Genomic DNA, 54,922 nt, shown 5'->3' with positions numbered 1-54,922 from the left:
CCCTTGTTTGCGGATGGAAGCATGCTGGGCCGTGGCGCTGGCGGGCGCTTTGTTCAGATGGTCAGGGGCTTTGGGCCAGGCGCCAGTTCGCGATTCAGGTGGTCTGGGCGGTGTCTGCCGTGGCCAGTGGACTGCTTTCGGCGGCGATGATGGAGATCGTCACCAGCAGCAGGGCGATGGTGTCGCTCAGGTGCAGGGTTTCACCGTAGAAGGCGATGGCGAAGAAGGTGGCGGCCAGCGGCACCACGGCAATGGCCATGCCGGTGGCGCTGGCGGGAATTCGCGTCACCCCCATGAAGAACAGCACATAGGGCGCCGCCCAGACCAGCGCGGCGTAATACACCATCACCCACCAGGTCGACGCGCCCAGGCCGTGCCAGTCGAAGGTGGCGGCCTGGCCGAGGGCCATGGGCAGGGAGAACAGGCAGCCGGTCAGGCACACGCCGGCGGACAGGGTGATTGGCGGCAGGGTCACGTCCAGGCGATTGGCGGCGATCACGCTGATGGCCGTGCACAGGGTGGAGAGCAGCAGGAAACCCACGCCCAGCCAGGTGGTGTGGCCACCGTCGGCAGCGGGCAGGGTCAGCACCAGGATGCCCGCCACCGCGAGGGTGATGGCCAGCAGCTTGCGCAGGGTCAGGCGCTCCTTGAGCAGCAGCGACGACAGGCTCAGCACCAGTGCCGGCGCCAGGCTGGTGAACAGCGCGGCCATGATCGCCGAGGCCGACTCAAGCCCGTACAGCAGGAACACCGTGTACAGCATCGCGCCCAGCAGTGACTGCACGCTGACCGCCAGCCACACCCGCAGGCCGATGGCGCGCAGCCTGGCCTTGTCGACGAACCTGGCGAAGGGCATCAGCATCACGAAGGCCATGGCGAAGGTCAGGGAGGTGAACAGCCAGATCGGCACCTGGTTCATGGCTTCCTTGGCCACCGGATAACTGATTCCAATCAGGAAATAGCACAGCAAGACGTACACGTAGCCGCGGTTCATGGCAGACCTCTGTTATTGATTGTCATGGCAGCGATGAAAAGGGGAGGCGTGGCTGTTGTTGGAGGTATCGGCGCATCGTGCCGCCACGCTGCGTCGATCCTGCGCCGGCGTGGTCTGTGGTGCTTGATTGCAGGCGCCAGGCGTTGCACCCGGCGCGCCAAAGCTAGCGACTATGCAGCAACTGTTGTGGCGTCACCCCGTAGGTGCGCTTGAAGGCATGGCTGAAGTGCGACAGGTTGCTGAAGCCGAACGACAGCGCGGCTTCGGTCACCTGGTTGAAACGCCCGGACAGCAGGGCCTGGTGACAGGCTCCCAGGCGCTGCTGCCACAGCCAGCGGATGGCCGTGGTGCCCTCGCTGGCGAACAGCCGGTTGAGGGTGCGCGGGGCGACGAAGGTGGCCTGGGCGATGGCGTCGATGTTCAGTTGCGGGTCATGCAGGTGGTCCAGCAGGTATTCCTTGATCCGCTGCAACTGGCGGGCCTGATGGGGTTTGAGCGCGGTCGCGTCGTCCTGGAACTCTGCCTCGAACGCCGTGCCCAGCACATCCAGCAGCGCACCGTTCAGGCGCTCGGCGGCGGGCGCGGGCAGCTCGGGGGTTTGCCACAGTTCGCCGAGCATCGAGTTGGCCAGGCGTCCCAGGGGCGACCTGACCGACAGGGTGCGGCTGAGAAAGTGGCTGGCCCGGGGAATGTGGGCCAGCAGCAGCGGGCGTGGCACCACCATCACCAGTTGATGGTCGCCCCTGGGGAATTCGCAGCGGTAGGGCTGGGCGCCGTCGTACAGGACGATATCGCCCAGGGCCTGGCGCGAATCGCGGCCCGACTGGGAAACGAAGGTCTCCTCACACAGGGTCACGGAAACGAAGAACTGCTCGCAATCCTCATCGGGGCGCTGGCGCACGTACTCCATCGGCACCGAGCGGATCCGCGTGTAGCCCACGCCCCCGAGGGTGCGGGCGTCCAGCTCGCCGTCGAAACGGTCGTCGCTCAGGCGGGTGTTGCGGGTGGGGCCATAGGTCGTGCAGACCACATCCTGCCAGTAGGCGTAGCGTTCCTTCGCCGGCAGGCTGTCCACAGGATAGAGTGTATTCATGACCTGACCTCGGGGAAGACGGGCTGTGCTGCCGCCCACCTTACCAGAGGCCAGGCCTTGCCTGTGCTCAGATTGCCGCGCTGGGCCGCGTCAGCGGATGAAAGGCACGGCTGAAATACACCAGCCCGTCGCCGCTGTCGCGCACCTGGATATCCTCCAGCTCCACCAGCAGCACCGAGTGGGTGCCGACTTCCTGCACCTGGGTCACGCGGCCTTCGAGGTTGGCCAGGGCACCGGCGAGCTTCGGTTGGCGGGCGTCCTGGAGTTGCCAGTCGTGCAGGCCGAAGCGCTGCTCCATGGTCACCTGGGTGATCCCGGCGAAATGCCGTGCCACCTCTTCATGCTCGCTGGCCAGCACGTTCACGCAGAGCCGGCCGTTGGCCTTGATCACCTCGTTCAGCGCGCTGTTGCGGTTGACGCAGACCAGCAAGGTCGGCGGCGTGTCGGTTACCGAGCACACGGCGGTGGCGGTGATGCCGCAGCGCCCGGCCGGGCCGTAGCTGGTGATCACGCTGACTGCGGCGGACAGGTGCGCCATGGCTTCGCGAAAGGCTTGCTGCTGGCTGTTCATTGGCGGATCCGCTCCAGCGCGTTGATGTCGTCCGGATTGTGCAGGTGCGGCACGGTCCAGCCTTGCTCGTCGTAGTCGGACAGGCACTGCTCAACCAGCCCCTGCATGCCGGCCATGGCGCCGCTGGCGCGGGCGTAGGCCAGGGTCTGCAGGCGGATATCGTCCTGGTTGCCGGCGTAGTTGATCTCGTACAGCTCGTGGCGGCCGCCGAATTCGCTGCCGATGGCGTCCCACAGCAGCTTGAGGATCTTCACCCGCTGGCGATGGTCCATGCCGCCGGAGCCACGGCAGTAGGTGGCCAGGTACTTGTCCAGTTCCGGATTGGCGAAATCGCGCACGCCGCTGGGCAGGTAGATCAGGCCGCTGGCCACGGTCTGCTCGATGATCTTCTTGATCGCCGGGTAGGCGGTCGGCGCCATCACCCGGTAGACCTGCTGCGCCTGGTTGCTCGGCAGCAGTGCCGGGACGCTCCAGTTGTCCTGGCGCTCGGGTGCACCGCACATGGCGTCGGTCAGCGACCAGAACAGGTTGCGCCAGGCGATCACCTCGCCGACCTGCGCCGAGACACCGCGAAACTCCAGGGAGCCGGTGCATTCCAGGGCCTTGGTCAGCAGTCCGGCAATAAAGTCCAGTTTCACCGCCAGGCGCGTGCAGCCCTGCATCGGGTACAGGCGGCCGAAGCCGCCGGCGCTGGCGAAGCGTCGGCAACGGTCGTAGTCGCGGTAGACCAGCACGTTTTCCCAGGGCACGAAGACATCGTCGAGGATCAGGATCGCGTCGTTCTCGTCGAAGCGGCTCGACAGCGGGTAGTCGAACGGCGAGCCGGTCAGGCCGGCCTGCAATTCGTAGGACGGCCGGCAGATCAGCTTCAGGCCGGGGCTGTTCATCGGCGCGAGGAACATCAGGGCGAAGTCCGGATCGTCGCCCATGACCTGGGCCGAGCCGAAGCCGATGAAGTTGTAGTGGGTCAGGGCCGAGTTGGTCGCTACCACCTTGGCGCCCTTGACGATGATCCCGCCTTCCACCTCGCGCACCGCGCGGATGAACACGCCCTTGACCTCGTCGCTGGGTTTGTCGCGGTCGATGGGCGGGTTGACGATGGCGTGGTTCAGGTACAGGCAGGATTCCTGGATGCGCTTGTACCAGGCCCGGGCGTTGTCGGCGTATTCGCCGTAGAACTCCGGATTGGCCCCGAGCACCGCGCCAAAGGCCGCCTTGTAGTCCGGGGTACGACCCATCCAGCCATAGGACAGCCGCGCCCAGGCGGCGATGGCGTCGCGCTGCTCGCGCAGTTGCTCGGCGGTCTCGGCGATGCGGAAGAACTTGTGGGTGTAGCCGCCGTTGCCGGTATCGGTCGGCCAGCACAACTGCTCGTGGTGTTCGGGATCGTGCAGGGCGTCGTAGAGGCGGGCGATGGACGCGGCGGAATTGCGGAACGCCGGGTGGGTGGTGACGTCCTTGACGCGGTCGCCGTAGATGTAGATTTCGCGATCGTCACGCAGGCTTTCGAGGTACTCGGCGCCGGTGTAGGGGCGGCTGGTCTCGGGCAGGGCAGTGGGCATGGGGGTCTCCGCTGATTGTAGTTATCGGAAGCCTTGGGGCTGCGGAGAATGATGGCGGCGAGTGGTTGTGGGCTGAATGACGGTTATGCTGGGAAACTTGTATTTTTCGTAAGCTGCCCGGCGCGGTAGTCGCGAGGGCTGACACCCACCTGCTGAGTGAAGAAACGCGAGAAGTAGCCAGGATCCTTGAACCCCAGTTCGTAGCAGATCTCGTTGACCGACATCCCGCTGTGCAGCAGCAACCGCCGCGCCTCCTGAGCCTGGCGTTCCCAGACCACGCGCTTGGCCGACATCTGCGCGATGCGCCGGCAGACCAGGTTGAGGCGGGCGGTGGTCAGGCCCAGCAGCTCGGCGTAGCGGGGCATTGGCCAGTGTTCCTGAAAGTGCTGTTCCACCAGCAGGTTGAAGCGGTGGAACAGCAGCAGGTCCGGGCGGTTGACCTGCCAGTCGGGATGCGCGTTGCCGGTGAGGCGCAGGAGAGTGACGAGGATCAGGCGGACCAGCGCCTGCAGGTTGAGGTCGCGGCCGGGGAGGTCGCTGCGGAATTCCCGTTGCAGAAGCAGGAACAGCTGGTCGATCTGCAGGGCTTCGGCGGCCAGTTCGCCGGGCAGGTCGGCAAGGCTCACGCACAGGGGGATTTCCAGGCGCGGGTCCGGGGCGCGCTTGCCGTCGCTGAACATCTGCCAGACCCAGGGCTGGCGCAGGGTGATCACATGGCCCTCGCACTCGGCGTCGGTGACGAAGGCGTGGGGGACGCCCGGCGGGGTGAAGAACAGCATCGGGCCTTGCAGGCGGTACGGGGTGTCGTCGAGGTAGACGTGGACCTGGCCCCTGGTCATGTAGTGGAGCTGGAAGAAGCGGTCGTGGCGGTGTACGGCGACGTTGCGGCCGAACACGGCGGACAGGCGGCCGTGGGCGTCGTAGTGCAGGTCGGCGTCGGCGTAGCGCTGGTCGTAGTCGCGGCCGAGGTCGAGGATGGGGATCGGGGTGGTGGTCATGGGATTGTTGTTATGGGTGGAGGCGGGTGTTTCTAGCCGAGGGGAGTGGTGGTGTCAAACCGGGCCTCATCGCTGGCAAGCCAGCTCCCACAGGATCTTGGGCCAACCGCGACATTCGGGTTCGACACCCAACCCTGTGGGAGCTGGCTTGCCAGCGATTGGCCAGTTGCATCAACACCAGGATCACCTGGTGTGCCCAGCTGATCTGTGAAATCACCTACAAGAAAGTCGGAGATGATGGAGTTTTCGTGGCTTTTTGCGACAGACATCCGGTGGTGCTCTTTCCAGGCTCGTCGCTAGCATGGCTGCCCCTCTCATCCGGCGCTGCTCCGTCGGCCACATGCGAACCGGCCCGCATACGTCTGTTCGCACACGGCCACGGTATTGATGCATCGCCAAATTGGCGATATCTTCCACCATGTCTACCCGATACCGATTCCGCGACAAGTACCGTATCGAACTGCGAGAAAGAGACCACCTGCCACCCCATGTCCACCTGACCGGTGGTGGGGTAGATGTGGTGATCAGCCTGGAGTCGGTGAGCGTCATGCAAGGTGCCGCACCCGCCAAGGTGGTGCGTGAGGCCCTCGCGTGGGTTGCGGCCAATCAGGCCGGTCTGTTGAAGGAGTGGAACAAATGGCATCGATGAAACGTCCTCGCCTGCGGGCTGTGCGGCCACGCCCGGAGGCACGCCTGGAGCTCACCTTTACCAATGGGCAGCGCTTCGACCTGGACATGAGCGATGCGCTGGCGTCGTACCCGGGCCTGGCACCGCTTGCCCAAGGCAAGTCATTCGAAGGCGCCGTCCTCGGGGATGGAGGATGGACGGTCGAATGGCCGGCGCTGGATATCCAGATCGGCGCAGACACCTTGTTGCTGGACGCCCTTGCCCAGGCGGCGCCGGACGAAAACACGCGGATCTTCATCCGTTGGCGGCTAAGGCATCGAATGACGCTCGACCAGGCCGCCACTGCATTGGGCGTCAGTGCGCGCAGTATCAGCCGGTACAGCAGTGGCCGCGAAGTCGTGCCGCGGACCTTGGCCCTCGCTTGCCTGGGTTGGGAAACGCTGGAACAGGACGCTGCCTGATAGCGAGTGCTGCCCCTGTGGAAGCGACCAGGCTCGCTCCCACAGGTTCAGCACGCTACCGGCGCAACGTCCGGCAGAACCGCCCGATCGCCTCGCAAGCTTCCACCAACTCCCCGTCCTCCAGCGCGTAGGCAATCCGCAGATAAGGCCCGAGCCCGAATGCACTGCCGTGCACTACTGCCACATTGGCTTCCTCCAGCAACGCCAGCGCCACATCCTCATCCGTCGCCAGCACCCGCCCACCCGCCGAGGTAGCTCCGATCAGGCCGGCACAATCGGCGAAGGCATAGAACGCGCCACCGGGCTTGCGACAAGACAACCCGGGAATCGCATTGATGATATTGACCATCAGGTCCCGTCGACGCTGGAACGCCGCGCGACTCTCCTGGAGGAAATCCTTCGGCCCGCGCAATGCCGCCAGCGCCGCATGCTGGGCAATCGAGCAGGCGCCGGAGGTCTGCTGGCCCTGCAGCTTCTCCATGGCCTCCAGCAACCACCGCGGCCCGGTGGCGAAGCCGATGCGCCAGCCGGTCATGGCGTAGGCCTTGGACACGCCGTTCATGGTCAGGGTGCGCGATGCCAGGCGCGGTTCCACCTGGGCCAGGGTGAGAAACGCCTGCCCGTCGAAGATCAGGTGCTCGTAGATGTCGTCGGCGAGCACCAGCACCTGCGGATGGGCCAACAGCACTTCGGCCAGCGCCAGCAGTTCCTCGCGGTTGTACACCGCGCCGGTGGGATTGGACGGCGAGTTGAGGATCAACCAGCGCGTGCGCGGCGTGATCGCCGCTGCCAGGGCCTTGGGCGTCAGCTTGAAACCACTGTCGGCATCACAGGTGACCAGCACACTGCGCGCGCCACACAACTGCACCATCTCCGGATAGCTGACCCAGTACGGCGCCGGCACTATCACCTCGTCCCCGGGATTGAGGCTGGCGGCCAGGGCGTTATGGATCACCTGCTTGCCACCGCTGCACACCAGGGTGTCCTGCCAGTCGACGTCGAGTCCGTTCTCGTCGCGGAACTTGTCCGCCACCGCTTCACGCAGGGCGCGCAGGCCGGCGACCTGGGTGTAGCGGGTATGACCGGCGTCGATGGCCTGCTTGGCTGCCTCGCGGATGTGCAGCGGCGTGTCGAAGTCCGGCTCGCCGGCACACAGCGAGATGATCCGCGCACCCTCGGCGCGGCGCCGGGCCACGCGGTCGATGATGCCGTAGGTAGCCGAGGGCCGGGCATTGGCCAGGTTGGGGTTGAGGCGTCCCGGATCGCTCACGAATGCGTCCTCCATTGGGTCAGGTTCATCAGTTCGAGCGTGGTTCGACCGCCGCTGATGGCGTCCATCATCACGCTTTCCTTGTCGGCGCGGGCCTGGCCTTCGGCGAGGATCCGCGCGGCTTCGCCCTGGGGCAGGATGACCACGCCATCTTCGTCGGCCACCACCAGGTCGCCCTGGGTGACCCACGCGCCGTTGAAATTGAACGGGCTGCCAAGGGACGCCACGCTGGCCTTGACCGTGCCTTTCACCGAGATGCCCCGGGCAAACACCGGGAACTGCCGGCGGCGCAGCGCGACGATATCGCGCACGCCACCGTCGATCACCAGGCCGATCACCCCGGCGGCCTCGGCGGCCACGGTCAGTACTTCACCCCAGTAGCCGGCGATGAAGCTGCCGGTCCCCACCACCAGCACGCTGCCGCGGGGGACCCGCTCCATGGCCAGGTGCAGTGCCAGGTTGTCCCCCGGCGCGCATTCCAGCGGGTAGGCTGGACCTGCGACGAAGGCGCCGTCCCATACCGGGCGGATGGCGCTGTCCACGGCGGTGGGCAGGTGCGAGGCCTCGTACAGGGTCGAGGTGCCGAGCAGGCGGGCACGTTCCCGGTAGTCGGCGGGGAAGGGCAAGGTCGGGTTCATCAGGCTTTCCTCTGCAGGTTGTGATAACCAAGCGCTTCACGGGCCTGGCGCAGGGTCTTGCCCTGGCTGATCTGGGCACGGATCTCGGCTTCCACCGCTTCGATGCGCCGCGCCGTCTCGGCGACTTCCCGGGCACGCTCGCGGGGCACCACCAGCACGCCGTTGGCATCGGCGACGACGATATCGCCGGGGCATACCCGCGCGCCGCCGATGGACACCGGCTGGTTCAGCGCCTGGACCTGCACCCGGTCCTTGCCGGTACGCATGTAGCGGCCCTTGCTGAAGATCGGGTAGCCGTCGCCGAGCGCCTTGCTCACGTCGCGGCAGACGCCGTCGATCACCGTGGCGGCGATGCCTTGCTGGCCGGCGTACTGGGTCATGATGTCGCCCCACACGGTGCAGTCGCTGCGGCCGTCGTTGGCGATCACCACCACCGCACCCGGGGCCACGTCGTCGATGAAGTCGCCGACAGTGCCGGGCGGGGTGCTGGCGCTGACGTACTGCACGGTATAGGCCGGGCCGACCACGACCCGCTCGTAGTTGGCCAGGGACATCACGCCCAGGCACTGGCCGGGCAGGCCGAGCTTGTCGAGGGCGTCGGAAACGCCGGGGGTGTCGAGGCCGGCGAACAGGTCGACGAGTTGCTGGTCGGGGTTGCTCATCGCTGCGTCTCCAGGTTGATGGCTTCGAACTGGCTGTCATGCATCACTTCGGCGACCGAGCGTCCGCCGCGCACGGCCTCGACCATGCCGGCCTGGCGCCGGGCGATGCGCTCGCCGAGGTCGAGGACCTGCTGGATATGCGCCTGGGCGACGAACACCGTGCCGCAGTTGTCGGCGATCACGTAGTCGTCTTCGCGCACCGTCACCCCGGCGACCTCGATGGCACAGGCAGCATCCACCTGGACCACGCGGTTGCGCGCGCTGACCATGGTCACGCCGCGGCCGTAGACCGGGTAGCCAATGGCCGCGCTGCCGTCGATATCACGGCTGCAGCCGTCGATCACCGTGCCACGTACGCCGCGGGCATGGGCCGCATTGGCGAGGATGTCGCCCCAGCAGGAAATGCCTTCCAGGCCGCCGGCGATCACCAGCACCCGGTCATCGCTGGCGATGGCCTCCACCACCGGGGTGATCAGGTGCACGGTGGGCGCGGCGTCGGTCTTGGCAGCGAGCCGGACGGTGCTGGCCCGACCCACCAGCGGCGGGCAATTCCACAGCGGGCGCAGGCCGAAGGTGGCGCCGGGCAGGCCGAGGAAGTCGAGGGCGTCGGAGACGGTGTTGCTGTCCAGCGCCGCCAGGCGGTGCAGAACGGTGTCCTGGTTCATGAAGCAACCTCTCTGGTGTTGGGAGGCGCCGAGTGTTGAACAGCTGCTTCGATAGGTATATTCCTTATCAAGGATGTCTCCCATACGCCCAACCTATGGAAAAGCCATGATCAATTTCCGCCTGATCCGTCACCTCTGGCTGTTTCTCGCCGTCGCCGAAGAACAGAATTTCGGCCGCGCCGCCAAGCGCCTGGGCATGACCCAGCCACCGCTCACCGAGCAGATCCAGATCCTCGAACAGGCGCTCAAGGTCAAGCTGTTCGAGCGTTCCCGCCGCGGTGCGCGACTGACCCCGGTGGGCCAGGCGATCCTGCCGGCGGTGCGCAAGTTCGCCGACCAGCTGGAACGCCTGGAGCTGGCGGTGGAGGAGGCGGTGGCCGGGCACCAGGGCATGCTCACCATCGGCGCGATTTCCTCGGCGATGTTCGACGTGCTGCCCGGCGCACTGGAGCGTTTCAAGCAGGACTACCCGCAGGTCAGCGTGTCGGTGCGCGAGATCGACAGCGTCGAGGCGGTGCCGGCGCTGGAGTCCGGGGATATCGACGTGGCCTTCGCCCGCCTCGATGGCGACCTGGGCAATGCCATCCAGTGGCTGCCGTTGACCGAGGAGCGGCTGATGGTGGCCCTGCCGGCCGAGCACCCGCTGGCGGCGCGCAGCCGGGTCAGCCTGGCGAGCCTGGCCAGCGAGCCGCTGGTGATGTTCGCGCGCAAGGTCAGCCCGGTGTATTTCGACAACCTGGTCGCCACCTGCCGGGCCAACGGCTTTTCCCCGCGGGTGCTGCACGAGGTGCGTTCGGTGGCCTCGCAGATCGCCTTCGTCAGTTGTGGCCAGGGCATCGCCCTGGTGCCGGCGGCGATGAAGAAGCTGGCGCCGGCCAACGTGGTGCTGCGTTCATTGACCCAGAAGGTCAGCGTGGTCACCACGACCCTGGCCTGGAACAGCACCCGGAGCAACCCGCTGGCGGAGGCGCTGGTGGCGCAGATGCGCGGCGGGGTGGTTTGACACCGCCTCTGTGGGAGCGGGTTCACCCGCGATTGCGTCAGTGAATTCGATACTGCAATCGCGGGTGAGCCCGCTCCCACAGGGGTAGTGTCAAGCCTAAGACATCATAGGTTTGCCGTATGGAATCCATTCTTGAAGCGGAATTTACAGATCGATGCATCGAGCCGAGAGTGACGGCCTGACCACCAGAGGAGCCTGCGCGTGACCGCATCGTCCACTTTCCGCCAAGTCCGGATTCCCCTCAGCATCGACGGTATCGATCTGGATGTCGCCAGTATCCACCGTGATGGCGACGGGGCGCCGATCCTGTTTCTCCATGGTTTCGGCTCGACCAAGGAAGACTACGCCGGCCTGACCCGGCAACCAGCCTTCGCCGGCCGTGCCTTCATCGCCTACGACGCCCCGGGCTGCGGCGAGAGCCAGTGCAGCGACCTGTCGCGGGTCTCGATCCCGTTGCTGCTGAAGACTGCCTTGCAGGTGCTGGAGCACTACGGCATCGAGCGTTTTCACCTGGTAGGCCACTCCATGGGCGGCCTGACCGCCTTGCTGCTGGCGCATCACTGTCCGCAGCGGGTTCTCAGCTTCGTCGATATCGAGGGCAATATCGCGCCGGAAGACTGCTTCCTCAGCCGGCAGATCGTCGAGTACCCGGCGGAAGGCGCACAGGCTTTCTTCAACGCCTTCATCGAGCGCACCCGGCACTCCAGCGACCCGGCCAGCGCGCTGTACGCCGCCAGCCTGCCGTACAAGGTGCGGGCCGGCGCGGTGCGGGGCATCTTCAGCTCCATGGTGGAACTCTCCGATCAGGGTGAACTGATGGACAAGTTCCTCGGCCTGCCGTGCCCGCGGATGTTCATGTACGGCGAACAGAACGGCCATCTGTCCTACCTGGCCAACATACAGGCGCAGGGCGTCGAGCTGGCCTGCATTCCCGGCTGCGGTCACTTCCCCATGTACTCCAACCCCATCGAGATGTGGCGGCGCATCGCCGACTTCCACCAGCGCCATCCGGCCTGAGTCCCTTTTCCTGTGCCCACGGCATGGCGCCGTATACCGTTCGGCATATGGACGCTCCCAGTGACCGCCTTTAGTTTCTTCTCCATCGATTCTGTGGTGGACAGTCAGGAGAAGAACAATGGGACGCCTTGCAGGAAAAGTCGCTCTGATTACCGGCGGTGCAGGAGGATGTGGTCTTGCCGCTTCCGAGCTGTTTGCGCGTGAAGGTGCCAGGGTCGCCATTCTCGACCTGCCGGGCAGCGAGGGTGCTGCCGTGGCCGATCGCATCGAGTCCGCGGGTGGCAGCGCCTGCTTCATCGCCACTGACGTATCGGACGCGGCGCAGGTACAGGCCGCAGTGACGCACGTCGAGCAGCACCTGGGGGCGATCACGGTGCTGCTCAATCATGCCGGCACCATTCATGTCGGGCCATTCCTGGACACCAGCGAGCATGACTGGGACCGCTTGATGGCGATCAACGTCAAGAGCATGTTCCTGGTCACCCGCGCGGTGCTGCCCGGCATGATCGCGGCGGGCGGCGGCAGCATCGTTTGCACCTCTTCGATTTCCGGCGTGGTGGGTACGCCGATGGAGGTCCTGTACTGCACCTCCAAGGGCGCCTGCCATATGTTCGCGCGTGCCATCTCCGTGGAATTCCGCGACCGCAACATCCGTAGCAACGCCCTCTGTCCCGGCTTCATTGGTACCGCCCATGGCCGCCGTGAACTGGAATTGTTGAGCGAGCATGGCGCGCATATCTCCGACGCCGCGCTCGAGGGCATGCAAGGCCGCCTGTGCGACCCGGCCGAGGTGGCCAGGGCGGCGCTCTTCCTCGCCAGTGACGACGCCAGTTTCGTCAATGGCACCCATCTGTTCGTCGACAACGGCTATACCGCCGCCTAGCCCTACGGAGCCCGCGCACCCTTACAAAGCGCGGCTCCTGATCACCTGTACTGCCAAAAAAACCTACAACATCCCGGCAAGAAGGAACGTTTTATGGAGATCGAAAGCAGAAGCGTGGAGTTCATTCCCGAGAATGAACGTTATGGGTCGCCCAAGCGGCTGTTCACCATCTGGTGCAGTGCCAACATGCAGGTCACCACCATGGTCATCGGCGCACTGGGCATCGTCGCGGGGCTCAACCTGGGCTGGACCGTGCTCGGGCTGATCCTGGGCAACCTGATCGGCTCGATCTTCATGGCGGCACACTCCGCGCAAGGCCCGCACCTGGGCATTCCGCAAATGATCCAGAGTCGAGCGCAGTTCGGCGTGGTCGGCGCCGGTTTGCCGCTGGCCATCGTGGTGCTCGCCTATATCCTGTTCACCGCCGCGAATGGCGTGGTGATGCGCGACTCCATCAAGGCGGTGGTGCCGGTCTCCGACAACGATGCAATCATCCTGTTCGGCGTGCTCACCCTGATCGTCGGCTATGTGGGCTATGAGTTGATCCACCGGATCGGCGTCTGGATGAGCGCCATCTCCAGCATCATCTTCGCACTGGCGGCCTACACCGTTCTGCAGCACGGATTGCCGGAGGGCGTGTGGCAGTTGTCGGCGAGCACCTTCAAGTTCGCCGTTTTCTGCCTGGTGGTGACCCAGGCCGCGTCCTGGACACTGGGTGCCGGTCCCTACGTGGCCGACTATTCACGTTATCTGCCGACCAGCACGGCGACCCGTTCGACGTTCTGGTACAGCTACCTGGGCATCCTGGTGGGCTCCTCGGTGGTGATGCTGCTCGGCGCCATCATGGCGACTGCCGCCCTGGACGTGCTCTCCGATCCCGGTAGTGCCATTGCCCGGCTGTTCCCCGGCTACGAGCAACTGGCGTACTTCGTCATCATCATCGGCGTGCTCGAATGGAACGTCATGAACCTGTACAGCTCGTACATGTCCACCACCACCATCTTCACCGGCTTCAAGGGCACTGCACGGATCGGCAAGCTGGCCAAGTTCGTCATCATGGCTGTCGTCGCCGTGATCGTGACCTGGATCGCGATCGCCGCCCAATACAACTTCGGCGCCTACTTCAGCGACATCCTGATCGGCCAGGTCTATGTGCTGGTGCCGTGGAGCGCGATCAACCTGGCGGACTACTACTGGATCCGCAAGGGCCGCTACAGCGTGGCGGCGATGTACGACGTCAACGGCATCTACGGCAAGGTCAACTGGAACACGCTGTTCATCTACGCGGCCGCCGTGGTGATACAGATCCCCTTCATGGAACTGTCCTTCTACAAGGGCCCGGTCGCGCAACTGGTCGGCACGGACATCTCCTGGCTGCCCGCGCTGATCGTTCCCGGCGTGCTGTACTACCTGGTGAATCGCAACAAGCAACTGCATCTGACGCCGTTCGAGCGCACCTCTTCAGTCACCGCCCCGATCAGTCCTCTCAAGCAGGCATGACGCGGACGGGGGAGCACTGGCAGCGGGTAGCGAGGGAGCGCTATCCTTCCAGGCTCCCTCGTACTGGAGGATTTCGATGGACAGCCAGGACGCCAGCGTCGCGGCAAGAGTGGTCGCTGCCATCGGTAGCACGAACATGGGGCGGAGCCTTTGTGCATTGCTCGATGGCCGGGTGGGTTTCGCCATGAGCTGCCTTTATCTGTTTCGCTTCGACCAGCCTGCCGAGCTGCTGCACAACGGCTACGGCGGGCTCGTTTCCGCACGGACCCTGGATGCCTACAGCCGTGGGGGGTACCTGCTCGATCCCTTCTATGTCGCCAGCATGAATCGCCATCCGGGCGGGCTCTGGCGGATGACCGACCTGGCGCCGGACAGTTTCTTTTCCTCCGGCTTCGCCATTTCCCCCGACATTCATCCCTGCGTCTCGTCCACCCATGGCACCGAGATCGACGAGATCGGCTACATCGTCCATCTCCAGGCACGTGCCGCGCTGGTGTTCAGCGTGATGAAGGCACAGGAGCAGGGGCCCTTTACCGATGACGAGATCGCTTATCTGCAGCTGCTGACGCCGCTGGTCCGCGCGGCGCTGGAACAGCATGGCCGCCAGTTGCCTTACCAGGTGGAGGCCACGGATGTGGACAGCAAGCTGGAGAGCGCTTTCGTCGGCGTGCTGGGCCAGCTCACCGAAGCCCAGCGCCATATCGCCAGGTTGCTCCTGCAAGGCCACAGCAATGCGTCCATCGCGCGTCAGCTAGGCATCTCCGAAGGCACGGTGAAGGTGCACAAGCACAACCTCTACCAGCGCCTGGAGATTTCCAGCCATGCGGAACTGTTCCGCCTCTTCATCAGCTATATCGCCCAGGCGGCGGATCGTGTTCCGGAGCCTGGTGACGCTCATCGTGACGCTGGCCACTGAATGCCGCGCCGACGCCAGGCCAGCCAGCGCCCGCCACTGACCAGCCAGACCACTCCGGCAATCACCCAGACCCCGTGCAGCATCCCCTGCACCCCGGCCTGCCCGATCAGTTTCCCGGCGATGAAAGGAAACCCGAACACGCCTATGAAATACGCCAGGCTGAACAGCAGCAGCGCTTGCGCCGTCAGCCGTTGCGGCGCCTCGTTGGCGGCCAGTCCATTGATCACCGAGTAATTGAGCCCATAGCCGACGCCAAGCAGCGCTGCCGTCAGCACATAGCCCACGCTGCCGTGCACCCACTGCCCGAAGCCGAGCACCGCCACCAGCATCAGCGTGGTCAGCACCCAGGAGCTGGCGTATGGATTGCGCTTCACCACACACCCCGCCACCAGCAGCCGGCAGCAGATAGCCGCGCCCATGAAGCCGATGAAGAACAGCGAGTAATCCAGGCCGAGGCTGGCGGCGTAGCTGGTCTGGAAGCTGCCCAGGCCGCCGAAGATCGCACCACCCAGGCCCACCAGCAGGATCGAGAACGCCGAGCGTGACCCGAGCACGCGCAGGGTGGCGGCGAGGGTGATATGTACCGGTTCGCTCGGGCGCTGTTGTTCCTGTCCAGCACCGAGGCGCCAGAAATAGGCGCCGCTGAACGCCGCTGCCAGCGCCGCGCAGGCGAACGCCAGCTGCACCGGCAGGCCCGCCAGTGCCGCCAGCTTGCCCAGCAGCGGACCGCTGCCGATGCCGGTGAGCATGCTTCCGGAGAGCAGGGCGAAGCAGTGGGTCCGACGGGCCGGTTCGACCATGGCGGCAACCATGATCGGGCCGAGGGTATAGAAGATGCCCCAGCCGATCCCCAGCAACACGCCGCAACCCAGCAACGCCGTGCCCAGGCCAGGCACCGTGGCAAAGCCCAGCGAGGCCGCCACCAGGCACAGCGCGGCCACGGCGATGCTGCGGGCGGCGCCGATGCGTTGCATCAGGTGTCCCGAGCCGAGCACCGCCAGCAGGGTGCTGACCATGGCCACGGCGAATACCTGGCCGGCGTCCCGTTCACTGCCGCCGAAGGAATGGACCAGCAACGACAGGAGGAAGGTGGCCCCGTAGGCAATGGACAGCAGGAAGCAGGCGATGCAGAACAGGGTGAAGCGGGATGCGGCGGACATGGGTACCTTCCGGGCCGGGTGAAGGTGCCTTTCTAGCATGGGGCCGGGCAGGGAATGTCATGGGAATGCCGGAGTTGAGTGGGGCAGAAATGCATCTGTCGGCGTGCCCGGTCAAACCAGGCTCACATGTTGTTCCAGTAGGGGCTTGCCCGGCATGACGCCTTCGCCGCCGAACTGGCGTCTGACCGGCGCCAGCACCGGCCCCGGCCGCAACTGCTGCCACAACTGCGCCATGCTCGACCCGAACTCCGGATGCCGCAACTGCGGTGCCAGCAACTGCAACGGATAGAGCACGAACGCCCGCGTCAGGATCTCCCCCCGCGGCACCCGCACCCCCTCCACCAGCCCGGAGAAATCATCGAACAGCAGCAGGTCGATATCCAGCGCGATCAGCGTCTGCTGCCCACGCCGGCGGCCATGCAGTTCCTCGATTTCCTTGATCCAGGCAATCAGTTCGCGGGCGGACAGCCGGGTGCTGGCCGACACCACCAGGTTGAAGAACGGCGGCTGCTCGCCGTCCAGCGACGCGCTCTCGTACACCGGCGAGCAGCGCATGTCGTGCAGGTGCTCGCCGAGCATGTTCAAGGCGATATCGATATGGGTTTCCCGCTGGATATTGCTGCCCACGCCAAGGAATACGCGATGCTCTGTCATGGTCGTCTGGCTCGCAAAAGGGCGCCTTCCGTGGCGCGGTGTAGTTCAGCAGCGTCTCCAACAGGGCGACGAGCGAGGCCATCACGGTACCTGTGGCGATCTTCTTCAGCGCTTCTGAAAGCGACACGTTCAAGTCCTCCTTGACCACCCATCGCGACGAATCGGTGGCATGGGGCCAGCCGATCGAGCCGGCGGCAACACTGCGGGATCAGCGGCGGGGCATGGTCCATGCTTGTCTCAGGGTGCCAGCATCCGCCAACTTTCAGTGATCTCCCGGCACAACCTTTTCACCCGGGAAACCCCGTCGACTTTGGGGCGAACCCCTGCCACCAACCGGGGCGACTTTCCTGCTGCTGATAGCTCTGCACCTGGTCCGCCGCACTGCCAAGCAAGGCTTCCACGCTGCTGTCACGGCTGGCGACATAGGCGTCCAGCTCCTCGATAGCCTTGCTCAACACCCCATACCCTCCGGTAAACACCGCCGAGGTCATCTCCGTGGCACAGGCCCCGGCCAACAGGAACCGCGCCACATCCAGCCCGCTGCGCGCACCATTGGTGGCGATCAGCGGATAGTCGTCGCCCATGGCCTTGCGCGTCAGCATCAGCCAGCGCGCGGTCAGCGGCAGGGCCCAGGCGCCGCCGATCGCCGCGCTGGTGCCCAGCAGTGGCTGGCCGGTCTCCAGGTCCGGCAAAAAGCCCATGAACCTGCCCATCATCACCACGCTGTCGGCGCCACCACGGCGTGCCGCGCGGGCCAGGCCGACCACGTCCTCGCTTTGCCCGGTGAGCTTGATCCACAAGGGCAGGGTGGTCGCTTCGCGGATACCCCGGACGATGGCCTCGATGCGCTCGGCACCCCGCTCCAGGACGATGGCGCCCTTGGCCGCTTCCTCGCCGTGGGGCGCGCCGATATTCAGTTCCAGCACCCGCAGCCCGGCCTGCTCGATGCGCCGGGCATACTCGGCGCATTGCTCCAGGTCACTGAGGATCAGGCTCGGCACCACATAGGCATCCAGCACCCGGGCCTCGCGGTCGAGGCCGGCGAGTTCCTCGATCCACTCGTCGAAGTCACGCTGCACCAGCCCCGAGCGACCGAACAGGTTGGCATCCGCCGGCGGTGCGAAGTCCCAGGGCAGGCGCTGCCATTGGCTGTCCAGCAGCACGTAGTCGGTCTTGTCCAGTTGCTCCTTGGCCGCCTGCGACTCGTTGGTGGACTTGGCGATCACCGCCGCCGCGCCGGTGTGCAGTGCGGCGCGGATGGCTTCGGCGGTCATGGTCTGCTCGCCGGCGCCGCAGATCACCGGGTTCTTCAGCACGAGCTGGCCGATGCGGGTACTCAGTCGGGTCATGGCGGCGCTCACAGGTTCATCAGCCGGGCAGCGTTGCCGGAGACCATCTTGCGGATGTCGGCGTCGCTGTAATCGAGGTCGATCAACTGGCCGATGACGTTGCGGAAACCGTCGGCGATGCTCGGGTTGCCCTGCTGGCCGAGGTCGGAGCCGAGGATGGTGAGGTCGATGGTGCCGGCCTCGATCACCTGGCGCAGGAACACGTCGTCATAGAACTTGAACTTGGAACCCGGTACCCACATGCACATCGAGTGCTCCATGAACACGCCTTCCTTGGCCAGCTGGCGCATGTCGTCGAGGGTGGCGTCGACGACATAGGTCGGGTGGTTGACCAGCAGGCGCTTGACCCCGCGCTTGCGCGCTTCCTCGAACAGCGGCCAGATCTCGCGGATGTTCAGGTGGCCGGCGGAGAGCACCACGTCCTGGGCGGCGATCAGGTCGAGGATGGCCTTGACCTCTTCCTTGAGCTTGCCGTCGTCGTCCAGCACGGTCAGCGGGATCGGTTGCAGCATGCGCTGGGTGGTCTGCGGGAATTTCTCGACGAACTTCACGTCCTGGTGGTGGTGGGCGATATGGTTGGCCGAGGAAAAGGTCGGCATCCACACCAGCTTGGCGCCCAGGTTGAGGCCGTGTTCCACGGCATGCACGTTGAGGCCGCCCACCGAGTTGTTCAGCGGCACGCCGGAGAGCATGTGCACGTTCAGCTCGCTGAAGTGCTTGTTGAGCAGCTCGGTGACCGGCGTGCAGCTGTAGTAGTGGTCCTTGAGCAGCACGGCCTTGAGCCCGGCCTCGGAGGCTTCGCGCATGGCTTCTACATGGTCGCAGTAGCGCGGCATCACCGAGGGGCCGCTGTGGCAGTGCAGGTCAATGGCGCCGCGCAACAGGCTGTCGATGCGGGCCTGGCGTTCTTCGTTGGCGGTGGGGGTGAGGATGGCGTTCATTCGGGTGTACCTCTCTTGTTATGGGGGCGGTCAGCGCAAGTGCTTGACCTGCTGGCTCCAGCCGGCGCGCAGCAGCGCCTGGTCGGAGCCGAGAATGAAGAAGCTCACGCCGCGGGCGGCGAAGCGGTCGAGATCGTCGAGGCTGGCGACGAAGAGCCCGGCGGCCTTGCCGGCCTCACGGGCCGCCTCGATGGCGCGCAGGGTGGCGTCTTCCACCCGCGGGTCGTCGAGGCGGCTGGCACCGAGGGACACGCTGAGGTCGGCGCGACCCACCAGCAGGCAGTCGATCTGTTCGACGGCGGCGATGGCGTCCAGGTGGTCGAGGGCTTCGGCGTCCTCGATCTGCGCGACGATCGCGTGGCGACCATCCTCGGCCGCCATGTGCTCGGCCAGGTTGGCTCGGCCGTAGCCGCCGGCCCGGGGCGAGTTGGAGAAACCGCGGCAGCCGTCGCGGTAACGGGTGGCACGCAGCAGTTCGCGGGCCTGGTCGGGGTGGACGACATGCGGCAGGACCAGGCCGTCGGCACCGAGGTCGAGGGCCTGCAGCAGGGTGGCCGGCCGCTGGTCGGCCACCCGCACCAGGCCGCCCAGGCCGCTGGCGCGGCAGGCGAGCAGGGCGGTGTCCAGGCTGGCCGGGGTGAAGGGTGCGTGCTCGGCATCCAGCACCACCGCATCCAGGCCGACATCCCCGGCGATCTCCACCACGGCATGGGCCGGCGTCTTGATGAAGCTGCTGAGCAGGGTTTCCCCGGCGCGCAGGCGCTGGGTGAAGGTGGACCGGCTCATGCCGAGACGCCCGCATCGGCGAATTCGCCGGCCTGGTATTCGATCAGGTGGCGGTAGTCGTCGCGGATCGGCGAGAACACGTCGAGGTTCATCACCACTTCATCACCCACCGGCTCGGCGTAGTGAACGACATGGGGCGGGATGCGGATCATGCTGCCGGGCCCGCCCTCGACCACCTCGTCGCCCAGGTGAAAGCGCACCCGGCCCTGCACGATGATCACCAGTTGCTCGAAGGTGTGGCTGTGGGGGAAGACATCCATGCCCGGGCTCAGCCAGTTCATCACGCACAGGGTGTCATCGCCGCGGAAGGCGACGCGTTCCACGCCCTTGCGCACGACTTCGCGGGGCAGATCGTTCCAGTTATGCAGCAGGGCTTGGGCGAGGCTCATCAAGGTGACTCCTTTTGTTTCTTTTGTAGGAATATTGTTTCGCTGTGGGATAAAGCTAATCCTCGCCGACGGCGCCGGTCAAGTGCCTTTTTCATGCCTTGACAGGCCGCGGATCGCCCTCATAGGATGTGTCACACATCAAAACAATATTTCGATGTAAGAAATAGGAGCTGGTCAATGCGCGTAATCGAATCCCTTCTAATCGACGGTCAGTGGTCCGCCGGCAGCCATGAGCGCCAGGCCGAGGTGTTCAACCCGGCCACCGGCGAGCTGATCGCCCGTCTCGGCCTGGCCTCCACGGCCGACCTGGACCGCGCGCTGGACGCCGCCCAGCGTGGCTTCCAGGCCTGGCGCAAGGTCAGCGCCTATGAGCGTTCGAAGATCCTGCGACGTGCCGCCGACCTGGTGCGCGAGCGGTCCGACGAAATCGCCGCACTGATCACCCTGGAGCAGGGCAAGCCGCTGGCCGAGGCGAAGATGGAGGCCTTCGGTGCCGGCGACCATATCGACTGGTACGCCGAGGAAGGCCGCCGCGCCTACGGCCGGGTGATCCCGCCCCGTGCCCGTGGCGTGCGCCAGGTCGTGCTGCGCGAGCCGATCGGCCCGGTGGCCGCGTTCAGCCCGTGGAACTTCCCGGTCAGCCAGCTGGTGCGCAAGATCGCCGGGGCCCTGGCCGCCGGTTGCTCGATCATCGCCAAGGGCCCGGAGGAAACCCCGTCGTCGTGCATCGAGCTGTGCCGCGCCTTCCAGGACGCCGGTGTGCCGGCGGGCGTGCTCAACCTGGTGTTTGGCGTGCCGGCGGAGGTGTCCGACTACCTGATCCGCTCCGAGGTGATCCGCAAGGTGTCGTTCACCGGCTCGGTGCCGGTGGGTCGCAGCCTGGGCGCGCTGGCCGGGCAGTACCTGAAGCGCTGCACCCTGGAGCTGGGCGGGCATGCGCCGTTCATCGTCTGCGATGACGTTGATGTAGAAGCGGTGGCGGCCCTGGGCGCCGGGTTGAAGTTCCGCAATGGCGGGCAGATCTGCGCCTCGCCGACCCGCTTCTATGTGCAGGACGGGGTCTACGACCAGTTCGTCGCGGCGTTCTGCCGTGCCGGCGCGGCGTTGAAGATGGGTGATGGCCAGGACCCGTCCAGCCAGCTCGGCCCGCTGGCCAACCCGCGGCGGGTGGCGGCGATCCAGGAGTACGTCGATGACGCCCTGGCCGTGGGCGCGCAACTGGCCCTGGGTGGCCAGCGCGGGGAGGGTGGTGGCTTCTACTATCCGGCCACGGTGCTGACCGATGTACCGGAAAACGCACGGGTGATGAGCGAAGAGCCGTTCGGCCCGATTGCCTCCATCGTCCGCTTCGGCAGCGTGGAAGAGGTGATCGAAAAGGCCAACAGCCTGCCGTTCGGCCTGGCCGCGTTTGCCTTCACCCGCTCGATCCAGCGCGCCACCTTGCTGGCCGACGAACTGGAGTCGGGGATGGTGTCGATCAACCACTTCGGCCTGGCGGCGCCGGAAACGCCGTTTGGCGGGGTGAAGGACAGCGGCTACGGCAGCGAAGGGGGCAGCGAGGGGCTGGATGCCTACTTCACTACCAAGTTCGTCAGCCAGGTCGGCTGACATTCCAGGGTCCTTCCGGGTTTAGCGAAACCCTGTGGGAGCGCGTCACACAGAGAACAAGAACAATGCAAACCTTCGACTACATCGTCATCGGCGCCGGTTCCGCCGGCTGCGCCCTCGGGGCGCGCCTGGCCCGGGCCGGGCGCCAGGTCCTGCTGCTGGAAGCAGGACCTGCCGACAATCATCCGTACATCCATATCCCCGGCACCTTCATTCGCGTCCACGGCACCCGGCGCACCTGGATGTACCGCACCGAGCCGGAACCCTTCGTCAACCAGCGCCAGGTGTTCATCCCGCAAGGCCGTACCCTCGGCGGCGGCAGCGCGGTCAACGCGATGATCTATATCCGCGGCCAGGCCGAGGATTATGAAGAATGGAAGGCCAGCGGCTGCCCCGGCTGGGGCTGGGACGACGTGCTGCCGGTGTTCCGCCGCTGCGAGGGCAATGCGCGCCTGGGCGGACAGCTGCACGGCCAGGACGGCCCGCTCAAGGTCAGCGACCCGCGCCACCGCCATCCGCTCAGCGAAGCCTTCGTCAGCGCCGCGGTCCAGGCCGGTGTCCCCGCCAGCGATGACTTCAACGGCGCCCGCCAGGAAGGCGCCGGCTTCTACCAGACCACCACCAGCGAAGGCCGGCGTGCCAGCTCGGCGGTGTCCTACCTCAAGCCGCTGCGCGGCGACCCACGGCTCACGGTACTGACCGAAACCCTGGCCACCAGCCTGCTGTTCGACAACGATCGCGTGGTGGGTGTCGAGGCCCGCGACAGCCATGGCCAGCCGGTGACCTACCGCGCCCGGGCCGAGGTGATCGTCAGCGCGGGGGCCATCGCCTCGCCGAAACTGCTGATGCTTTCCGGCATCGGTCCGCGCCAGCACCTGCAGGACATGGGCATCACCCCGCGGGTCGACCTGCCGGGGGTCGGCGAGAACTTCCAGGACCACTTGAGCGCCTCGGTCTATGCCCGCACGCGCAAGCCGGATAGTCTGCTCGGCCACGACCGCGGCCTGCGCGCCCTCGGCCACGGGCTCAAGTACCTGGCCTCGCGCAAGGGCCTGCTCAGTTCCAACGTGGTGGAGAGCGGCGCCTTCGTCGATGCCACGGGCTGCGGCCGTCCCGACGTGCAGTTCCACGTGGTGCCGGCGCTGGTGGGCGATATCGACCGCCTGCCGCCGGAAGGCCATGGTGTATCGATCAACCCCTGTGCCCTGCGCCCGCGCTCCCGCGGCCGGCTGCGCCTGAAAAGCGCCGACCCGCTGGATGAGGTGGCGCTCAATGCCAACTACCTGAGCGACCCCGAGGACATGAAGACCATGGTCGCCGGGGTCAAGATGGCCCGGCGCATCCTCCGTGCTCCGGCGCTGGCCGCGGTGGTGGAGGGCATGCTGATGCTGCCGGACGAGGATGACGTGCCGGACGCAGTGTTCGAGGACTACGTGCGCAAGGTCGCCAAGACCGTGTTCCATCCCGCCGGCACCTGCCGCATGGGCCAGGACCCGGGCGCGGTGGTGGCGCCGGACCTGCGCGTGCACGGGGTCAAGGGCCTGCGCGTGGCCGATGCCTCGATCATGCCGACCATCGTCAGCGGCAACACCAATGCGCCGAGCATCATGATCGGCGAGCGCTGCGCGGACTTCATCCTCGCTGCGCAAGCCTGACCGGAGGTCTTCCCGCAAGGATGCGGACTCACTACTTCGCCGATACAACAATTACAAGAGTGCCGCGATGAACCTCATAGCCCGCAACACCTTCGACAACGAGCAGGACAGCGTCCTGTACAACCGCATTGCCTGGCGTCTGCTGCCGTTTCTCTTCGTGCTCTACATCATCGCCTTCCTCGACCGGGTCAACGTCGGCTTCGCCAAGCTGCAGATGGCCGCCGATATCGGCCTCAGCGACCTGGCCTTCGGCTTCGGCGCCGGGGTGTTCTTCATCGGCTACTGCCTGTGCGAGATCCCCAGCAACATGATGCTGCAGAAGGTCGGCGCACGCTTCTGGATCACCCGGATCATGGTGATGTGGGGCCTGCTGTCGGTGTCCATGCTGTTCGTGCAGACGCCCAACCAGTTCTACGTGCTGCGCTTCCTCCTGGGCATGGCCGAGGCCGGCTTCTACCCCGGCGTCGTGCTGTACATGACCTACTGGTTCCCGTCCTACGCCCGTTCCCAGGGCATGGCCTGGTTCAACCTCGGCATCGCCATGGCCGGGGTGATCGGCAGCCCGCTGTCGGGCTGGATCATGCAGACCTTCGCCGGCGTGGGCGGCATGGCCGGCTGGCAGTGGCTGTTCCTGCTCGAAGGGATGCCGGCGGTTATCCTCGGCATCGTGGTGTTCTTCTACCTCGATGACCGTCCCGGCAAGGTGCACTGGCTGAGCGCCGAGCAGAACGCGCGGGTGGTGCGCCAGCTCGCCGAGCAGCGCAGCGCCCAGGAGCAGGCCGGTGCCGGCCACAACTTCCGCGCGGCCTTCGTCAACAAGGACCTGTGGCGCCTGATCTACGTGAACTTCGCGCTGCTCTGCGGCACCTACGGCGTGTCGTTCTGGCTGCCGCAGATCGTGCGTAACCTGGGCATCGAGAGCCTGACCCGGACCGGGCTGATCGCCGCGATCCCGTTCGCCGTGGCCTCGGTGGTGATGATCCTGGTCAGCCGCCATTCCGACCGCACCCGCGAGCGGCGCTGGCACGGCACCTTGTGCAACCTGGCCTCGGCGGCGGGCCTGGCCATGGCGGCGTTCTTCCATGACCAGCCGGTGCTGTCGCTGGCCGGCTTGAGCCTGGCCATGTCCGGCGGGTTGGCGGGCTTCTGCGTGCTCTGGGCCTTGCCCGGGGTACTGCTGACCGGTACTGCGGCGGCGGCGGGCATCGCCCTGATCGCCACCATCGGCAACCTCGGTGGTTATGCCAGCCCGTTCATGATGGGCTGGGTCAAGCAGAGCAGCGGGCACCTGGAATACGGCTTGTATGTGCTGGCCGTGATGACGGTGCTGGGCGCGCTGGCGATGTCCGCGGTGAAGCCGCCGAGCAGCACGCAGCCACGCCCGCTGGGACAGCCTTCGACGATTTAGTGTTGCGCACCAACACAAGCGTTTCGCCGAGCGATACAATCGATCACTTTCCCCCACCGTGGAACGAGGTGATCGATTGGACCAGCAAGAAGAAAAGCCCAGCAGCGGACCTGCGCTGCTGGAGTCGGTGGAAATGGTCTTCCGCCTGCTCGATGAACTCACCGCCGCCCGCCGTCCGCTGGGCGTGACCGAACTTGCGCAACTGCTGCAGACCGCCAAGCCACGTACCTACCGCCACCTCGCGTCCATGCGCCAGCTGGGCATCCTCGAACAGGACCCGGCCACCGAGAAGTACATGCTCGGCGCGCGGTTGGTGGCCTATGGCGAGGCGGCCGGCGAGCAGTTCGACCTGCGCGCCATCGCCGATCCCTACCTCACCCGCATCCGTGATGCCACCGGGCAGACCGCCTTGCTTGCCGTGGCCACCCATGACACCGCGCTGGTGGTGTCCTGTGTCGAGTCCAAGGCCAATGTGTGCATCTCGGTCAAGCCGGGCAACCGCGTGCTGCCGTATTGCTCGGCCCAGGGCCGCACGGTGCTGGCGTTCGCCGACGCGGCCAGCCAGCAGCGGGTGATGCGGCGCAAGATGCCGCAGTTGACCGAGCGTACCCTGCATGAGCCGGAGCAGTTGGCCCAGCGTCTGGAACTGATTCGCGAGCGGCTGTACGACGATGCGGACGGCGAGGTGACCATGGGCATCAATGCCTTGTGTTGCCCGATCTTCCGCGAGAATGACCAGATTGTCGGGACCATCGGCATCGTCGGGTCGAGTGCGGCGATTCCGTCGCCGCCACCGGCGGCGATGCTGCGGGAGTTGCAGTCGGCGGCGGCGGAGATCAGCGAGCGGTTGCATGCGGGGACGTATCAGCGGTTGTGATCGTGTGGGTTTTTGGTCCTTGCGTCGGGGGCATATCCATTTGATTTATTGACCCTTAGTCACCTTTCCGCCCTTACGGCGGCTTACTTTGGAAAGGCCCCAAAGTAAGCAAAGGGCCTCCCGACCTACATACGGCCCTGCGCTTCGCTCCGGGTTCCTTCCTTCCGCGTACGCTCCGTGGGGGCCGCGCCGACGGGCCCTCCTTGGCCCTACGGCGCTTGCGGGCCATCCATGGCCCTTACCCCCACTCCGCGCATGCTCCACTCAGCCTCCTGAAGGCCGGGGCAGATCAAGATCAAAATCCAAAGCCAAAGCCAAAGCCAAAGCCAAAGCCAAAGCCAAAGCCAGAGCCAGAGCAACAGCTGAGATAAGGCCATTGGATATCCATGTCTGGGTGGCGTCGGGGACGCACATACACTTGTGTCCGTCCCCGACACCCCTTTGTCCGGATAACGCCCCCCTCCACGGTTGTCCTGATACCCCAGCCTGCCAAGATGAATCCACGGATTCATGACGCAGGAGGTGGAAGGTTTGGGGGCGCTTGCCAGTATTTCGAACAGCGAGGCGGTGTTGCATTTTGGCCGCTTCGCGCTGCACGCCAACCAACGCCAGCTCCTCGCCGGCGACGAGCCGCTGCGTGTCGGCGGTCGGGCCCTGGATATCCTCCAGGTGCTGCTGGAACAACCCGGTAGCGTCGTCGACAAGCAAACCCTGATCGCCCGCACCTGGCCCGACAGCGTGGTCGAGGAAATCAACCTGCGGGTGCATATCGCCGCCCTGCGCCGGACCCTCGGCGATGGCTTCATCGACCATGTGCCAGGCCAGGGCTACCGCTTCGTCGCACCGGTGCGCCGTGAGGGGCAGGGAGCCGCACATAACCTTCCCTCCCGCCTGACCCGCCTGATCGGCCGTGACGATGAACTCAGCGTCCTCGGCAAGTTGCTGGCGCAGCGCCGCCTGGTGACCCTCGGCGGTCCGGTGGGCGTGGGCAAGAGCGCCCTGGCCCTGGAGGCGGCGCAAGCTCAGATGCAGCGCTGGCGCGATGGCGTCTGGCTGATCGATTTCGCCCAGGCGCAATGCCCGCGGGAAGCGGTGGCTACGCTGCTGCGCGAGAAGGGACTGGATCCGAGCGAGGACTGTCCCCTGGGCGGTCTGCCGGGTTATCTGCTGGAGCGCCACCTGCTGCTGGTGCTGGACCACTGCGAAGCAATGTCCCAGGGCAGCCGGCGCCTGGCCGAGGCGCTGCTGGCGCTGGCACCGGGGGTGACGATCCTGGCGGTGAGCCGCGAGCCGCTGCGTATTCGCGGCGAAACCCTGTTGTCGTTGCTGCCCCTGGCGGTGCCCCCCAGTAGCGACGGGCACAGCGTCGAGCAGTTCATGAGCTATGCCGCGGTGCGCCTGTTCGTCAGTTGCGCCCAGGCCCGCCAGGCGGATTTCTGCCTGCGTCCGCAGGACCTCAAGCCGCTCTGGGAAATCTGCCGACGCCTGGACGGCCTGCCGCTGGCCCTGGAGCTGGCGGCGGCGCAGATCGACGTGCTGGCCCTGGTGGGCCTGCATGCGCAACTCAACCAGGGTTTGCAGGTGCTCAATCGCGGCCGGCGCACGGCACAGGCCCGTCACCAGTCCTTGCGCGCGGCGCTGGACTGGAGCTTCCAGCAGTTGTCCGCCACCGAGCAGCAGGTGCTGCGCCGCCTGGCGCAACTGGGCCGGGCCTTCAGCCTGGAGCAGGCGGTGGCCCATGTCGCCGGCGCGGATATCGGCCCGCTGCGGGCGGTGCGGGCGGTAGAGCAACTGGCGGCCAAGTCGCTGCTGACGGTGCACGAGGCACCGTTGACCTACCGCGTGCTCAACAGCACCCGCTGGTATGTGCAGCAGGACGCTCAGACTGCGTAACGGCTCGGCGATGCCTCGCGGCCAGGCAGTTGCTCCAGCAGTTGCCTGGCCTGCAGCAGCTCGGGGGTGTCGAAGCCTTCACTGAAACGGGCATGCACCGGCGCCAGCAGTTGCCGCGCCGGCAGCGGTCGCCCGTCTTCCAGCCACAACTGTGCCAGGGCGCAGGCACTGCGCAGTTCCCAGACCAGCGCCTGTTGCTTGCGCGCGAGGCCCAGGGCCTTGAGCAGCAGCACCTCGGCGTCCTGCCGGTGGCTGTCCAGCAGTTGCGTGGCACGGGAGCAGAGCAGGGCGGCGCTGGCCCAGCCGGCGTGGCCACTGTGGGCGCGGGCCAGCCGGGCCGCGTCGACCCGCCCCGGGACCAGGGTCGCCAGCAGGTCGCCGATCAGCCCGCCAGCCGGTCTCGGCGCTGCCTCGGTGACGCCGAATGCCTCGGCGTAATGCCCGGCCCAGTCCTGGAACAGCCACAGCGCATGGCGCTCGGCGTAGTCACGGAGCAGGCCGACCCGTTGCCGGGCCAGGTCGCGCTCGCCGTTGTACCAGGGAATCACGCAGCCGCTCAGGGCCAGGGTGTAGCACACCGTGGTGCCGTGGTTGATCTGCAGGGCCAGGTCGAGGGCTTGATCGGCGGTGCGCGCGGCCTGTTCCACCAGGCCCTGGAGCCAGAGGACGCGCGCCAGCAGGGTCAGGGCGGCGACGCTCTGGTCGTACTGCACGCCGAAACCATGGGTGAAGCGGTTGAGGCGGCCGCTGTGGGCCATGCGCTGCAGGGCATCCTCGGCTTCGCGACGGGCCGCTTCCTGGTCGCCGGAAAAGTGCAGGCCGAGGCTGCGCAGGCGTTGCGCGCTCAAGGCCAGCAAGGGATCCTCCGCCGGCCCGTGACGGTCGAAGTCGCGGCTCAGTTGCAGGGCCTGCGGGTATTCGCCGCGGTACAGGTTGACCGCCATATGCCCGGAAATCGCCCGTAGCTGGCCGGGCAGGTCGCCATGTCGCTCGGCCAGTTCGCGGGCGCTGGCGAAGGCTTCCAGGGTCTGCGCGACGCCGCCCTGGCCGTGATAGCTGAAGGTGCCCATGGCCAGCTTGAGGTTGACGTGCAACTGCCAGCCGGGATGGGCTTCGCTGTCGAGACGGCGCAGCGCCTTGCGGATATGCCGGCCATGCTCCGCGAGAAGCGACATTTCCTGCCAGAGGGGCGCCGAGGCGGCCGTCAGATGCGCGCCGAGCAGGCCCGCGTCGCTGCTGGCGAAGGCCCATTCCAGGGCCGCGCGCAGATCGTCGAGGCAGCGTGCGTAACGCTCCAGCCACTGGCCGGTGCTGGTCTGCGCCCATTCCCGTTCGGCCTGATGCATGATCGCCAGCAGGCGCTCGGCGTGGCGCTTCTGCGCATCGGGCAACTCGCCGGCCTGTTGCAGCTTGCCCAGTGCGTAGCAACGGGTGGTGTCGAGCATGCGGTAGAAGACTTCCTCATCGCCGACATCGACATTCAGCAACGACTTGCTCACCAACTGGCTGACCGCGTCGAGCACGTCTGCCGGGGCCAGGCGTTCGCCGGCAGCCAGGGCCATTGCCGAATCGAGGCTGAAAGCCCCGCGGAACACGCTGAGGCGGCGCAGGCAGGTGCGCTCGCTGTCGGCAAGCAACTGGAAGCTCCAGTCGAGGGTGGCGCCGAGCAGGTGCTGGCGGCGTTCTTCGCTGGGCGGCGGCGCGAGGTGGCGGCGCAGGTCGTCGAGCAGGCCGTCGAGGCCGAGGCTGGCCAGTTGTGCCGCAGCCAGTTCCAGGGCCAGGGGAATGCCGTCGAGATAACGGCAGATGGCGGTCACCGTGGCCAGGTTGTCCGGGCCCAGCTCGAAGCTTTCCTGGCTGGCCATGGCCCGTTCGACGAACAGTTGTACCGCGCCATAGTCCAGGGCCAGTTGCGGGTCGGCCAGGCCTTCGGCAGGCGGGCATTCCAGGGCGTCCAGGCGCTGGAGGCATTCGCCCTCGGCGCGCAGACTTTCGCGGCTGGTGACCAGGATCTGCAGTTGCGGTGCGCAGCGCAGCAGGTGTTCGACCAGGGTGGCGACCGAGTCCACCAGGTGCTCGGCGTTGTCGATCACCAGCAGCAGGTGGCGCTCGCGCAGCCAGACGCAGAGGGCGTCCAGCGGTGCCTGGTCGGGCAGGGTCAGGCCGAGTACGCCGGCCAGGTTGCTGACGATGGTGGAAGGGCTGTTCAGCGGGCTGAGGTCGAGCAGGCGTACGCCGTCGCGGTAATGGCCGAGCAGTTGTTCGGCGACGCGCAGGGCCACGGTGGTCTTGCCGATCCCGCCGGGACCGGCGAGGGTCACCAGGCGCTGGCAGGTCAGTTGCCCGAGCAACTGGTTGACCAGCATCTGCCGGCCGATCAGGCGGGTGCGGCGCAGCGGCAGGTTGTGCTGCGCTTCACCGCGTGCCGGGGCCGGGGATTCGCCGGCCTGCAGCAGCGGGGCGACGAAGCTGTAGCCGCGCTGGGCGACGGTGACGATGAAGCGCTGGCCGTTCTGGCCATCGCCGAGTGCCTTGCGCAGGGCGGCGATATGCACCCGCAGGCTGATTTCCTCGACCACCGTGTCGGGCCAGACCCGGGCCATCAGTTGCGCCTTGCCGACCACCTCGCCGGGGCGCTCCAGCAGCACCAGGAGAATGTCCATGGCGCGCCGGCCCAGGCGCAGGGGGCGGTCGTTCTCGGCGATCAGGCGCTGGCCGGGGAAGACCCGGTAGGGGCCGAACTGCACGGCCTGTTCACGGTTACGGCTCACATCTGGCTCCTGACCCTGTTCCGACTATCGGCAGAGGCCCAGCAAGGGCTCTGGCCTGTGGTTTTCGCGCATGGTGGCAGGTTTGTGCGGTAACGCAACGCCTGCGCTGCTGATGGTTGTCATCCGGGCCGTCTACGCTTGTGCCTCCCGAGGAAAGACATTACGTCGCCAGGGGGAATAATTAACAACGATTAACTCGTGCATCACCCGCTTCACGCCCAAGAATTCACTGGATTCAGCGCTAACGGGGAACATCGCATGATCGAATCATCCACGCCGCGGCCACTGGCAGGCCAGGCCGGCGCGACCAGTGGCGAGGTGGTGACCCTGGTGGTGCGCCACCGCATCAAGGCCGGCTTCGAAGTCGACTACGAAACCTGGCTGCGTCGCACCGTCAGTGCCGCCGCGCAGCGCCCCGGCCATCTCGGTGTCGACGTGATGCGCGGCCACGAAGGCGGCCTGCACACCTTCACCAGCGTCCTGCGCTACAGCTCGGTGGACGCCCTGCAAGCCTGGCTGGACTCCGACGAGCGCAGGCAATTGGTGGGCCAGGCCGAGTCGATGCTGGCCGATGGCGACCAGGTCGAGTTGCACCCTTTCAAGGAGTTCTGGTTCACCCCGCCGAACGACGCCGACGCCGGGCCGCCACCGCGCTGGAAACAGGCGGTGGTCACGCTGCTGGTGATCCTGCCCCACACCCTGCTGGTGCCGATGTTGTGGCAGCCGTTGTTCAAGCTGGTGCCGTGGCTGTCCGGCTACTTCGCCGCCACCTTGCTGATCACCCTGACCATCGTCCTGTCGGTGGTCTATGTCTGCATGCCGGCGGCCAGCCGCCTGTTCGCCCCCTGGCTGCAGCCCACCCCGGAGGCCGGCCATGACCGACAAGGATGATCGTACCGATCCCACCCGCCGCCACCTGCTGGCGGGCTCCCTGCTGACGGCTGCCGCGGCGCTGCTGCCACGGCTGGCCTTCTCTTCACCGACACCAGACCAAGGACCTGCGATGAACGCCGATCTGATTCTGTTCAATGGCCGCTTCCACACCGTGGACCGCGAAAACCCGGAGGCCACCGCGGTGGCCATCAAGGACGGGCGCTTCCTCGCCGTTGGCAGCGATGCCCAGGCCATGGCCACCCGCGGCAGCGCCACCCAGGTCATCGACCTCAAGGGCCGCTGCGCCATTCCCGGCCTCAACGACTCGCACCTGCACCTGATCCGTGGCGGCCTCAACTACAACCTGGAACTGCGCTGGGAAGGCGTGCCGTCGCTGGCCGATGCCCTGCGCATGCTCAAGGACCAGGCGGCGCGCACGCCGACCCCGCAGTGGGTGCGGGTGGTGGGTGGCTGGAACGAATTCCAGTTCGCCGAAAAGCGCATGCCGACCCTGGACGAGCTCAACCAGGCGGCGCCGGACACCCCGGTGTTCGTCCTTCACCTGTACGACCGCGCGCTGCTCAACCGCGCCGCACTGCGGGTGGCCGGCTACACCAAGGACACGCCGAACCCGCCGGGCGGCGAGATCGTCCGTGACTCCCGTGGCGAGCCCACCGGCATGCTGGTGGCGCGGCCGAACGCGATGATCCTCTACTCGACCCTGGCCAAGGGGCCGAAGCTGCCGCTGGAGTACCAGGTCAACTCGACCCGCCAGTTCATGCGCGAGCTCAACCGTCTCGGCCTGACCAGCGCCATCGATGCCGGCGGTGGTTTCCAGAACTACCCGGACGACTACGAGGTGATCGAGCAACTGGCCAGGGAAGACCAGCTGACGGTGCGCATCGCCTACAACCTGTTCACCCAGAAGCCCAAGGAAGAGCTGGCCGACTTCAAGAACTGGACCAGCAGCGTCAAGCTGCACCAGGGCGACGACATGCTGCGCCACAACGGCGCCGGCGAGATGCTGGTGTTCTCCGCCGCCGACTTCGAGGACTTCCTCGAACCGCGCCCGGACCTGGCGCCTTCCATGGAGCAGGACCTGGAACCGGTGGTGCGCCACCTGGTGGAGCAGCGCTGGCCGTTCCGCCTGCACGCCACCTATGACGAATCCATCAGCCGCATGCTCGATGTGTTCGAGAAAGTGAACCGCGATATCCCGTTCAACGGCCTGCCGTGGTTCTTCGACCACGCCGAGACCATCACCCCGCGCAATATCGAGCGTGTCCGTGCCCTCGGTGGTGGTATCGCCATCCAGGACCGCATGGCCTTCCAGGGCGAGTACTTCGTCGAGCGCTACGGCGCCAAGGCCGCTGAGGCCACGCCGCCGATCAAGCGCATGCTCGCCGAAGGCGTGCCGGTGGGCGCCGGTACCGACGCCACGCGGGTGTCGAGCTACAACCCGTGGACCTCGCTGTACTGGATGGTCAGCGGCCGCACCGTCGGCGGCCTGGCCCTGCACCAGGAAGGCCTGCCGCGCTCCACTGCCCTTGAACTGTTCACCCACGGCAGCGCCTGGTTCTCCTCGGACCAGGGCAAGAAGGGTCAGGTCAAGGTCGGCCAGCTGGCCGACGTGGCAGTGCTCAGCGCCGACTTCTTCAGCGTCGAGGAAGAAGCCATCAAGTGGATCGAGTCGGTCCTGACCGTGGTCGGTGGCAAGGTGGTCTATGGCGCCGGCGACTTCGGTCCGCTGGGTCCGAAGGACATTCCGGTGCTGCCGGACTGGTCGCCGGTGGCCAAGGTTCCGGGGCACTGGCGCCCGACCTCGCCGATGGTCGCCCAGGTGCACCAGTGCAGCGGCCCTTGCGCGGTGCACTCCCACAGCCATGAGCGGGCGCGCCTGTCCAATGTCCCGGTCAGCGACTTCCAGGGTTTCTGGGGCGCCTTCGGCTGCTCCTGCTTCGCCTTCTGAGTTCCACCCCGGCGCGGGCAGGGGCCCGCGCCTCCTTCAATGCAGAGGAGTCATGAGATGAGCAACGACTACAAGCGCCTGAACAAAGACGATGCCGTGGTGTTGCTGGTGGATCACCAGACCGGTCTGATTTCCCTGGTGCAGGATTTCTCGCCGAACGAGTTCAAGAACAACGTCCTGGCCCTGGGTGACCTGGCCAAGTTCTTCGGCCTGCCGACCATTCTCACTACCAGCTTCGAACAAGGCCCGAACGGCCCGCTGGTGCCGGAGCTGAAGGAACAGTTCCCGGACGCGCCGTACATCGCCCGTCCTGGCCAGATCAATGCCTGGGACAACGCTGACTTCGTCCAGGCGATCAAGGACACCGGGCGCAAGCAACTGATCATCGCGGGCGTGGTGACCGACGTGTGCGTGGCGTTCCCCACCCTGTCGGCGCTGGCTGAAGGCTATGACGTGTTCGTCGTCACCGACGCTTCCGGCACCTTCAACGAGACCGTGCAACAGGCGGCGTGGGCGCGCATGAGCGCGGCCGGCGCACAACTGATGAACTGGTTCGCCGTGGCCTGCGAGCTGCACCGCGACTGGCGCAACGATATCGAAGGCCTGGGCAACCTGCTGTCCCAGCGCCTGCCGAACTATCGCAACCTGATGAACAGCTATGCAGCGCTGAAGTAAGGCGCGATCCTGCGGTTTACTCATCGCTTCAAGCGAGCTCTCATAGGACACCGCCTAACTCGTTGATTCACTGGAGACTTGTGGGAGCGGGTTCACCCGCGATTACGATGGTGGTATCACCGACCCTATCGCGGGTGAACCCGCTCCCACAGGATTGGACCTGTTCTCTGCGCGACAGCGCAGCCAGAAGGGCTGGGCGGTCTCCCACAGGGTCCGCAATGCATGCGGTACTTGTGGGGGCCGGCGTCCTTCAGGTTGATGGCAAAACGCTATTTCCCCTGTCATCCCATCTCCCTACAATCGGATGCTCATGCAGCCGGCTGGGTGGTCCAGCCGTTTCAGGGAGAAATGTCTCGATGATCAATTCACCGCTTCAGTTCGGTATCTCCATTTCCGCTCGCATGCTGGCCGAGGAAACCGGCCTGGCGTCGATACCCGGTGCGATGATCGAGGTCTGGAACGCCTTGTACTGGGATCACCAGGCCCCCGGCGAATTCCAGGCTTTCCACGGCATCCTGGAGGACCATCTCGAACCCCTGCAGCAAGCACGTGCGCGCATCGCCCGGATCGACCGGCAGGTCGCGCTCTATCGGCTGAACCTGGATCAATACCAGGTCGCCCCGGCTCTCACCGGGCTGGAAAACCTCTACCGCGACTACATGCAGGCCCTGGACTGGTTTGTCCTCTGTCTCCATGAAAAGGCTGCGGGCAGCCTGCGAGGCGAGGAGGACCGGAAGGCGGCCCTGAATCGCCTGACCGACCTGGGCTGGCGCGTCGCCCAGGAAGTGGGGCCCAACCTGCAGAGTCTGCAGCGCCTGCTCAGCACCGCCTATGCCCCGTACTTCCTGCGGCCGTTCAGCGAGGACCTGAAGCAGCGCGACTTCGTCTCGTTCTTCTACCTCAGCAAGTACTGCTACGCGCGCTTCTTCCTGGCCCAGGTGAAGGCGTACCTGTTGCTGCACCTGGTGCATGTCGATAACCGTTTGCCCTTCCAGATCACGAATGAAACCAAGGATTTCGAAACCCTGCTGGGCCGCCAGGAGAAGGAGATGACCTACTGGCTGGCGCCGCAGGTCCTGGCGCTGGTGCAGGAACTGGCGCTGGAGCCCCAGGACGTGCACGGCGCGGCGGCGGTATCGTTCCGTTCCGGGCTGGGCGACCATGGCCTGAGCTTCGGCGACGATGGTGGCGTGCATTTGTCCGGACGGGTTCAGGAATGGCGCCTGGAGCCCATCGAGTCAATGGCGTTCAACCCGTACATCGACCAGCGTTTCCGCATCCGGCACGCGGTCTCGGGCAAGATTCTCCAGCTCGGCGGCCCGACCGGGGCCATGGGCGTCACCGACTACAAGCAGGCCAAGGGCGGCTGGAAGATCAGCTGGAGCGATGCCCACAAGGTGTTCAACCTGCAATTCAAGGGCGCGGCCGATGACATCAACCACGACATGCGCCTGGTCTCCCGGGTCGGTCCGAACCACGCCAGCACCGAGGTGCGCCTGGATGGCAAGCGGGTCAATCATCCCTATGAATTCGAACAGCAGTTCTACCTGGAGCCTTACAACCAACCGTTCGCCGAGCGTGAGCGGCTGTTGGTGGGCGAGCACCTGACCCCGGGCGGCTACCTGACCTCGGATACGGGTGCCTACACCCTGCATTTCCGTCACAACGGTGCGGTGGAGGTGGTCAAGGCCCGCGATGGCAAGGTGGTGTGGTCGGCAGGGGGAGGGCACCCGGCGCGGCCGGTGCGCTTGATGTTGCAGCCGGATGGCAACCTGGTCGCCTATGACATCCATGGGTCGCCGTACTGGGCCTCGGGCAAGTACTTCAAGGACCAGCAGGCGCTGTACAAGCGCTCCGAGCTGCGGGTGCGCAAGGACGGGCGGGTGGAGATCCGAGTGCCGGGGCAGGAGATTTTCTGGATTACGCCGCAATAGAAGAGGGGGCCGCAAGGCGGCCCCGGAGATATCACTGAAGATGGGCTTTCAACTCGACCGCCGCCTGGCGCATCGCTGCCTGCACCGCCGGTACCTTGGCCAGCGGGTTGAGCAGGCCGTAGTCGTGGATCATGCCGTTGTAGCGCACCGCGGTCACGGTCACGCCGGCGGCGTCGAGGTGGCGGGCATAGGCTTCGCCTTCGTCACGCAGCACGTCGAACTCGGCGGTCTGCACCAGTGCTGGCGGCAGGCCCTTGAGCTGTTCGGCGCTGGCGCGCAGCGGCGAGGCGTGGATCTGCGCACGGGCGCCCTGGTCGGTGGTGTAGCTGTCCCAGAACCATTTCATCATCCCGGTGGTGAGGAAGTGGCCCTCGACGAACTGTTTGTACGAACCGGTCTCGAAGCTGGCGTCGGTCACCGGCCAGAGCAGCAACTGGAAGCGCAGGGCCGGGGTTTTCTTCTCCTTGGCCATCAGCGCGACCACCGCTGCCATGTTGCCGCCGACGCTGTTGCCGGCCACGGCCAGGCGCTTGCTGTCGACGCCGATCTCCTTGCCGTGCTCGGCGACCCACTGGGTGGCGGCGTAGGCCTGGTTGATCGCGGTGGGGTAATGGGCTTCCGGCGACGGTGTGTAGTCGACGTAGACCGCGACCGCTCCGGAGCCGACCACCAGGTCGCGGATCAGGCGCTGGTGGGTCGGGAAGTCGCCGAGGACCCAGCCACCCCCGTGGAAGAACATGAACACCGGCAACTCACCGGCGACCTTGGCCGGACGCACGATCTTCAGGGTCACCTTGTCCTGGCCGACGCTGATGACCTTCTCGCTGACCTCGATGCCGGAGAGGTCGACCTGGACCGAGGACTGGGCGCCGGTGAGGACCGCGCGGGCATCTTTCGGCGAGAGCTGTTCCAGCGGTTTGCCGCCGCCTTTTTCCAAGGCTTCGAGGAACGCCTGGGTGGTGTGCTCGACACCCGGGCTGCCAGCGGCGAAGGCATTGCCGACGGAGAGGGCGAGGAGGGTGGCGGCGAGGGTCTTGTTCAGGGTGTTCATGTGCAGATTCCTTATCGGGCAAGGCGGAGTTGGACAGTCTGGTTGGCTTGGTTCTTTCGGCCAGCGCCGCCGGTCGTTCGGCTTCGCTGTAACGTGGGCACAGATTATTCAGTTGCCCTGATGTGAAAAAGCGGCTATCAAGCGTTTGACTGTCTACCAGAGAGTGACAATGAACCCGTTCGAAGACATGCGTATCTTTTCCCAGGTCATGGAGTCCGGCAGCTTTACCGCTGCCGCCGACAAGCTGGGCCTGTCCAAGCAATTCGTCAGCCGCCGGCTGATGGCCCTCGAAGAGCGTCTGGGGGTGCGCCTGCTCAACCGCTCGACCCGCCGTCTCGACCCCACGCCCCTGGGCCAGAGCTATTACGAATCGTCCCTGCGCCTGCTCAACGAGGTCGAGCAGGTGGAGCAGGGCATCGCCGGGCAGACCAGCGAGCCCCGCGGCACCGTGCGGGTCAGCGCACCGCTGTCGTTCGCCGTGGCACACCTGGGCTGCCTGCTGCCGGAGTTTCTCCAGCGTTATCCGCAGGTCAGCGTCGAGGTGGACCTGAGCGACCGTTCGGTGGACCTGCTCGGCGAGGGCTACGACCTGGCGCTGCGCATCGGCGTGCTGGAAGACTCGACCCTGATCGCCCGGCGCCTGGCGGCCATCGACCGGGTCTACTGCGCCAGCCCCGATTACCTGGCGCGCAAGGGCACGCCATTACGCCCGGACGAGCTCACCGCCCACGACTGCCTGCCCTACGGTCATGGCCGCCAGGTGCAGTGGCGTTTCCTTGAACAAGGCAAGCTGCGGGTGGTGACCGTCTGCGGACGCATGCGGGCGAACAACGGCGAGTTGCTGCGCGATGCGGCGATCAAGGGGATGGGGATTACCTACCTGCCGACCTTCATCGTCGGCGAGGCTTTGGCGGCGGGACAACTGGTGCCGGTCCTGCAGGATTTCGTCACCGAGCCGCTGCAGCTCTCGGCGGTCTACCCGCAACACCGGCAGAGTGCCCGGCCGGTGCAGGCGCTGATCGAGTTCATGCGCGAGCGCCTCAGCGCATGAAGTGCACCTTGCCGCTGTCGTCGTTGCCCATGTAGATGCCATAGACCCCGGCCTGGCGTTCCTCGATGTAGCGTTCGAGGATCTGCCGGATCGCCGGGTAGTAGATGGACTCCCAGGGGATCTCGTCGGGGGCGAAGAAGCGGCAGTCCATGGTCTCCGGACCGTACTGGCCGGTGATTTCCACGGCCACGGCGCGGAAGATGATGTACACCTCGCTGATCTTCGGCACGCTGAAGATCGAGTAGGGCGAGACGATGTCGGCGCGTACCCCGGTTTCTTCCCAGACTTCGCGCAGGGCGGCCTGCTCGGTGGTTTCCCCGGCCTCCATGAAGCCTGCCGGCAGGGTCCAGGTGCCCGGGCGCGGCGGGATGGCGCGCTGGCACAAAAGGTACTTGCCGTCGCGCTCGATGATGCAGCCGGCGATGATCTTCGGATTAACGTAGTGGATATACCCGCAACCGCCGCACATCAGGCGGTCGTGGGTGTCGCCGTCCGGCCGTCCCTGGTGCAGCGCGGCGGAGCATTGCGGGCAGAAACGCGGGACGGCGGGCATGATCAGCGACCTATGCGGGGTTCTTTGATGGCGATGGGGGTGGCGATTTCACGGATCTTGCCGGCGTCTTCCTGCTTGGAACGCAGGTAGTCCAGGGCCACCTTGGCGGCGGCGCGGACGTGGTCCACCGAGGCCTGGTGCGCGGCCAGCGGGTCGCCGCTCTTGATTGCCTCGACGATCTTTTCCATTTCCCGGTTGCTGGCGCCACGGCGGTTTTCCTGGGATACCGAGGTGGCCCGCAGGTAGCTGATGCGCGCCTGCAACTGGCGCAGCTGGGTGGCGGCAACGTGGTTGCCGGAACCTTCCAGGAGCACGTCGTAGAAGCCTTGCACCGACTCCAGTACCTGTTGCAGCTCGCCGTCGGTGAGGGCGTTGCGGTTCTCTTCCAGGGCCTTTTCCAGGGCGCGGATGTCCTTGGCCTTGGCATTGAGGGTGAACAGCTGGACGATCAGGCCTTCGAGCACGCAGCGCAGCTCGTAGATGTCACGGGCGTCTTCCAGGGTGATGATGGCCACGCGCGGACCCTTGGCATCGGCGAATTCCACCAGGCCTTCGGATTCCAGGTGGCGCAGGGCTTCGCGGACGGAGGTGCGGCTGACGCCGAGGCGGTCGCAGAGATCGCGTTCTACCAGGCGGTCGCCCGGCAGGAGGTGGAAATTCATGATCGCGCTGCGCAGTTTGTCGAGCACGATTTCGCGCAGGGTAACGGGGTTGCGGTTGACCTTGAAGCTGTCGTCGAGTGGCTGGCGTTTCATCGTCTGCGCTCTGAAATTGGCTGTTGCCAGCGACAACGGAGCCCGTGGTGGCGGGTGCTCCCTGCGGTGGTTTCGAACAGCCAGTATTTAACTGGTTGACTCCGAGTCGGCTTCGGCGAAGGCTTCGCGGGCCAGGCGGAAGCTGTCCACGGCCGCGGGAACACCGCAATAGATACCGACCTGGAGGAGGATCTCGCGTATTTGTTCACGACTCAGTCCGTTGCGCAAGGCGCCGCGGATGTGCAACTTGAGCTCGTGTGGCCGGTTCAACGCGGAAATCATTGCCAAGTTTATCATGCTGCGTTCTTTCAGCGACAAACCGTCTCGGCCCCAGACGTGGCCCCAGCAGTATTCGGTGACCAGTTCCTGCAGCGGTTTGGTGAAGTCGTCGGCGTTCTGGATGGAACGGTTGACGTAGTCTTCGCCGAGCACCTGGGTGCGGATGGCGAGGCCTTTTTCGTATTTTTCGTTGCTCATGCTCGGGTTCCTGCATGGGGGAAGAAAAACGGGGCGCCGCAAACCGAAGGTGAGCGATTGCGCGCGGCGCCCCTGAAAGCTTGGGTGGTCTTGAGGGCCCTATCGCGGGTGAACCCGCTCCCACAGAGACCGCATAACCCTGTGGGAGCGGGTTTACCCGCGATGAGGCCCGCAAGGTCAACCCAGGTTCGGCAGGGCGCCCAGCTTGCCCTTGTGGTAGATCATCGGCGTCACCGGCTGCTCGGGGAGGATCAGGTTCTTCACCTCGCCGACGATGATGGCGTGGTCGCCACCGTCGTACTCGCGCCACAGCTCGCACTCGATCACCGCCGTGGCGTTGGCCAGCACCGGGTTGCCCAGCTCGCTCAAGTGCCAGTCGATGCCCTTGGCCTTGTCCTTGCCTTTCCCGGCGAAGGCATAGGCTTCGGCGGTCTGGCCGGCGGCCAGCAGGTGGATGGCGAAGCGCTTGCTGTCGCGCAGGATCGGGTAGGTGTCGGAGGCGTAGTTGGGGCAGAACAGCACCAGCGCCGGTTCGATCGACAGCGCGCTGAAGGCGCTGGCGGTGATGCCGACGATGCCGCCCTCGGCATCCAGCGTGGTGACGATGGTCACGCCGGACGGGAAGGAGCCCATCACGTCTTTGTAGATGCCGGGTTCGATCATGTCAGTTCACCTGTCAACGCATCACGAAGGGGTCGGGCATGGGCGCGGTGGAGAGGTTGATCCACACCGTCTTCAGTTCCGTGTAGGCCAGCACCGAGTCGATACCGCTTTCGCGGCCATAACCACTGTTCTTGAAGCCGCCGATCGGCGCCATTGCCGACACCGCGCGGTAGGTGTTGACCCAGATGATCCCCGAACGCACGTCGCGGGCCAGGCGGTGGGCACGGCCCAGGTCGCGGGTCCAGATGCCGGCGGCAAGGCCGAACTGCGAGTCGTTGGCGATGGCCAGGGCTTCTTCCTCGGTCTTGAAGCGGATCACCGCGGCGACCGGACCGAACACCTCTTCCTGCATGATCTTCATCGAGTTGCTGTCGCACTCGAACAGGGTCGGCTCGTAGAACCAGCCGTCACCCTCGACCTCGGCACGCTTGCCACCCATGCGCAGGCGCGCACCCTCGGCATTGGCGGCTGCCACCAGTCCTTCGACCACGGCCAGTTGCTGGGCGGTGGCCATGGGGCCCATCTCGCTGGTCTCGTCCTGCGGGTTGCCGATGCGGATGCGTTTGGCGCGCTCGATCAGGCGTTCGACGAATTCGTCGAAGATCTCGTCCTGCACCAGCAGGCGCGAGCCGGCCACGCAGCTTTGTCCGGAGGCAGCATAGATGCCGGCCACGGCGCCGTTGATGGCGCTGTCCAGGTCGGCGTCGGCGAAGATGATGTTCGGCGACTTGCCACCCAGTTCCAGGGACAGCTTGGCGAAGTTCTCGGCGCTGCTGCGCACCACGTGGCGGGCGGTGGCGGCGCCGCCGGTGAAGGCGATCTTACGCACCAGCGGGTGGCGGGTCAGCGCCGCGCCGGTGCTCGGGCCGTAGCCGGTGACGACGTTGACCACGCCCGCCGGGAAGCCGGCTTCGAGGGCCAGGCGCGCCAGTTCGAGGATGGTCGCCGAGGCGTGCTCCGACGGCTTGATGACGATGGTGTTGCCGGCGGCCAGGGCCGGCGCCAGCTTGATCGCGGTCAGGTACAGCGGGCTGTTCCACGGGATGATCGCGGCTACCACGCCGATCGGCTCGTGCACGGTGTAGGCGAACAGGTCCGGCTTGTCGAGGGGCAGGGTGCCGCCTTCGAGCTTGTCGGCCAGGCCTGCGGTGTAGTGGAAGAACTCCGGCAGGTAGCCGACCTGGCCGCGGGTTTCGCGGATCAGCTTGCCGTTGTCGCGGCTTTCCAGCTGAGCCAGGCGCTCCTTGTTTTCGGCGATCAGGTCGCCGAGGCGGCGCAGCAGCTTGCCCCGGGCGGTGGCGGTGAGGCCGCGCCAGGCCTTGCTGTCGAAGGCTTTCTGCGCGGCCTGTACGGCGATTTCGACGTCGGTTTCATCGGCGTCGGGCAGTTGCGCCCAGGCTTGCGCGGTGGCCGGGTCGAGGCTGTCGAAGGTCTTGCCGTTGTGGGCATCGAGCCATTGGCCGTCGATGCACATCTGGAAGCGAGTGAGCGTCATGCAACGATCCCCTTGGCTGAATCGGAGAGGGTTCGGGCGTGCCCGAGGAAGTCCAGCAGCATCTGGTTGACCAGGCGCGGCGACTCTACCGGCATCATATGCCGCTGTTCGGCGAGGACCACGCTCTGCGCGCCGGGAATCCGTGCGGCGAGTTCACGGGTCATGGTCGGCGTCGAGCCGAGGTCGTGCTCGCCGGTGGCGATCAGGGTCGGTACCTGGATGCTGCCGAGGTCGCCTTCGCGGTACATGTCCTGGGTGGCGAACAGCTCGTAGGTGGTCAGGTAGCCTTGCGGGTCGTTGCCGGCCAGGGTCTGGCGGATGGCCGCTACCTGGGCCGGGTTGGCCGCCTGGTATTCGCGGCTGAACCAGCGCGCCAGGGCCGCTTCGGCATTGGCGTCGGGGCCGTGTTCGGCGGCCTGGGCGGCGCGGGCGATGACCCCGGCGCTCTGTTCCGGGCTGCGGTTGAACACGCTGTTGAGCACCACCAGCGCGGACAGGCGCTGCGGGTGGTGCAGGGCGAAAGCGCGGGCGACCAGGCCGCCCATGGAGAAACCGATCACCGTCGCTTGGGGAATCTTCAGGTGGTCGAGCAGTTCGACCAGCTGCGCGGCGTAGCCTTGCAGGTCGGTACCGGCCTCGGGGCGCGGGCTCTGGCCGTGGCCGAGCATGTCGTAGGCGATGACCTGGTAATCGCTGGCGAGGCCGACGAACTGTCCGCCCCACATTTCTTTGTTGAGGCCGACGCCGTGGATCAGCACGACGGGGTGGCCCTGGCCGGTGGCGATATAGCTGGTGCCGGCGGGTGTACGTTCAGCGACAGGCTGAATCATGGTGGGGCGCTCCTTCAGAGTCGGGCGTGGTGCGACCCACGCCCCGGCCCGGTGGAATTGTTGTTATTGGTTTTTTTCCGCTGCCAGCTCTTCCAGGTCGATGTAGCGGTTGCCGATGCGCGGGTGCAGGCGGCCGCCGTCGGCAGCGCCGAGGACCACGACGATCTCGTCGGCACGCGGGGCGTCTTCGATCTGCATTTCCAGGGTGATGTAGTGCGAGCGCAGGCCTTCGTCGTCCTTCTGCATCATCGGGATCTGGATCGAGGTGCCCGGGCCGCCGCGCTTGTTGGTGAAGCTCAGGTAGCTCTTGGCCTGGACGGCTTCACGGTAGTGGTTGCCAAAGCGCAGGGTGTGGATCACCGCCGAAGCGTGCTCGATCTCGCCGTCGGCACCGACCACCGCCGCCTTGCCATAGGCCTCGATCTTGTCCGCACCACCGATGGCTGCGGTCAGCCGTTCGACCATCAGTGCGCCGAGGTCGGAGCAGTTGGCACGGATTTCCGGCTTCAGGTCTTCGACGAAACCACGACCGGCCCACGGGTTCTTGATCACCACGGCCAGGCCGACCATGGTCACCGGCTTGTCGGTGGCCTTGCCGCCTTCGATGCGGGTCTCTTCGGAGTAGGTGACGATCTTGCGGATTTCGAAACTCATGGGGCGGGCTCCTGGGGAGTGTGTTTAGGTCTTGTTGTCTGATGGTATACCATAATATTTGATGTGCAAGAGGGGAGCGAAAATTTCTCTGGGGGAGGGGATAAGTGGTTGTGGCGGGAATGTGCAGGAGGGGCGAGCGGTGATCGTGTGGGAGCGGGTTTACCCGCGATTACGCCGGTGATTTCACTACCGCAATCGCGGCGGTCCGGCGTTCCGGTGAACCCGCTCCCACAGGGTGGGTGGTGCAGCGTCTAGTGGTGTTTGTCCAGTTGCTGATCCACCAGCCATCTGCCATGGGCCAGCGAGGCATGCTGGGCATTGTCCAGATCAGAGAGGTACATCATCGATACCGGCAACGGCAGGCGTCGGCTGGTATGGCCCTGGGGATCGGTGATCAGGCAGCCCCCGGCGTAGGGGGTGGGAATGCCGGGATGGGTTTCGACGCTGGCGGTGATGATGTGGTTGCGGTGCACGCATTCAAGGGTTTTCATCGTCCTGACCTCGCTGCGGAAAAATCGGAAGTCTCCTACCGATATACCACAGCGTCGGACCGGGGTTCCCCGGCCCGACGAACGTGCCCTCAGCGGAAGGCCGGTACCACTTCGTTGATGAACAGCTCCAGCGACTTGCGCTTCTCTTCGTGCGGCAGGCTGTTGTCGCACCAGAAGCTGAACTCGTCGACGCCCAGTTCCTGGTAGTAGCGGATGCGCTCGATGACGTCCTTCGGCGTACCGATCATCGCGGTCTTGTGCAGGCTTTCCAGGCCGAATTCCGGACGCTCGGCGAACTTCGCCTCGGGGCTCGGCGGCAGGAAACCGTTTTCCGGGGTCTGCTTGTTGCCGAACCAGGCGTCGAAGGTGCGGTAGAAGCGGTTGATCGCCTGGGCACCGATCTTCCAGCCTTCAGGATCGTTCTCGGCATGCACGTGGGTGTGACGCAGCACCATCAGTTGCGGACGCGGCACGCCCGGGTTGTTGGCCAGGGCGGCCTCGAACTTGTTCTTCAGGTCGACCACTTCCTCGTCGCCTTTCATCAGCGGCGTGACCATGACGTTGCAGCCATTGGCGACGGCGAAGTTGTGCGAGTCCGGGTCACGGGCAGCAATCCACATCGGCGGCATCGGTTTCTGTACCGGCTTGGGCACCGAGGTGGAGGTGGGGAATTTCCAGATCGCGCCATCGTGGGCGTAGTCGCCCTGCCACAGGGCGCGCACCGCCGGGACCATCTCGCGCAGGGCGGCACCGCCCTCGGAGGCCGGCATGCCGTTGGCCATGCGGTCGAATTCGAACTGGTAGGCACCGCGGGCCAGGCCCACTTCCATCCGGCCGTTGCTGATCACGTCGAGCAGGGCGCATTCGCCGGCGACGCGGATCGGGTGCCAGAACGGCGCGATGATGGTGCCGGCGCCGAGGTGGATGGTCTCGGTGCGCGCGGCCAGGTAGGCCAGCAGCGGCATGGGGCTTGGCGAGATGGTGTATTCCATGGCGTGGTGTTCGCCGATCCACACGGTGCTGAAGCCGCCTTTCTCGGCCATCAGGGTCAGCTCGGTCAGGTCTTCGAACAGCTGTCGGTGGCTGACCTGTTCATCCCAGCGTTCCATGTGCACGAACAACGAAAATTTCATGAGGCGTTTCCTCGGCTCTTGTTATCGATCACCCGTCGGATCAGGCGGGCGCATTGAGAAGAATAGGGGCTCAGGCGAAAGCCGGCAGGCTGGCCATCTTGCCGCGGCAGTAGACCAGCGGACTCGGCGCCTGCTCGGGAACGATGAGGTTCTTCACCGCGCCGACCATGATCGCGTGGTCGCCACCTTCATATTCGCGCCACAGCTCGCACTCGATGATCGCCGTGGCGTTGGCCAGCAGCGGGTTGCCCAGCGCGCTCAGGGTCCACTCGATGCCCTGGGCCTTGTCCTTGCCCTTTTTCGCGAAGGCGTAGGCCTCGGCCTGTTGCTGGCCGGAGAGCAGGTGGATGGCGAAGCGCTTGTTCTTGATCAGTACCGGGTAGGAGTCGGAACTGTAGTTGGGGCAGAACAGCACCAGCGGCGGCTCCATGGACAGGGAGCTGAAGGCGCTGGCGGTCAGACCGACGATCTGGCCGTCGTCGTCCAGGGTGGTGATGACAGTGACGCCGGACGGGAAGGAGCCCAGAACGTTCTTGTAGACGGTTGCGTCGATCATGGCGTGGTCCTCGGGAAACAGCGGTGGTCCGCGTTTTTATCGTTGATGTGTCTGATGGTATACCGTAATACCTAATTTGCAAGGGGAATTTTCCGGCCCTGACGAACGCGTTGATCCAGGTCAATGCCCAATGAATACGGGGCTTTGCGCCTATATAAGGCTGAAGAGGGGGCAGGAAAAAGCAGATCAGTTGGTCGGCAAATCAGCGAATCAGTGTTGTCAAAAGTTTGGAATACCATAATATGGTCTTCAGCTTCGACGTCGCTTGCCGCGTCCTGCAGGCGGTTTCTACAAAGATAAAAACAGAACCTTTCGAGCTTTTTGCCCATGTCCCAGTCGTCTTCGCAACACCAGTTGATCGAGAACCATACGGTCGATTACGTACCGCCAGCAGAGCGCCATGGGAAGGCGCGGGATCTGTTCACGCTGTGGTTCAGCACCAATATCGCGCCACTGCCCATCGTGACCGGGGCCATGGTGGTCCAGGTCTTCCATCTCAACCTGCTCTGGGGCCTGCTGGCCATCGTCCTCGGGCACTTGCTCGGCGGTGTGGTCATCGCCCTGGCCTCGGCCCAGGGGCCGCAGCTCGGCATTCCGCAGATGGTGCAGAGCCGGGGTCAGTTCGGCCGTTATGGCGCGCTGCTGATCGTGTTCTTCACCGCGCTGATCTATGTCGGCTTCTTCATTTCCAACATCGTCCTGGCGGGCAAGTCGATCCATGGCATCGCACCGAGCGTGCCGATGCCGGCGGCAATCATCATCGGGGCGCTGAGCGCCACGGCCATTGGCGTCATCGGCTACCGCTTCATCCATACCCTGAACCGCATCGGTACCTGGGTGATGGGCTCGGCGCTGCTGGCCGGCTTCATCATGATGTTCGCCCAGGACCTGCCAGCGGACTTCTTCAGCCGCGGTGGCTTCAACCTGTCCGGCTGGATCGCCACGGTATCGCTGGGGGTGATCTGGCAGATCAGTTTCTCGCCGTACACCTCGGACTATTCGCGCTACCTGCCGCGTGAAGTGGGCATCGCCAAACCGTTCTGGGCTACCTACTTCGGTGCGACCCTGGGCACCATCCTGTGCTTCAGCTTCGGCGCCATCGCCGTGCTCTGCGTGCCGGAAGGCACCGAGGCGATGGATGCGGTGAAGCAGGCCACCGGCTGGCTGGGGCCGATCCTGATGGTGCTGTTCCTGCTCAACATCATCAGCCACAACGCCCTGAACCTCTATGGCGCGGTGCTTTCCATCGTCACCTCGATCCAGACCTTCGCCAGCACCTGGACGCCGAGCATCAAGGTGCGGGTGGTCCTGGCCAGCGTGATCCTGCTGGGTTGCTGCCTGACGGCCCTGAGCGCGACCTCGGACTTCATCGGCCACTTCATCGGCCTGATCCTGGCGCTGCTGCTGGTGCTGGTGCCGTGGGCCTCGATCAACCTGATCGACTTCTACCTGATCAAGCGCGGCCACTACGACATCGCCTCGATCTTCGCCGCTGATGGCGGAATCTACGGGCGCTTCAACATGCACGCGATCATCGCCTATGCCTGCGGGATCCTGGTGCAACTGCCGTTTGCCAACACGTCGTTGTATGTCGGTCCCTATGCCAACCTGGTGGAGGGTGCGGACCTGTCGTGGCTGGTGGGACTGGCGGTGACGCTGCCGCTGTATTACTGCCTGGCGACGCGTGGACGGGGAGAGGCGCTGGTGGCGGCCTGGCGGACGGAGTAATACCCGGACCGGTACTGCACCCAAAAAAATGCCGCGATGATCGCGGCATTTTTCGTTTGTCAGAACTCGGTCGGCTGGATGATCTCGACCCAGTACTCGTCCGGATCCTTGACGAACGCCAGGTGCTTCATGCGGCCATCGCTCAGGCGCTTCTGGAAGGCCACGCCCAGCGCTTCGAAACGCTCGCAGGCGGCACGGATATCCGGCACCGAGATGCAGATATGGCCGAAGCCGCGCGGATCGGTGTTGCCATTGTGGTAGGCGAATTCGGGATCGTTCTCGGTGCCGTGGTTGTGGGTCAGTTCGAGAATGCCTGGGATCGACTTCATCCACTCGGTACGCTTGGCCGCATCGGCCGGGATCTGCGCCTTGTCCACCAGGGCGAGGAAGTACAGGCTGAACTCCGCTTCCGGGAAGTCACGCTTCTCCACCAGGCTGAAGCCCAGCACGCGGGTATAGAAGTCCAGGGACCTGGTGATGTCCTTGACCCGCAGCATGGTGTGGTTGAAGACGAAGTTGGCGGTGGCGGCATCGGGTTGCGCGGTGACGCCAGGGAAGGTTTCAAGTTCTTGCAGGCTCATGGGCACTCCGCATCGGTTCAATTAAGCCCGACATGATACGGAACTGAATCCATTGCGCAAATGACAACGCCCCGTGGCCGAAGCTCACGGGGCGTCTGGATTAGAAGCCCGCCGAAGCGGGCGTATGGGGCGCTAGTCCTTTAGCAGCCTTCATCCTGATCCAGCAGTTGTGAAAAATATGTGAAGGGAATTTCATTTACGCAGCCAGCTGTCGACCGTCGGTCCGCCGTACTGTTCTTTCCAGGCTTTGAGGCCACGGTGGTTGCCGCCCTTGGTTTCGATCAGTTCACCGGTGTGCGGGTTTTCATAGACTTTCACCACCCGTGCCCGCCGCTGTTTCGGCGTGCGGGTCACGGACTTGCCGACCGATGCCGGATCAAGGATGGCGATGATCTCGCGCAGGCCCTTGTCATAGGTTTTCATCAGGGCGACAAGTTTCTGCTCGAATTCGATTTCACGTTTAAGGCCGGCGTCCTTTTTCATCGCCTCCAGTTGTGCCATCTGTTCCTGAAGGGCTTTTTCGGCGGCACGAAACTCTGCAAGTCTGGACACGGTAATCACTCCTTTATCGACGGTGGGCGCACATGTTGCGCAAGACGATTGGCGCGAATAACACAACGACCACGAGGGGCTGTAACAACAGCATGCCCAACAGTGTAGCCAACGGCTCCCGGGACTAACAGCAAACTTTTAAGTGGCGTCGGGCGGAACTTTCAAACTTGTTTATGTTCGCCGCTCCCAGGTATTAACACCTTCGTTTCTTCAGGGCTTTCGACCTTGGTCCAATGGGCCGGGCCAGAGCGCTTGCGGATAATCCGTGAGCGCCGTGCGCAAGTGCACGACGTTCATCGCCCCGGCCCATGCAAACCGGGCTGCTCCTTCGCTTCTTGTTTGGATTTGTCTTGCTCATGCGTTTCCCTCTTTCCTGCTCTTCCGGGCCCTCCGTATGTGGTCTGGCGGGGTTTTTCGTCGCTGTTTCCGCGCAGGCCGGCGGTTTTATCGAAGACAGTAGCGCGCGCCTCGAAGCCCGTACTGTTTACTTCAATCGCGACTTTCGCGACGGCCATAGCAGTTCCGCGCAAGGCGCTTCGAAACGCGAAGAAACGGCACAGGGATTCATTCTGAATATTCAGTCCGGCTATACCGAAGGCTCATTGGGGTTCGGGGTCGACGCGCTGGGTATGTATGGGTTGAAACTCGACTCAAGTCCGGCCGACAGCAATAGCGGGCTGTTGCCGTCCCGCGGAAATGATCCGCGCCAGTCGGCGGATCAATATGCCAAGTTGGGCCTGACCGGCAAGGTGCGTTACTCGCGCACGGTATTGAAGTACGGCGCGATGCTGCCGGACATGCCACTGCTCAAGTACAACGATGGGCGCCTGTTGCCGACCCTGTTCCACGGCGTTTCCCTGACGTCCGAGGAAGTGCGCGACCTGCGTTTCAACCTGACCCGCCTGGACAAGTACACCGCCCGCGACTCCACCGATGCCCAGGACATCCGCGTGCACTGCAAGAACAAGCGCTATGCCTGCGACACCACGGCCGATCACTTCGACACGGCCGGGGTCGACTACCGCTTCAATGAGCGGCTCAGCGCGCAATACCAGGTGGCGAAGCTGGAGAACATCTATCGCCAGCACTTCCTCGGCCTGGTTGCCAGCCAGCCCTTGGCCGTCGGCAGCCTGTCCGCCGACCTGCGCCTGATCAAGAGCGACGATATCGGCCGTGCCCATGCCGGCGAGATCGACCATCGCGCCGTAAGCGCCATGCTCGGCTACAGCCTGGGCGGGCACAAGGTCAGCGCCGGCTGGCAGCGCATGTACGGCGACAGCGCCATGCCGTACCTGGATGGCAGCAACCCGTACCTGGTCAACTACGCCCAGGTCAACGACTTCGCCGCCGCCCGCGAGCGCTCCTGGCAACTGCGCTACGACTACGATTTCAAGGCCCTGGGCGTGAACGGCCTGAGCTTCTTCACCCGCTACATCAGCGGCGATCATGTCCAGGTACCCGGCAGTCTCGCCGAGGGCAAGGAATGGGAGCGCGACAGCGAGCTGAAGTATCAGGTACAGGCGGGCACCTTCAAGAGCCTCAGCCTGCGCCTGCGCAATTCCACCTATCGCAGCAACTACGAGAAATTCGCCCGCGACATGGACGAGACCCGGGTGATCGTCAGCTACAACTTCTCGCTCTGGTAAAGGGGGCCCGCTGCGCCGACAATGCGCGGATGTATTTCGGGAGTCCCCAGATGAAACAACTGCTGTTGATCGGCATCGGCCCGGGCAATCCGCGCCAGATCACCCTCGAAGCCGTCGACGCGCTGAACCGCGCCGACGTGTTCTTCGTCCTCGACAAGCACCAGAGCAACGACGACATGCTGCGCCTGCGCAAGGAGCTGCTGGAGCAACTGGTGCAGCGTCCCTATCGCCTGGTGCAGGTGGACGACCCGCAGCGCGACGGCCAGGCCGCCGACTACGTGGGCGCGGTGCGCGACTGGCACCAGCAGCGCGCGGCGCTGTACGGCCGGTTGATCGCCGACGAGCTGCAGGACGGCGAATGCGGCGCCTTCCTGCTCTGGGGCGAGCCGGGGCTGTACGACAGCACCCTGCGCATCCTCGAACTGGTCGAAGGCCAGTCCTTCAGCCTCGACGTGATCCCCGGCATCAGCAGCGTGCAGGCCCTGGCCGCGCGCCACCGGGTCCCGCTCAACCGCATCGGCGAACCGTTGCAGATCCTCCCCGGCCGGCGCCTGGCCGAGGTGGAGCCGATCGACAACGTGGTGGTGATGCTCGACGGCAAGTGTGCCTTCGCCGAGCTGGACGATCCCGAGCTGCACATCTACTGGGGCGCCTACCTGAGCACGGCGGACGAAATCCTCATCAGCGGGCCGCTGCTGGAGGTGAAGGAGAGGATCCTCGCCACCCGCGAACAGGCGCGGGCGCGCAAGGGCTGGATCATGGACACCTATCTGCTGCGTCGGCGTCCCTAAGCGGGGCGGTCCGATCAACGCAAGCGCTGGCGCAGCATCGCCCCGGTGAAGTTGTACAGGCGCTGGTCGTCCAGCTCCATCAGGGTCTGCTCGATGCGTTCTGCCAGCGCCGTGCCGTGGCGGCGTCCGTCGTAGCGGGCGCCGAGCAACTGGCGGGTGTCGCGCTGGGCCTGGTTCCAGCGCGCTTCGTCGCTGTACAGGCTGGCCGCGGCCTGGGCCAGGCCCTCGGCGGTCCCGGAGACCAGGCCGGGCCAGGGCAGGGCGCCCTGCATCGCTTCGGCGCCGATCGGCGTGGTCACGCTTGGCGTGCCGGCCAACAGGGCGTCGGCCAGGCTCTCCTTGAGTCCGGCACCGAAGCGTAGCGGCGCCAGGCATACCCGGGCATTGTCGAGCACGGCTTCGGCGTGGTCTAGGACCAGGAAGCCGCCGGCAGGATCGTGCAGGGCAGCGGCTTTCGGCGACGGCTGGCTGGCATGCAGGTGCAACTGCGCCTCGGGCAGGCGGCGACGGATCATGGGCCAGATGTTGTGCTTCAGCCACAGCAGCGCATCCGCGTCCGGCCCGTGGCGGAAGTCGCCGGTAAAGACGAAGTGCTCGCGTTCGGCGAACGCTTTTGTCGCTGCCTGCGGGGCCTTCAGCATCGGCGGGCACCAGTGCAGCAGCGCCGGCGGCACGCCGAAGCCATTGATCAGCAGGTCCATCTCCACATCGGACGCCACCAGGCTCAGGTCACAGCGGAAGATCGCCGCCAGTTCGCGCCGGGTCAGGCTGGCCGGTGCCATCTGCCGATACAGGTCGGGGCCGGAGGTGGCGAACAGCTCGCGGAAATCGTTGGGGTCCAGCCCCAGGACCAGGCGCCGGCGCAGCAGCGCATGACGGGCTTCGCCCAGGCTCTGCAGGCTGGAGACTTCCAGAACCCGCAAGGCCTGCGGGCAGTGCTGTTCGACGCGGCTGGCGAACTGTTCTTCCATCGTGAAGCGGTCGAACAGCACGACATCCGGGCTCTGTTCGCTGATGAAGCGGTCGAAGCGGCTTTCATCGGCGTCGATGGCCTGGCCGGTGATACCCTGGGCGGACAGGTCGGCGTAATGTTCGTCGGGCGCTGCCGGGCTGCAGAAGGTCACGCGCCAGCCGCGGGCGAGGAAGCTTTCGAGGATCTGCAGCAGATGGCCGCCGGCTGCCGGGGCGTTCGGCGCGGGCCAGGCCTGGCCGATGACCAGGATGTGCAGGGTGGATGCGGGCATGGGCGAGAGGGCCTTTGGGCAAAAGGGCGTATTAAAGCAGATCCCCTGCCGATCTTCAGCGCGGTGGGAGCGGGAGTGGCCCGGTCCCACCGGCATTGCGCAGAGCCCGCGTCAATGGCAGCAGTGCTTTTTCTCCTCGGCGCCTTCATACCGATCATGATGCCGCACCCAATCCATCGTCCCTTCCTCGTTGCGGCCCTTGGGCATCAGGTCGAGGAAGTTGTAGGTGCCGACCAGGATGTCCAGCCCGCGGGCATAGCTGGAATAGGTGTGGAAGATATCGCCGGCTTCGTCGCGGTAGAACACGCTGAGCCCGGGCAGCTCGGTCTCGTCGCCTGTGTAAGGTTCGTAGTTGTACTCCGCGCCTTCTGCCGCTGGCGTCACGCCGAAGTCGTGGTTGAAGCTGCTGCCGTGGGACGACACCCAGGGAAACTTCCAGCCCATGCGCTGGCGGAATGCCTGGAACTGCGCGAAGGGTGCCCGCGACACCGCCACCAGTGACACGTCATGGTGCGCCAGGTGCAGGTTGGCGCCATCGAAGTGATCGGCCAGGAACGAGCAGCCCGGGCAGCCTTCCTCCCAGCCGTCGGCGAACATGAAGTGATAGACCAGCAGCTGGCTGCGCCCGTCGAACAGCTCGGCCAGGTCCAGCTCGCCCGCGCCTGCGGCGAAGCGATAGTCCTGCTCCACCTTGACCCAGGGCAGGGCGCGGCGGGCGGCGCTGAGTTCGTCGCGTTGATGGGTGAACGCCTTTTCGTGCAGGAGCAACTGGCGGCGGGCGCCCAGCCATTCCCGGCGGGTCACCACCGGGTGTTTGCGATCGTTGTTCATTCGAGTGACTCCTTGCGTGGGTGTTCTGTTCTTCTGGTCGTCTGGAGGTGTCACCGTTCGACACAAGCATCACGCAATCTTCATGAAAGCGACGAGCGGACGGCTTCCTGCCCATCGAAAACATTGATAGCATCCGGCCACCTTTTCGAGAGTCATTTTTGTGACGCAGTTCTCTCTCCTGATGGGCCTTAGCCTGGCCCTGTCCCTCCTTGCGAATGCCGCCTGGGCAGGAAACACGCCATGTTCCGGACGCAAGGGCGGTATTGCCGGTTGCGACGGCGATACCTTCCTGTGCAATGACGGCTCGATCAGTGCCTCGAAGAAGAGCTGCAGCGCCTGGTTCGGCGGTCGTACCCCGCGCCCGATGGCGCAGTCATTGCAAGGTGCCAGTAGTGAATGCGCCTGCGGTTCCGGCAGCTACTGCACCGGTCCTCGTGGCGGCGTCTACTGCCTGACCCCGGGCGGCCAGAAAAGCTATCGCCGGCACTGACCAGCGGCGATTCAGGTTCCGCCAAAGGCGGCCGATACTCCATTTGAAATAATCCAGACCTTTACAGGGATGTAGCGAGATGAAGCAGGTAGTGTTGTGGGCGGCGTTGGCCTTGATCAGTGGTGTGGCCCAGGCCGCGAGCGAGAGTGATCCGTTGCTCGGCGGCGCCACCTCCACCGCCAGCGAGGTCCGCGGCGTACTGCGCGCCCGCTCCCAGGCCGTGCTGGCCAGCGAGTTGCCCGGCCGGGTGGTGGAAATGCCCTATGCCGAGGGCCAGTCGTTCAGCAAGGGCGACGTGCTGGTGCGCTTCGATTGCAGCGCCTACCAGGCCCAGGCCAATGCCTCCGCCGCTGCGGTGCGTGCCGCCCGTGAAGAACTGCGCAACAAGCAGCAACTGGCCGCGCTGAATTCGGTGGGGCGCTTCGAGGTGTCCCTGGCCGAGGCGCGCCAGGCACAGGCGCAGGCCGAGGCCCAGGTTTACCAGGTGCAGGTGCAGCGCTGCCAGATCAAGGCACCGTTCGATGGCCAGGTCGTGCAGCGCCGGGTCCAGGCTCACGAAAGCGTGGCCAGTGGCGCGCCGTTGCTGGAAATCGTCGACAACCGTTCCCTGGAGATCCATCTGCTGGTGCCCTCCAGCTGGCTCGGCAAGCTCAAGCCGGAACAGACCTTCAGCTTCGTCCCCGATGAAACCGGCAAGCCCATCGACGTGGTGATCAAGCGCCTTGGCGCGCGCATCGACGAAGGCAGCCAGACCCTGCTGCTGATCGCCAATGTCCCGGCCAATACCCCGGGCCTGCTGGCCGGGATGAGCGGTACTGCGCACTTCGCGGAGCCACGATGAACGCGCCTGTCCCCGGCGTTCCTGGCGCCCTTGAACAGTTGCTGGCGCACTACCTCAAGCTGGAGCGCCAGGCCCGCGCCGCCAACTCCACCGAGGTGCTGGCGTTCAGCATGGTCAACGACAGCCAGCCGCTGTTCGGCTATCGCCATGGTGCGCTGCTGATCGCCGGCAAGGTGCGGGCGCTGACCGGCATCAGCGTGGTCGAGCCGAACGCGCCCTTCGTGGTGTTCATCGAGCGCATGGCCGCGCGCCTTGCGGCGAGCGAGCGTTTCGCCCTGCCGGGCGCGGTGCCGCCGGACAGCGTCGACCAGGCCAGCCGCGACGACTGGCAGGCGCTCTCGGCCCCCCATGCGTTCTGGTTGCCGCTCAAGGATCGCGAGGGCCAGGTCTTCGGCGGCCTGTGGCTTGCCCGCGATGCGGCCTGGAGCGAGGCCGAGCAGGCCTTGCTCGCACAACTGGGCGATTGCTACAGCCATGCCTGGCGTGCCCTGCAACCGGGCAAGCCATGGCGCCTGCGCTGGCCGGCGCGGACCCGCTGGGCCCTGGCCGCCGCGCTGCTGCTGGTGCTGCTGGTGCCGGTGCGCCAGTCGGTGCTGGCGCCGGCGGAAGTGATGCCGCGCAACGGCCAGGTGGTTGCCGCACCGCTGGATGGCGTGGTCGCCGAGTTCCTGGTCAAGCCCAACCAGCCGGTCAAGACCGGTGACGT

The 54,922-nt window shown here is 65.5% G+C and carries 55 protein-coding genes and 1 pseudogene (1 of these 56 running past the window's edge); 23 read left to right on the top strand and 33 right to left on the bottom strand.

Annotated features, from left to right (window positions below):
• Positions 1-94 precede the first annotated feature (94 nt).
• From V0R59_RS15195 to hpaA, 5 genes are all read right to left on the bottom strand, one after another.
• Entirely contained in the window at positions 95-994 is a 900-nt protein-coding gene (locus V0R59_RS15195) for a DMT family transporter (RefSeq protein ID WP_330075555.1), read from the bottom strand.
• 163 nt (positions 995-1,157) lie between these two features.
• The gene (locus tag V0R59_RS15190; RefSeq protein ID WP_330075556.1) at positions 1,158-2,087 is read right to left on the bottom strand and encodes an AraC-like ligand-binding domain-containing protein; all 930 of its coding nucleotides are present in this window, start codon (positions 2,085-2,087) and stop codon (positions 1,158-1,160) included.
• A gap of 67 nt (positions 2,088-2,154) precedes the next feature.
• Complete coding sequence (hpaC, locus tag V0R59_RS15185; RefSeq protein ID WP_330075557.1) at positions 2,155-2,658, bottom strand: 4-hydroxyphenylacetate 3-monooxygenase, reductase component; 504 nt, start codon at positions 2,656-2,658, stop codon at positions 2,155-2,157.
• Positions 2,655-4,220, bottom strand: coding sequence for a 4-hydroxyphenylacetate 3-monooxygenase, oxygenase component (gene hpaB, locus V0R59_RS15180; protein WP_330075558.1), 1,566 nt, complete (start codon positions 4,218-4,220; stop codon positions 2,655-2,657). The genes hpaC and hpaB overlap by 4 nt, the downstream gene beginning before the upstream one ends.
• Before the next feature lie 83 nt (positions 4,221-4,303).
• On the bottom strand, positions 4,304-5,218 hold the full coding sequence (gene hpaA / locus V0R59_RS15175) for a 4-hydroxyphenylacetate catabolism regulatory protein HpaA (RefSeq protein ID WP_330075559.1): 915 nt from the start codon (positions 5,216-5,218) through the stop codon (positions 4,304-4,306).
• A gap of 418 nt (positions 5,219-5,636) precedes the next feature.
• Here hpaA and V0R59_RS15170 point away from each other — a divergent pair, with 418 nt between their 5' ends.
• On the top strand, positions 5,637-5,867 hold the full coding sequence (locus tag V0R59_RS15170; RefSeq protein WP_330075560.1) for a DUF4160 domain-containing protein: 231 nt from the start codon (positions 5,637-5,639) through the stop codon (positions 5,865-5,867).
• On the top strand, positions 5,855-6,307 hold the full coding sequence (locus V0R59_RS15165; protein WP_330075561.1) for a DUF2442 domain-containing protein: 453 nt from the start codon (positions 5,855-5,857) through the stop codon (positions 6,305-6,307). The genes V0R59_RS15170 and V0R59_RS15165 overlap by 13 nt, the downstream gene beginning before the upstream one ends.
• Before the next feature lie 55 nt (positions 6,308-6,362).
• On the opposite strand, the gene V0R59_RS15160 is transcribed toward V0R59_RS15165, so the two are convergent.
• From V0R59_RS15160 to V0R59_RS15145, 4 genes are read right to left on the bottom strand one after another with little or no spacing between them, the layout of a single operon-like run.
• A complete protein-coding gene (locus V0R59_RS15160; protein ID WP_330075562.1) occupies positions 6,363-7,577 on the bottom strand; it encodes a pyridoxal phosphate-dependent aminotransferase in 1,215 nt (404 codons plus the stop codon).
• Positions 7,574-8,215 (bottom strand): RraA family protein, encoded by a 642-nt coding sequence (locus V0R59_RS15155; RefSeq protein WP_330075563.1) that lies wholly within the window; start codon positions 8,213-8,215, stop codon positions 7,574-7,576. The genes V0R59_RS15160 and V0R59_RS15155 overlap by 4 nt, the downstream gene beginning before the upstream one ends.
• Positions 8,215-8,877 (bottom strand): RraA family protein, encoded by a 663-nt coding sequence (locus tag V0R59_RS15150; RefSeq protein WP_330075564.1) that lies wholly within the window; start codon positions 8,875-8,877, stop codon positions 8,215-8,217. The genes V0R59_RS15155 and V0R59_RS15150 overlap by 1 nt, the downstream gene beginning before the upstream one ends.
• Complete coding sequence (locus tag V0R59_RS15145; protein WP_330075565.1) at positions 8,874-9,542, bottom strand: RraA family protein; 669 nt, start codon at positions 9,540-9,542, stop codon at positions 8,874-8,876. The genes V0R59_RS15150 and V0R59_RS15145 overlap by 4 nt, the downstream gene beginning before the upstream one ends.
• Before the next feature lie 106 nt (positions 9,543-9,648).
• Here V0R59_RS15145 and V0R59_RS15140 point away from each other — a divergent pair, with 106 nt between their 5' ends.
• From V0R59_RS15140 to V0R59_RS15120, 5 genes are all read left to right on the top strand, one after another.
• Positions 9,649-10,545, top strand: a complete 897-nt coding sequence (locus V0R59_RS15140; RefSeq protein ID WP_330075566.1) for a LysR family transcriptional regulator — start codon at positions 9,649-9,651, stop codon at positions 10,543-10,545.
• Between the two features lie 201 nt (positions 10,546-10,746).
• A complete protein-coding gene (locus V0R59_RS15135) occupies positions 10,747-11,562 on the top strand; it encodes an alpha/beta fold hydrolase (protein WP_330075567.1) in 816 nt (271 codons plus the stop codon).
• 118 nt (positions 11,563-11,680) lie between these two features.
• Positions 11,681-12,445, top strand: a complete 765-nt coding sequence (locus V0R59_RS15130; protein WP_330075568.1) for an SDR family NAD(P)-dependent oxidoreductase — start codon at positions 11,681-11,683, stop codon at positions 12,443-12,445.
• Positions 12,446-12,538: 93 nt separating this feature from the next.
• Entirely contained in the window at positions 12,539-13,945 is a 1,407-nt protein-coding gene (locus tag V0R59_RS15125) for a purine-cytosine permease family protein (RefSeq protein WP_330075569.1), read from the top strand.
• 76 nt (positions 13,946-14,021) lie between these two features.
• Complete coding sequence (locus V0R59_RS15120; protein WP_330075570.1) at positions 14,022-14,861, top strand: helix-turn-helix transcriptional regulator; 840 nt, start codon at positions 14,022-14,024, stop codon at positions 14,859-14,861.
• Here the strand turns inward: V0R59_RS15120 and V0R59_RS15115 are convergent.
• From V0R59_RS15115 to V0R59_RS15085, 7 genes and pseudogenes are all read right to left on the bottom strand, one after another.
• Positions 14,840-16,021: an MFS transporter gene (locus V0R59_RS15115; RefSeq protein ID WP_330075571.1), complete on the bottom strand. Its 1,182-nt coding sequence runs from the start codon at positions 16,019-16,021 to the stop codon at positions 14,840-14,842. The two genes, V0R59_RS15120 and V0R59_RS15115, sit on opposite strands and share 22 nt — an antisense overlap.
• A gap of 111 nt (positions 16,022-16,132) precedes the next feature.
• Positions 16,133-16,675, bottom strand: a complete 543-nt coding sequence (gene folK, locus V0R59_RS15110) for a 2-amino-4-hydroxy-6-hydroxymethyldihydropteridine diphosphokinase (RefSeq protein ID WP_330075572.1) — start codon at positions 16,673-16,675, stop codon at positions 16,133-16,135.
• Between the two features lie 58 nt (positions 16,676-16,733).
• Positions 16,734-16,865, bottom strand: a pseudogene (locus V0R59_RS15105) (permease DsdX); the annotation flags it as partial.
• Positions 16,866-16,962: 97 nt separating this feature from the next.
• Positions 16,963-18,024: a beta/alpha barrel domain-containing protein gene (locus tag V0R59_RS15100; protein WP_330075573.1), complete on the bottom strand. Its 1,062-nt coding sequence runs from the start codon at positions 18,022-18,024 to the stop codon at positions 16,963-16,965.
• An 8-nt stretch (positions 18,025-18,032) separates the two neighbouring features.
• On the bottom strand, positions 18,033-18,965 hold the full coding sequence (locus V0R59_RS15095; RefSeq protein WP_330075574.1) for a DUF6282 family protein: 933 nt from the start codon (positions 18,963-18,965) through the stop codon (positions 18,033-18,035).
• 30 nt (positions 18,966-18,995) lie between these two features.
• Positions 18,996-19,751, bottom strand: a complete 756-nt coding sequence (locus V0R59_RS15090) for an HpcH/HpaI aldolase family protein (protein WP_330075575.1) — start codon at positions 19,749-19,751, stop codon at positions 18,996-18,998.
• Positions 19,748-20,140 (bottom strand): cupin domain-containing protein, encoded by a 393-nt coding sequence (locus tag V0R59_RS15085; protein WP_330075576.1) that lies wholly within the window; start codon positions 20,138-20,140, stop codon positions 19,748-19,750. Before V0R59_RS15085 ends, V0R59_RS15090 begins: the two co-directional genes overlap by 4 nt.
• Positions 20,141-20,317: 177 nt before the next feature.
• Here V0R59_RS15085 and V0R59_RS15080 point away from each other — a divergent pair, with 177 nt between their 5' ends.
• The 5 genes from V0R59_RS15080 to V0R59_RS15060 all read left to right on the top strand — a co-directional run bounded on the left by V0R59_RS15080 (position 20,318) and on the right by V0R59_RS15060 (position 27,581).
• Complete coding sequence (locus V0R59_RS15080; RefSeq protein WP_330075577.1) at positions 20,318-21,748, top strand: NAD-dependent succinate-semialdehyde dehydrogenase; 1,431 nt, start codon at positions 20,318-20,320, stop codon at positions 21,746-21,748.
• A 65-nt stretch (positions 21,749-21,813) separates the two neighbouring features.
• Complete coding sequence (locus V0R59_RS15075) at positions 21,814-23,403, top strand: GMC family oxidoreductase (protein ID WP_330075578.1); 1,590 nt, start codon at positions 21,814-21,816, stop codon at positions 23,401-23,403.
• 67 nt (positions 23,404-23,470) lie between these two features.
• On the top strand, positions 23,471-24,811 hold the full coding sequence (locus tag V0R59_RS15070) for an MFS transporter (protein ID WP_330075579.1): 1,341 nt from the start codon (positions 23,471-23,473) through the stop codon (positions 24,809-24,811).
• A gap of 76 nt (positions 24,812-24,887) precedes the next feature.
• Positions 24,888-25,688 carry an IclR family transcriptional regulator gene (locus tag V0R59_RS15065; RefSeq protein ID WP_330075580.1) on the top strand — a complete coding sequence of 267 codons (801 nt, stop codon included), beginning with the start codon at positions 24,888-24,890 and terminating at the stop codon, positions 25,686-25,688.
• Between the two features lie 510 nt (positions 25,689-26,198).
• Complete coding sequence (locus tag V0R59_RS15060; protein ID WP_330075582.1) at positions 26,199-27,581, top strand: ATP-binding protein; 1,383 nt, start codon at positions 26,199-26,201, stop codon at positions 27,579-27,581.
• Here the strand turns inward: V0R59_RS15060 and V0R59_RS15055 are convergent.
• Positions 27,569-30,352, bottom strand: a complete 2,784-nt coding sequence (locus V0R59_RS15055; RefSeq protein ID WP_330075583.1) for an ATP-binding protein — start codon at positions 30,350-30,352, stop codon at positions 27,569-27,571. The genes V0R59_RS15060 and V0R59_RS15055 overlap by 13 nt on opposite strands.
• A gap of 258 nt (positions 30,353-30,610) precedes the next feature.
• On the opposite strand from V0R59_RS15055, the gene V0R59_RS15050 reads away from it, so the two are divergent.
• The 4 genes from V0R59_RS15050 to V0R59_RS15035 all read left to right on the top strand — a co-directional run bounded on the left by V0R59_RS15050 (position 30,611) and on the right by V0R59_RS15035 (position 35,803).
• Positions 30,611-31,243 (top strand): antibiotic biosynthesis monooxygenase, encoded by a 633-nt coding sequence (locus V0R59_RS15050; RefSeq protein ID WP_330075584.1) that lies wholly within the window; start codon positions 30,611-30,613, stop codon positions 31,241-31,243.
• Positions 31,244-31,355: 112 nt separating this feature from the next.
• Complete coding sequence (locus V0R59_RS15045; protein WP_330075627.1) at positions 31,356-33,194, top strand: amidohydrolase; 1,839 nt, start codon at positions 31,356-31,358, stop codon at positions 33,192-33,194.
• A gap of 57 nt (positions 33,195-33,251) precedes the next feature.
• The gene (gene ycaC / locus V0R59_RS15040; protein ID WP_316922906.1) at positions 33,252-33,869 is read left to right on the top strand and encodes an isochorismate family cysteine hydrolase YcaC; all 618 of its coding nucleotides are present in this window, start codon (positions 33,252-33,254) and stop codon (positions 33,867-33,869) included.
• 356 nt (positions 33,870-34,225) lie between these two features.
• On the top strand, positions 34,226-35,803 hold the full coding sequence (locus tag V0R59_RS15035; RefSeq protein WP_330075585.1) for a hypothetical protein: 1,578 nt from the start codon (positions 34,226-34,228) through the stop codon (positions 35,801-35,803).
• Positions 35,804-35,834: 31 nt separating this feature from the next.
• Here the strand turns inward: V0R59_RS15035 and V0R59_RS15030 are convergent, their stop codons facing one another.
• The gene (locus tag V0R59_RS15030; RefSeq protein WP_330075586.1) at positions 35,835-36,854 is read right to left on the bottom strand and encodes an alpha/beta hydrolase; all 1,020 of its coding nucleotides are present in this window, start codon (positions 36,852-36,854) and stop codon (positions 35,835-35,837) included.
• Positions 36,855-37,023: 169 nt separating this feature from the next.
• Here V0R59_RS15030 and V0R59_RS15025 point away from each other — a divergent pair, with 169 nt between their 5' ends.
• Complete coding sequence (locus V0R59_RS15025) at positions 37,024-37,905, top strand: LysR family transcriptional regulator (RefSeq protein ID WP_330075587.1); 882 nt, start codon at positions 37,024-37,026, stop codon at positions 37,903-37,905.
• On the opposite strand, the gene V0R59_RS15020 is transcribed toward V0R59_RS15025, so the two are convergent.
• The 10 genes from V0R59_RS15020 to V0R59_RS14975 form a co-directional block, all read right to left on the bottom strand.
• The gene (locus V0R59_RS15020) at positions 37,895-38,458 is read right to left on the bottom strand and encodes an NUDIX hydrolase (RefSeq protein ID WP_330075588.1); all 564 of its coding nucleotides are present in this window, start codon (positions 38,456-38,458) and stop codon (positions 37,895-37,897) included. The two genes, V0R59_RS15025 and V0R59_RS15020, sit on opposite strands and share 11 nt — an antisense overlap.
• Before the next feature lie 2 nt (positions 38,459-38,460).
• Positions 38,461-39,213 carry a GntR family transcriptional regulator gene (locus tag V0R59_RS15015; protein ID WP_330075589.1) on the bottom strand — a complete coding sequence of 251 codons (753 nt, stop codon included), beginning with the start codon at positions 39,211-39,213 and terminating at the stop codon, positions 38,461-38,463.
• Positions 39,214-39,300: 87 nt separating this feature from the next.
• Positions 39,301-39,690, bottom strand: a complete 390-nt coding sequence (locus V0R59_RS15010; protein ID WP_075804592.1) for a carboxymuconolactone decarboxylase family protein — start codon at positions 39,688-39,690, stop codon at positions 39,301-39,303.
• Between the two features lie 177 nt (positions 39,691-39,867).
• Positions 39,868-40,353 (bottom strand): flavin reductase family protein, encoded by a 486-nt coding sequence (locus tag V0R59_RS15005; RefSeq protein WP_330075590.1) that lies wholly within the window; start codon positions 40,351-40,353, stop codon positions 39,868-39,870.
• Positions 40,354-40,366: 13 nt separating this feature from the next.
• Entirely contained in the window at positions 40,367-41,848 is a 1,482-nt protein-coding gene (locus tag V0R59_RS15000) for an aldehyde dehydrogenase (RefSeq protein WP_330075591.1), read from the bottom strand.
• Complete coding sequence (locus tag V0R59_RS14995; RefSeq protein WP_330075592.1) at positions 41,845-42,678, bottom strand: alpha/beta fold hydrolase; 834 nt, start codon at positions 42,676-42,678, stop codon at positions 41,845-41,847. The genes V0R59_RS15000 and V0R59_RS14995 overlap by 4 nt, the downstream gene beginning before the upstream one ends.
• 63 nt (positions 42,679-42,741) lie before the next feature.
• Positions 42,742-43,332, bottom strand: coding sequence for an amino acid synthesis family protein (locus V0R59_RS14990; RefSeq protein ID WP_042128965.1), 591 nt, complete (start codon positions 43,330-43,332; stop codon positions 42,742-42,744).
• Positions 43,333-43,583: 251 nt separating this feature from the next.
• A complete protein-coding gene (locus tag V0R59_RS14985) occupies positions 43,584-43,823 on the bottom strand; it encodes a hypothetical protein (RefSeq protein ID WP_330075593.1) in 240 nt (79 codons plus the stop codon).
• A gap of 89 nt (positions 43,824-43,912) precedes the next feature.
• Positions 43,913-44,956, bottom strand: coding sequence for an LLM class flavin-dependent oxidoreductase (locus tag V0R59_RS14980; protein WP_330075594.1), 1,044 nt, complete (start codon positions 44,954-44,956; stop codon positions 43,913-43,915).
• 70 nt (positions 44,957-45,026) lie between these two features.
• Positions 45,027-45,512 carry a flavin reductase family protein gene (locus V0R59_RS14975; RefSeq protein ID WP_330075595.1) on the bottom strand — a complete coding sequence of 162 codons (486 nt, stop codon included), beginning with the start codon at positions 45,510-45,512 and terminating at the stop codon, positions 45,027-45,029.
• Between the two features lie 327 nt (positions 45,513-45,839).
• Between V0R59_RS14975 and V0R59_RS14970 the strand changes: the two genes are divergently transcribed.
• Entirely contained in the window at positions 45,840-47,240 is a 1,401-nt protein-coding gene (locus tag V0R59_RS14970) for a purine-cytosine permease family protein (RefSeq protein ID WP_330075596.1), read from the top strand.
• Between the two features lie 59 nt (positions 47,241-47,299).
• Here V0R59_RS14970 and gloA read toward each other — a convergent pair whose 3' ends face one another.
• The 3 genes from gloA to V0R59_RS14955 form a co-directional block, all read right to left on the bottom strand.
• Positions 47,300-47,821 carry a lactoylglutathione lyase gene (gene gloA / locus V0R59_RS14965; RefSeq protein WP_330075597.1) on the bottom strand — a complete coding sequence of 174 codons (522 nt, stop codon included), beginning with the start codon at positions 47,819-47,821 and terminating at the stop codon, positions 47,300-47,302.
• Between the two features lie 192 nt (positions 47,822-48,013).
• Positions 48,014-48,373: a histone-like nucleoid-structuring protein, MvaT/MvaU family gene (locus tag V0R59_RS14960; RefSeq protein WP_330075598.1), complete on the bottom strand. Its 360-nt coding sequence runs from the start codon at positions 48,371-48,373 to the stop codon at positions 48,014-48,016.
• A gap of 293 nt (positions 48,374-48,666) precedes the next feature.
• The gene (locus V0R59_RS14955) at positions 48,667-48,888 is read right to left on the bottom strand and encodes a hypothetical protein (RefSeq protein ID WP_330075631.1); all 222 of its coding nucleotides are present in this window, start codon (positions 48,886-48,888) and stop codon (positions 48,667-48,669) included.
• Between V0R59_RS14955 and V0R59_RS14950 the strand changes: the two genes are divergently transcribed.
• Together V0R59_RS14950 and cobF are read left to right on the top strand one after the other, a co-directional pair.
• The gene (locus V0R59_RS14950) at positions 48,820-50,019 is read left to right on the top strand and encodes an OprD family porin (protein ID WP_330075628.1); all 1,200 of its coding nucleotides are present in this window, start codon (positions 48,820-48,822) and stop codon (positions 50,017-50,019) included. The genes V0R59_RS14955 and V0R59_RS14950 overlap by 69 nt on opposite strands.
• Positions 50,020-50,069: 50 nt before the next feature.
• Entirely contained in the window at positions 50,070-50,810 is a 741-nt protein-coding gene (cobF, locus tag V0R59_RS14945; protein WP_330075599.1) for a precorrin-6A synthase (deacetylating), read from the top strand.
• 14 nt (positions 50,811-50,824) lie between these two features.
• Here the strand turns inward: cobF and V0R59_RS14940 are convergent, their stop codons facing one another.
• A complete protein-coding gene (locus V0R59_RS14940) occupies positions 50,825-52,054 on the bottom strand; it encodes a glycosyltransferase (RefSeq protein WP_330075600.1) in 1,230 nt (409 codons plus the stop codon).
• Positions 52,055-52,165: 111 nt separating this feature from the next.
• The gene (locus tag V0R59_RS14935) at positions 52,166-52,885 is read right to left on the bottom strand and encodes a DUF899 domain-containing protein (RefSeq protein ID WP_330075601.1); all 720 of its coding nucleotides are present in this window, start codon (positions 52,883-52,885) and stop codon (positions 52,166-52,168) included.
• Between the two features lie 181 nt (positions 52,886-53,066).
• Between V0R59_RS14935 and V0R59_RS14930 the strand changes: the two genes are divergently transcribed.
• The 3 genes from V0R59_RS14930 to V0R59_RS14920 all read left to right on the top strand — a co-directional run.
• Positions 53,067-53,375 (top strand): YdcA family protein, encoded by a 309-nt coding sequence (locus tag V0R59_RS14930; RefSeq protein WP_330075629.1) that lies wholly within the window; start codon positions 53,067-53,069, stop codon positions 53,373-53,375.
• Between the two features lie 79 nt (positions 53,376-53,454).
• A complete protein-coding gene (locus V0R59_RS14925; RefSeq protein WP_330075602.1) occupies positions 53,455-54,216 on the top strand; it encodes an efflux RND transporter periplasmic adaptor subunit in 762 nt (253 codons plus the stop codon).
• Positions 54,213-54,922: the 5' portion of an efflux RND transporter periplasmic adaptor subunit gene (locus V0R59_RS14920; protein ID WP_330075603.1), read on the top strand. 619 nt of this gene lie beyond the right edge of the window; the window shows 710 of its 1,329 coding nt (coding positions 1-710); the start codon lies at positions 54,213-54,215; its stop codon lies off the right edge, out of view. Before V0R59_RS14925 ends, V0R59_RS14920 begins: the two co-directional genes overlap by 4 nt.

The organism is Pseudomonas ulcerans (genome assembly GCF_036324125.1).
Classification (GTDB): domain Bacteria; phylum Pseudomonadota; class Gammaproteobacteria; order Pseudomonadales; family Pseudomonadaceae; genus Aquipseudomonas; species Aquipseudomonas ulcerans.
This window is presented reverse-complemented; position numbering and strand designations above follow the sequence as displayed.

Bases quoted from the DNA above. Each gene is read 5' to 3' on its own strand.
- V0R59_RS15195 (WP_330075555.1), bottom strand. From the start codon at position 994: ATGAACCGCGGCTACGTGTACGTCTTGCTGTGCTATTTCCTGATTGGA.
- V0R59_RS15190 (WP_330075556.1), bottom strand. From the start codon at position 2,087: ATGAATACACTCTATCCTGTGGACAGCCTGCCGGCGAAGGAACGCTAC.
- hpaC (WP_330075557.1), bottom strand. From the start codon at position 2,658: ATGAACAGCCAGCAGCAAGCCTTTCGCGAAGCCATGGCGCACCTGTCC.
- hpaB (WP_330075558.1), bottom strand. From the start codon at position 4,220: ATGCCCACTGCCCTGCCCGAGACCAGCCGCCCCTACACCGGCGCCGAG.
- hpaA (WP_330075559.1), bottom strand. From the start codon at position 5,218: ATGACCACCACCCCGATCCCCATCCTCGACCTCGGCCGCGACTACGAC.
- V0R59_RS15170 (WP_330075560.1), top strand. From the start codon at position 5,637: ATGTCTACCCGATACCGATTCCGCGACAAGTACCGTATCGAACTGCGA.
- V0R59_RS15165 (WP_330075561.1), top strand. From the start codon at position 5,855: ATGGCATCGATGAAACGTCCTCGCCTGCGGGCTGTGCGGCCACGCCCG.
- V0R59_RS15155 (WP_330075563.1), bottom strand. From the start codon at position 8,215: ATGAACCCGACCTTGCCCTTCCCCGCCGACTACCGGGAACGTGCCCGC.
- V0R59_RS15150 (WP_330075564.1), bottom strand. From the start codon at position 8,877: ATGAGCAACCCCGACCAGCAACTCGTCGACCTGTTCGCCGGCCTCGAC.
- V0R59_RS15145 (WP_330075565.1), bottom strand. From the start codon at position 9,542: ATGAACCAGGACACCGTTCTGCACCGCCTGGCGGCGCTGGACAGCAAC.
- V0R59_RS15140 (WP_330075566.1), top strand. From the start codon at position 9,649: ATGATCAATTTCCGCCTGATCCGTCACCTCTGGCTGTTTCTCGCCGTC.
- V0R59_RS15130 (WP_330075568.1), top strand. From the start codon at position 11,681: ATGGGACGCCTTGCAGGAAAAGTCGCTCTGATTACCGGCGGTGCAGGA.
- V0R59_RS15125 (WP_330075569.1), top strand. From the start codon at position 12,539: ATGGAGATCGAAAGCAGAAGCGTGGAGTTCATTCCCGAGAATGAACGT.
- V0R59_RS15120 (WP_330075570.1), top strand. From the start codon at position 14,022: ATGGACAGCCAGGACGCCAGCGTCGCGGCAAGAGTGGTCGCTGCCATC.
- V0R59_RS15115 (WP_330075571.1), bottom strand. From the start codon at position 16,021: ATGTCCGCCGCATCCCGCTTCACCCTGTTCTGCATCGCCTGCTTCCTG.
- folK (WP_330075572.1), bottom strand. From the start codon at position 16,675: ATGACAGAGCATCGCGTATTCCTTGGCGTGGGCAGCAATATCCAGCGG.
- V0R59_RS15100 (WP_330075573.1), bottom strand. From the start codon at position 18,024: ATGACCCGACTGAGTACCCGCATCGGCCAGCTCGTGCTGAAGAACCCG.
- V0R59_RS15095 (WP_330075574.1), bottom strand. From the start codon at position 18,965: ATGAACGCCATCCTCACCCCCACCGCCAACGAAGAACGCCAGGCCCGC.
- V0R59_RS15090 (WP_330075575.1), bottom strand. From the start codon at position 19,751: ATGAGCCGGTCCACCTTCACCCAGCGCCTGCGCGCCGGGGAAACCCTG.
- V0R59_RS15085 (WP_330075576.1), bottom strand. From the start codon at position 20,140: ATGAGCCTCGCCCAAGCCCTGCTGCATAACTGGAACGATCTGCCCCGC.
- V0R59_RS15080 (WP_330075577.1), top strand. From the start codon at position 20,318: ATGCGCGTAATCGAATCCCTTCTAATCGACGGTCAGTGGTCCGCCGGC.
- V0R59_RS15075 (WP_330075578.1), top strand. From the start codon at position 21,814: ATGCAAACCTTCGACTACATCGTCATCGGCGCCGGTTCCGCCGGCTGC.
- V0R59_RS15070 (WP_330075579.1), top strand. From the start codon at position 23,471: ATGAACCTCATAGCCCGCAACACCTTCGACAACGAGCAGGACAGCGTC.
- V0R59_RS15060 (WP_330075582.1), top strand. From the start codon at position 26,199: ATGACGCAGGAGGTGGAAGGTTTGGGGGCGCTTGCCAGTATTTCGAAC.
- V0R59_RS15050 (WP_330075584.1), top strand. From the start codon at position 30,611: ATGATCGAATCATCCACGCCGCGGCCACTGGCAGGCCAGGCCGGCGCG.
- V0R59_RS15045 (WP_330075627.1), top strand. From the start codon at position 31,356: ATGAACGCCGATCTGATTCTGTTCAATGGCCGCTTCCACACCGTGGAC.
- ycaC (WP_316922906.1), top strand. From the start codon at position 33,252: ATGAGCAACGACTACAAGCGCCTGAACAAAGACGATGCCGTGGTGTTG.
- V0R59_RS15035 (WP_330075585.1), top strand. From the start codon at position 34,226: ATGATCAATTCACCGCTTCAGTTCGGTATCTCCATTTCCGCTCGCATG.
- V0R59_RS15030 (WP_330075586.1), bottom strand. From the start codon at position 36,854: ATGAACACCCTGAACAAGACCCTCGCCGCCACCCTCCTCGCCCTCTCC.
- V0R59_RS15025 (WP_330075587.1), top strand. From the start codon at position 37,024: ATGAACCCGTTCGAAGACATGCGTATCTTTTCCCAGGTCATGGAGTCC.
- V0R59_RS15020 (WP_330075588.1), bottom strand. From the start codon at position 38,458: ATGCCCGCCGTCCCGCGTTTCTGCCCGCAATGCTCCGCCGCGCTGCAC.
- V0R59_RS15015 (WP_330075589.1), bottom strand. From the start codon at position 39,213: ATGAAACGCCAGCCACTCGACGACAGCTTCAAGGTCAACCGCAACCCC.
- V0R59_RS15010 (WP_075804592.1), bottom strand. From the start codon at position 39,690: ATGAGCAACGAAAAATACGAAAAAGGCCTCGCCATCCGCACCCAGGTG.
- V0R59_RS15005 (WP_330075590.1), bottom strand. From the start codon at position 40,353: ATGATCGAACCCGGCATCTACAAAGACGTGATGGGCTCCTTCCCGTCC.
- V0R59_RS15000 (WP_330075591.1), bottom strand. From the start codon at position 41,848: ATGACGCTCACTCGCTTCCAGATGTGCATCGACGGCCAATGGCTCGAT.
- V0R59_RS14995 (WP_330075592.1), bottom strand. From the start codon at position 42,678: ATGATTCAGCCTGTCGCTGAACGTACACCCGCCGGCACCAGCTATATC.
- V0R59_RS14990 (WP_042128965.1), bottom strand. From the start codon at position 43,332: ATGAGTTTCGAAATCCGCAAGATCGTCACCTACTCCGAAGAGACCCGC.
- V0R59_RS14985 (WP_330075593.1), bottom strand. From the start codon at position 43,823: ATGAAAACCCTTGAATGCGTGCACCGCAACCACATCATCACCGCCAGC.
- V0R59_RS14980 (WP_330075594.1), bottom strand. From the start codon at position 44,956: ATGAAATTTTCGTTGTTCGTGCACATGGAACGCTGGGATGAACAGGTC.
- V0R59_RS14975 (WP_330075595.1), bottom strand. From the start codon at position 45,512: ATGATCGACGCAACCGTCTACAAGAACGTTCTGGGCTCCTTCCCGTCC.
- V0R59_RS14970 (WP_330075596.1), top strand. From the start codon at position 45,840: ATGTCCCAGTCGTCTTCGCAACACCAGTTGATCGAGAACCATACGGTC.
- gloA (WP_330075597.1), bottom strand. From the start codon at position 47,821: ATGAGCCTGCAAGAACTTGAAACCTTCCCTGGCGTCACCGCGCAACCC.
- V0R59_RS14955 (WP_330075631.1), bottom strand. From the start codon at position 48,888: ATGGCCGTCGCGAAAGTCGCGATTGAAGTAAACAGTACGGGCTTCGAG.
- cobF (WP_330075599.1), top strand. From the start codon at position 50,070: ATGAAACAACTGCTGTTGATCGGCATCGGCCCGGGCAATCCGCGCCAG.
- V0R59_RS14940 (WP_330075600.1), bottom strand. From the start codon at position 52,054: ATGCCCGCATCCACCCTGCACATCCTGGTCATCGGCCAGGCCTGGCCC.
- V0R59_RS14935 (WP_330075601.1), bottom strand. From the start codon at position 52,885: ATGAACAACGATCGCAAACACCCGGTGGTGACCCGCCGGGAATGGCTG.
- V0R59_RS14930 (WP_330075629.1), top strand. From the start codon at position 53,067: ATGGGCCTTAGCCTGGCCCTGTCCCTCCTTGCGAATGCCGCCTGGGCA.
- V0R59_RS14925 (WP_330075602.1), top strand. From the start codon at position 53,455: ATGAAGCAGGTAGTGTTGTGGGCGGCGTTGGCCTTGATCAGTGGTGTG.